This window comes from Amycolatopsis acidicola (assembly GCF_007713735.2).
Classification (GTDB): domain Bacteria; phylum Actinomycetota; class Actinomycetes; order Mycobacteriales; family Pseudonocardiaceae; genus Amycolatopsis_E; species Amycolatopsis_E acidicola.
Window position 1 is genome coordinate 57,672 of sequence record NZ_VMNW02000020.1, and the last position, 57,671, is coordinate 115,342.

A 57,671-nucleotide genomic window follows, 5' to 3' on the forward strand; every position below is an offset into this window, starting at 1 on the left:
GCCCGCTGACGCGAATCCACCCGGCACCGTGGCGTGCCCGGCACAACGAGGTGAGGATGAACAGTCACAAGATCCCGCTCATCGGAATCATGGTCGCGGCGCTCGCGCTGGCGGGTTGCTCGGAAGCCGCGACCGGCGGCACGACAAGCGCGCCGACCACGACGGTGATCGATGATTCGGTCGGCGCCTCCTTCAGCGGGGGGACCGCGGGCGCGGCCACCGGCGGCAAGACGATCAAGATCGGCCTGATCAACCAGGAAGGCGGGACCGTCTCGGACCCGGAGGTCAGCGCCGCCATCCAAGCGGCCTTCGGCTACCTCAACGAAAAGCAGAGTGGCATCAAGGGCGCTTCGCTGCAGCTCGAGGTCTGCAAGATCGGATCGTCCGAAGAAGAAGCGCAGCAGTGCGCGCAGAAGTTCCTCAACGACCCCGCGATCTCGGTGATCATGCAGGGCGGCCTGAACGTCGGCAGCCAGGCGGTGCACCAGACGATCGACGGCAAGAAGCCGACGCTCGTCACGCTCGCCAACCCCGGTCCGGACGCCACCGCGGCCAACACCTACGCGCTCAACCCGAGCTCCATCGCAGCCCTTCCCGGCACCGCGGCGTTCGCCAAGTCCAAGGGGTACAAGTCGCTCGTGGTCGTCAGCAGCGATAATCCGGGAGACCTGCAGATCGCCCAGATCGGCAAGGAACTGTTCGAGAAGAACGGCATCAAAGCCGACGTCGTCACGTTCCCGGCCGGCAGCACCGATCTCACCGCCACCTTCACCTCGGCGGTGAGCCAGAAACCGGACGCGATCGTGCCGATCGTGGTCACCACCTCCTCGTGCACCGCCGCCGCGACTTCCCTGCAGCAGATCGGCACAACCCTCCCGATCCTCGGCTCGTCGTTGTGTGCGACCGAGGACATCCAGAAGGCCATCGGCGACTATCCGAAGTGGGCGTACGAGTCGTCCACACTCCTGTTGCAGGCCGACGACACCACCGGGCAGGTGGGCTTCTACAAGGGCGTGATGGCGAAGTACGCCCCCGGCACGCAGACCGGTATCGGCGCTCCTGCCGCGTTCGGCGCGGCTTTCACACTGGCGAAGGTGCTGAACCAGATCGGCCCGGACGCGGTCACCCCCGACAGCGTCGCCAAGGGGCTCGCCGCCTACACCGGCGGCGTCCTGCTGGGTACACCGAATGTCCACTTCGGATCGGTTCCCGGCAGCCCCGCCCTCTCCGGGCTGACCGACCGCTTCTACACCTATGCCGGCGATGGCAAGTGGACCGCCGGAGACTGGCAGCAACAGACCCAGTGACGCCCCGGATTGCCCGATCAGTCAGGAAGCTCTCATGGCACAGATCATGCTGTTCATCGTGCTGGGCCTCGGCAGCGGTGCGCTCATCGCCGCGATCGCGCTGAGCCTGGTCCTCACCTACCGCGGGTCCGGGACGATCAACATCTCGGCCGGCGCGATCGCGATGCTGGGCGCCTATGTCTTCTACGGCCTGCGCACCGGTGGTTATCTCCTTTTTCCCGCGCTGCCCGTCGCCGGCGGCCCCGGCCAGGTCGTGCCAGTGGCGACCGCGGTCCTCTACACCCTGGTGGTGTGCGCTCTTTTCGGTGCGCTGTTCCACGTATGCGTGCTCCGGCCTATCCGCACCCAGTCGGCCCTGGCCAAACTGGTCGCGACGGTAGGCGTTTTCCTTGTCGTACAAGCATATGTGGTGCTGGTCTTCGGAACTCAGGGCAAGGCGGCCCCCAGCGCCATCCCCTCGGTCGCCATCAGCATGTTCGGTGGTGTCGTGCCGAGCAACCGCCTCGTCCTGCTCGGCCTCGTCGTCCTGCTCACAGCCGGCCTGGCGGCGCTTTACCGCTACAGCCGGTTCGGCCTGGCGACCCGGGCCGCGCAGGAAAACGAGGCGGAGGCCGCGCTGTCCGGGCTCGCGGCGAACCGGATCGCTTTGCTCAACACGGTTCTCGCGTCCGTCGTGGCAGGCGGGCTCGGCATCTTCGTCGCTCCGCTGACGCAGCTCGATCCCAGCACGATCGCGATGGCGGTGGTTCCTGCTCTGGGCGCGGCATTGCTGGCACGGTTCACGTCGTTCATCGTGGCGGGCGCCGCGGGGATCGGCATGGGGGTGATCAGCTCGCTGGTCACCGCGGCCCAGTCGCAGCCCTGGTTCCCGACCGCGAACGGCCTTCCCGCGCCGGGAATCGTGGAGCTGATCTACTTCCTCGTGATCGCGGCGGCACTCTTGCTGCGCGGGCAAAGCCTGCCGGACCGCGGGACGTTCGTGGAGCCCCGCCTTCCGGCGGCACCCGCGCCGAAACGTGTCCTCCGGCCCGCCCTGCTGGGCAGCGTGATCATCACGATCGCGCTGTTCGTGCTTCCCTACGACTTCCGCCAGGCACTCATCCTGACCCTGATCGGGGCCGTGGCGTGTCTGTCCATGGTCCTGCTCACCGGACTGGTCGGCCAGGCTTCCCTGTTCCAGTACGGTCTCGCCGGCGTCTGCGGGCTCGTACTGTCCAAACTGGCCAGTCAGGCCGGGATCGGCTGGCCCTGGTCCCCACTGGTCGGCATCGCGTGCGCGACCGTCGTCGGGCTGGTCGTCGCCCTGCCGGCGCTGCGGGTGCGCGGAGTCCAGCTGGCGATCCTGACACTGGCCGCGGCCAACGCGCTGATCACGTTCGGTTTCCAGAACCCGGTTTGGGGAGCGCCCGGTTCCGGGTCCCCGGTGCCGGAACCGACGCTGTTCGGTTTCGACATCGGCGCCCGTTCACCGGTCGCGGGGATCGACGGGGCGCTGCCGAGTCCGCTGTTCGGCGTCTGCTGCCTGCTCGTGCTCGTCGCGGTGGCAGTCCTCGTCGCCGCGGTGCGCCGGACCAGCCTCGGCAAGCAGATGCTCGCGGTCCGGTCCAACGAACGGGCCGCCGCGGCGGCCGGGATCTCGCCCAGGCGAACGAAACTGATCGCCTTCGCCCTGTCCTCCGTCGTCATCGCGCTCGCGGGAGTGCTGTACAGCTACAACTTCAACGCCGTGGACTCCACCCGCTTCAGCGTCGCGAACACGCTCACGCTGGTCGCGTTCGCCTATCTCGGCGGGATCACCACAATCCGCGGCGCCCTCATCGGCGGCATGCTCATCACGCAAGGCCTGGCCAGCTACTCGCTCAACCACTTCCTGGGCATCAGCACCACCGTCCAGACCGCCATCGCCGGGCTGATGCTCGTCCTGACCGTGGTCATGAACCCGGACGGGATCGCGCTCGCCGGCAAACCGAAGTGGCCGGGCAAGCTCCGCCGGGCGCTGCGCGGATCTTCGGACGTTTCCGCCGACGGGCTCACCGAGCGCCCGATGGTGCAGGGAGGAGCACGATGAAAGAGATACTCCGGACGGACGGCCTCAGCGTCGACTACGGCGGAAACCGCGCACTGGACGAGGTGTCCCTGTCGATCGGCGAAGGCGAGCTCGTGGGTCTCATCGGCCCGAACGGCGCGGGCAAGACGACCTTCATCGACGCGCTCACCGGATTCACCACCAGCACCGGCCGGGTCGCGCTGCGCGGTGTCGATCTCAGCCGGGAGCGGCCGCACCTGCGAGCACGCAAGGGACTCGCGAGAACGTGGCAGAGCGCCGAGCTCTACGACGAACTCACGGTCCGGGAAAACCTGGAGGTCGGCGCCGTGCGACCCGGTTCGGGAGGTTACTGGCGTGAGCTGTTCACCGGGCGTGGCCGCGGCCACGAACCGGTCAAGCGCGCGCTGGACCTGCTCGAGCTGAACCACCTGGCCGACGACCTGCCGGACTCGCTGACGCAGGGGCAGCGGAAAAGCGTCGACGTGGCCCGCGCGCTGGCCGCGGGCGGCGAGTTGCTGTGCCTGGACGAACCCGCGGCAGGCCTGGACTCCGAAGAGAGCGAGGAGCTCGGCACCCGGCTGCGCTCACTCGTCGACGCCGGATCGTCGATTCTGCTGGTGGACCACGACATGGGGCTGGTGCTCGGTGTCTGCGACCGGATCTACGTCCTCGACCTCGGACGGCTGATCGCGACCGGCACACCGGACGAGATCCGGTCTTCGGAGATCGTCATCGACGCGTATCTCGGTCAGGAAGGAGTACCGGCATGAGCACCGATCCGGTTCTCGAGGTCCGGAACCTCACGGTCGGCTACACATCCGCGCCCGTCGTGCGGAACCTCAGCCTGCGCGTCGGCAGCGGCGAGATCGTCGCCCTGCTCGGCCCGAACGGCGCCGGCAAGACCACGACCTTGCGAGCGACCTCGCGGCTGCTTCCGGCCCACTCCGGGCAGATCCTGTTCCGGGGCGAGACAATCGGACAGCGTTCCGCCCAGCAAGTCGCCCGCGCCGGACTGGTGCACATGTCGGACCGCCGCGGCATCTTCCCCGGGCTGACCGTCGACGAGCACTTCCGGCTACGGCACCGCGGCCAGAAGATCGACCGCGAACTCGCCTACGATCACTTCCCCGCGCTCAGGAAGCTGGCCAGGCGCCGGGCCGCGTTGCTCTCTGGCGGCGAGCAGCAGATGCTCGGGCTCGGGCGCGCGCTGGCCCGCCGTCCGGCCGTCCTGCTGGTGGACGAGCTGAGCCTGGGCCTGGCACCGGTGATCGTCAAGCGGCTCCTGCCGATCCTCAGGCGGGTCGCGACCGAGACCGGAACCGGGGTACTGCTTGTCGAGCAGCACGTGCAGATGGCGCTGGAGACCGCGGACCGGGGCTGCGTGCTCGTGCACGGCGACGTCGTGCTTTCCCAGGATGCCCCGAGCCTGTTGAAGGACCGTAAGCTCATCATGTCGAGTTATCTCGGGGAGAAGGCGCCAGGTGAACACAATGACGCGTGAGCAGGCACCCGGCGCGCCGCTGTCCTGGCGCGGGGAGACTGCGCTGAATGGCTGACCACACCCAGACCCTGTCGCTCATCCTCACCATGATCAGGAGCGGGATGGCGGTGACACGGCCCGAGCTCGTCCGCCAGACCGGTCTCGGCCGCACGATCGTCACGCAGCGGGTCGACGACGCGATGAAGGCCGGAATCCTGGCCGAAGGGGAGCACGCGCCGTCCACCGGCGGCCGCCCCTCGCGCACGTTGTGCATCGCGAAGGGCAAGGCCGTCGTGCTCGCCATGGTGTTCGGCGCGACCAGGGTCCACGCCGCCGTCGTCGACCTCGACGGGACGATTCTCGTGGACCGCCGGAAGATCTGGGACATCGAAACCGGTCCCGAGGAATCACTGGCGACGTTCTTCGGGATCGCGGCGGAGCTGCTCACCCCGGACCTTCGTGGCCGGCTCTGGGGTGTGTGCGTCGGCGTGCCGGGGCCGGTCGACTTCGCCCGCGGAGTCTCCGTCGCGCCGCCGATCATGCGGGGCTGGGACGGTTTCCCGATCAGGGAACGCATCGAAGACCACTTCGGCGTCCCCGCCTGGGTGGACAACGACGTGAACCTCATGACGCTGGGCGCCTGGAGCGCGACCCGGATGTCGGCCGGCGACAACCTGCTGCTGGTCAAGGCCGGCACCGGCATCGGGATGGGGCTGATCTCGCGGGGGCGGCTGCACCGGGGCGCGCGGGGTTCGGCGGGCGACTTCGGCCACACCATCGTCGCCGAGGAGTCCCGGCGCCAGTGCCGATGCGGCAAGTTCGGCTGCCTGGAAGCGTTCGCCGGCGGGTGGGCCCTGACCATCGACGCGCGGAACGCGGCGCTCACCGGTCGCAGCGTCCGGCTGGCCGAACTGCTGGCGGAGACGCCCGCACTCAACGTCGTCGATCTCGCGCTGGCCGCGGCGGACGGCGACCTGGCGGCCGGAGAACTGATCAAGAGGGCGGGCGAGCTCATCGGCGCCCAGCTGGCGAACGTGGTGAGCGTTTTCAACCCCTCCACGGTCTACCTCGCCGGGTCGATGTCACACGCAGGGCCGATCTTCCGCGACACGGTCGCCGAAGCGATCACCCGGCGGTCCCTGCCGCTGGCCACCGACAACCTCGCCATCGCCAACGTCACGCTCGACCACTACGAAGGGGTCATCGGTGCGGCGGCACTCGCCGTCGACGAGCTGCTGCACCCGGTCATGCTCGGCCAGTGGCTGCCGCTCGGCGCCCCCCACGGCGTGAAAGCCCGCAAGGACGAGTTCACCGAGCCGTTCGACCTCGACGTGCACATGGACTTCCTGGCCGCGGCCCCCGCCAGTTCGGCTTCGTTCCCGCCGGCGTCCCGGACCGCGTGACGCGGCCGGGCGCTCAGGCCGACTGCGCGACCCGCCCGCCGATTTCGACCCACTCGCCGCCCTTCGCCGAGGTGACGACGGCGTCGGTGATTTCGGCGGCGCGCACCCCGTCGGAGAAGGTCGGCAAACCTTCCACGGGCTCGCCCGTGATGGCCGCGTAGGTATCCGCGACGAAATCGGCGAAACACTCGTAGTAGCCCTGGGGGTGCCCGGCGGGCAGCGAAGCGGACCGGCCCGTCGGTGCACCCGCACGGGCGGGATCGCGCATCACGATCTGGTTCGTGTCCCGGCCGCCGATCCACAACGACTCGGGGTTCTCCTGGCAGAAGGCATAACTGGCATCGGGCCCGTCGAAGGAGAAAGACAGGGCGTTCTTGCGGCCCGCCGATGCCTGGCTGACCACGACCGAGCCGAGCGCACCGGCGTCGGTCTCGAACATCACGACCGCGCCGTCCTCGGTCTGCACCGGACGTACGTCACCGTCGAGCGGCCGGGCCTGGACGGCGCGGGCGAAGGAGGCCTGCACGCGGGTGATCCGCTGGCCGGTGACGAACTCCGCGAGATCGCACCAGTGCACGCCGATGTCACCGAAAGCCCGCGTGGCGCCGCCACGTCGCGGATCGACACGCCAGTTGGTCGCTTCCGGGGCGGCGAGCCAGTCCTGCAGGTAGCTGCCGTGGATGAGCCACGGCGGCCGGTGCCCAGGAGCACGCAGCCGCCCGCGCGCCTCCCGCACGGACGCGTAGTACCGGTAGATGAACGGCACCGTGGCGATCAGCCCCCGTTCCGCGGCCAGTTCCGTGAGCTCCCGCGCCACGAGCCGGTCGGTCGCCAGCGGCTTCTCGCAGACCACCGGCACGCCGGACGCCAGCGCCTGCCGGCAGAGCTCCGCGTGCGTCGCGTTCGGCGTGCACACATGCACGACATCCACGCCGTGCCGCAACAGCGCCTCGACCGAGTCGAAACCCGCGCCGGCACCGAAGTCGTCGGCGGCGCGACGACCCTTGGCGGGAGACGAGCCGACGAACCCGGCCACCTCGGCACCCGCCACGGTCGCCGATCGCGCGTGGACCGCCCCCATGAAGCCCGTCCCGATGATCCCGACGCGAAGCCTGCTCATGAACACCTCAATCCTCTCGAACTCCACCGGACACTAACATAGTTTTTATGCAAAACCTATCGACCAGTCGACCTTTAGGACTCCCAGTTTTGCGTGAAATAAGCTAAACTACCTCGGACAACGAGGAGGTTGCAGATGACGAAGGCCCCAGCCCGCCAGCCGGTCACCCTGTTCACCGGGCAATGGGCGGACCTGCCGTTCGAAGAGGTCGCGCGTCTCGCGAGCGAGTGGGGATACGACGGCCTGGAGATCGCGGCGTCCGGTGACCACCTCGATCTCGTGCGTGCCGAGGAAGAACCCGGATATCTTGACCATCGTATGTCCATTTTGGACAAATATGGCCTGAGGGTCTGGGCCATCTCGCACCACCTCGGCGGGCAAGCGGTATGCGACGACCCGATCGACTTCCGCCACCAGGCCATCCTCCGCCCGTCCGTCTGGGGCGACGGCGATCAGGAGGGCGTCCGGCAGCGCGCTGCTGAGGACATGAAACGATCGGCAAGGGTCGCGCGGCGGATGGGCGCGGGCACCGTGGTCGGCTTCACCGGCTCCAAGATCTGGAAGTACGTCGCGATGTTCCCGCCGGTCCCGGAGTCCGTGATCGACGACGGCTACGAGGACTTCGCCCGGCGCTGGAACCCGATCCTCGACGTCTTCGACAACGAGGGCGTCCGCTTCGCGCACGAAGTGCACCCCTCGGAGATCGCCTACGACCACTGGACGAGCGTCCGCGCCCTCGAGGCGATCGGCCACCGTGCGGCCTTCGGTTTCAACTGGGACCCGTCGCACATGCTCTGGCAGGGAATCGACACCGTCGGGTTCATCAGCGACTTCGCCGACCGGATCTACCACGTCGACTGCAAGGACACCCGGGTTCGCCCGCCGTCCGGACGGGCGGGCATCCTCGGCTCGCACCTGCCGTGGGGTGACCCGAGGCGCGGCTGGGACTTCGTCTCGACCGGTCACGGCGATGTGCCGTGGGAGGACGCTTTCCGCGCGCTCGCCGCGATCGGTTACCGCGGTCCGATCTCGGTGGAGTGGGAGGACGCCGGTATGGACCGGCTGCACGGCGCGGCCGAAGCCGTGCGGCACATCCGGTCCCTGCTGTGGCCGTTGCCCGAAGCAGCCTTCGACTCCGCGTTCAGCAACCAGTGACCCACGGCGTGTGCCTGATCTGGACAGTGCCCGCCAGGCACGGATAGCGCGCCACGAGGGGCTTCCTTAGCTTCGGGGGCCGGACCCTTCGGTCCGGCCCCTTTTCCGGAAACGGATCGCACAGGAGGTTCCTTCGATGGTTGCCAGGGACTCAACGGAGAGCCCCGCCCCGGCCGCGGGCCGCGGGCTGCACCGGGGCACTCTGCTTTCGGCCGCGTTCGGGGTCTGGGTCGTGCAAGTGACCATGGCCATCCCCACCGTGTTCAACGGCCTCTTCCAGGAGGACCTGCACACCACGTCGGCTCAGCTCACCTGGGTTTCGGCGGCCTTCCTGGTGCCAGTCACACTGCTCGAACTGACCTTCGGTGTGCTGGGTGACCTGTTCGGGCGCAAGCGTCTCGTCGTTTACGGCTCGTTGCTGATGGGCCTCGGCCTGCTGATCGCCGTCCTGACACCGGGTCCGGGGACTGCCACCGGCGTGCGGATGACGGTTCTGCTCACCGGCCAGATCGTGTGTGGCATCGGCGCCGCGGCCATCCTGCCGAGCACGCTCGCGATGGTCACGGCCGGCAGCCACACGCCCGGAGACCGCTCGCGGGGCCTCACGGTCTGGTCGGTCGCGCTGGCCACCGGCGGCTTCGTGGCCCCGGTCCTCGGCGGCTGGCTTGCCGGATTCTCGTTCGGCCCGGACGCGAACGCCGGGTGGCGCTGGGGTTTTCTGGTGTGCCTGGCGCTCTCCCTCGCCGTCGCGGCGGTAGCCGGGACGCAAGCCCAGGACTCCTCGGCGGCTCGAGGCCGCTCGCTCGACTGGCCCGGTCAGGTCACGATCGCGATCGCGCTCTTCGCGCTTTTGCTCGCGGTCATCCAAGGCCCGACCAGCGGGTGGGCACATCCTCTCGTCATCACGGGTTTCGTGCTGGCCGCCGCCTTCCTCGCGGCGTTCGTCCTGGTCGAACGCCGCTCTCCCGCTCCACTGCTGCGCCTCGATCTGTTCACTCACCGGCCGTTCGCCATCGCCGCCGTGACGACGTTGCTGGGCATGTTCGCCTACCTCGGGACCGGATACTCGACCAGCATCCGGTTGTCCGCGATCCAAGGCTTCTCACCACTGCGAACCGCAGTGGCCTTCGTCCTCCTCAACGGTGTGGGGCTGGCGCTCTTCCCACTTATCCACCGGGCCCTCGCCTCCTACAACCCACGCCTGGTGCTGGGACTCGGCTTCGGGCTGATCGCGGTCGGCGACATCTGGCTCGGCACCGTCCCCATCAGCTCGATGTCACTGCTCCCGCTGGTCGTACCCCTCTGCCTGGTCGGCTGCGGGTTCGCCTTCTCCGTCAGTTCCGTCACCGCGGTGATGGTCAACACTGTGCCGAGGGAACTCGCCGGCATGGCCAGCGGCACGACGAACATGGTGCGAGACCTCGGTTTCACGCTCGCACCGACCGTGCTCGGAGCGGTCGCGCTCAGCCGCGCCGCCCAGTCCATCACCACCACGGTCGCGAACGATGCCTCCCTGCGCGCCGCGGTCGACACCTTCTACTCAGCGCCGGCACATGCCGCGCCGGCACTTCAGGGAGAGCTCGCGTCTGCTGTCGGCGCGGTGCAATCCGGGCCTCTCGGGGCCAACGCGGTGCCTGCCACGATCCCTGGTCCTGGCGGGCAGGCCATTCCGCTCAATCCCCTCAAAGAAGTCGCCTTCGGCGCACTGGGCCAGGCCTATTCGGTGGCCTACTTCCTCGCTGCCGGTGCCGCGCTGGTGGCCGCGATCCTCGCGCTCGCGGTGCTCCGCGGACGCCGCGGCGACAACCTGATCAGTCAGGCCTCTCTGAGGTGAACGGCGCGACCGCGCCGCGGTGACCGGGATTCGCGTGTCACCGCGGCGCAACCGCCGACCACGTTCCCAGCCGGTCGGGACCGAGCAGCGCGTCGATCGCCGTGCACGCCGCGCCGACGATACCGAAGTGCCCCAGCGGATCCGAGCGCTCGATCCGGATTTCGCGAGTGGCCAGCGGAGTACTGCTCGCGTACACGGTGCGCCGCACGACCGGCAGGATGAAATCGGCCGCGCCCATCACGCGACCGCCCAGCAACACCAGCCCGGGATTCAGCAGGTTCACCACGATCGCCAGGGTGCGGCCCAGCTGTTCGGCCGCGAGCTCCAGCACCTCCACGCTGGCCCGGTCACCCGCGAGAGCTGCCGCGAGCAGGTCTTCGGCCAGCGGCGTGCGACCGCCGAGCCGCTGTCGTAATATCGGCGATTCTCCGTTCTGCGCCAAGGCTTTCGCCGAATGCCCCAGTGCGATACCGCCGGCCACCGTGACCAGGCAGGACGCTTTCCCGCACCAGCAGGGGAAGGCGGACCGGGCACCGACCGGGACATGGGCGATGTCGCCGGCCCCGCCGAGATGCCCGCGGCGCACCTCACCGCCTTGGACGATCCCCGCGCCGATGCCACTGCCCAGCTTGACGAAAACCAGGTCTTCGGTTTTCCGCGCCGCTCCCCGCCGCAGTTCGCCGAGCGCCATCAGATTGGCCTCGTTGTCCACCCAGGTCTCGACACCGTACCGGCCGGCCAGCCGGTCGCCGATCGGATAGTCGTCCCACTCCGGCATCCCCGGCGCCGAGGTCGGCCGGCCGGCCGGGAATCGGACGGGGCCCGGGAAGCCGACGCCGACACCGGCGATCGGCCGCTTCGTGTTGTCCTGGAGAATCCGGTCGATCTCCCGTTCCACACGCCGCAGTGTTGCCTCAGGGCCCTTTTCGATCTGCCACTTCACCGCGCGATGCGCGAAAACGTTCGCTCCCAGATCGGTCAGGGCCACCTCGAACCCGCTCGTGCCGAGATCCACGGCCACCACGGCGGCGGCGCCGGCGTTCAAGGCGAGCTGCACCGGTGCGCGGCCTCCAGTCGAGCGCCCCGTGCCGGCTTCGACGACCAGGCCCAGCTCCACGAGCTCGGCGACACGGTCGGCGATGTTCGAGCGGCTGACGCCGGTGTGTGCCGCCAACTCTGCTCGCGTGGTGCCCGGCATGGCGCGAATCCGGTCCAGCAGGCGCGCCGTGAGGTTTCTCGAAGCGGCAAGGGAGCCTTCGGTCAGCAGCGGCATACAACTTTATACCATTGACTTCTGCTGATTAAAATCATAAGTTGGGTCCCGATCACCGGGAGGTCCCAATGACGTCGGCCGTCCTCCGCCCTGCTCGAGAGGCGGGCACACTCGCGCGGTTCTCGCGCGTCCGGTCCACCGACCCGGACGACTTTCTGGCCGGGGTCAACAGCACCTACGGCATTTCCCAGGTCACCGCCGCCGCGGTGCCGGCGAAGGAGCAGGTGTACGAACTCAGCGCTGTCACCGGTCCCGGGTTCGCGATCGGTTACCTGCGCTCGGGGCTCGACGTGCGCATCACACCCAGGCATTCGCACGGCTGCTACTTCCTCAACCTGGCCCCGGCCGGTGCCGTGCTCTCGCGGGCGGGGCACAAGGCACTGGTCAACAGCCCGTCGCTGGCTGTTGTCATGCCCCCTGGGGTCCCCCAGCGGCTGACCCCGTCAGCGGCGGGCACGCCGTCCATCGGGATCCGCCTGGACCGCGATCTCGTCGACGCGGAACTCGCTCTCCTGCTGGGAACCGGTCCGGACGAACCGTTGCGGTTCGGGTTCGGCCTCGACCTCACGAGCCCGGCGGGCAAGGGCGTCGCGGGGCTGGTGCGGTCACTGCTGACCGACGCCGACCGGGCCGGCGGATTGTTCGACCAGCCCACGATGCGCGCCCAGTACATCCGCACCCTGGTCCAGGCCCTGCTCGTCGCGCACGAGCACAACTACTCCGATTCACTGCGAAGGCAGTCTGCCGAGCCACGCCGCCCTCGCGCCTTGCGCTTGGCGCTGAACTACATCGACGAGCACTTCGCCGAGCCACTCACGCTGGCCGATCTCGCCGGGGCGGCGAGGTGCAGCGCGCGAACCCTCCACGACCAGTTCCAGGCCGGTACCGGCAAGAGCCCCATGGCCTACGTCCAGGAAGTCCGCCTGCAAACAGCACACCGCGAACTGCGCGACGGCCGGCCGGTCTCGGACGTCGCGTACGAGTGCGGCTTCACCCACCTCGGCCGGTTCTCCGCCAGCTACCGCCGCCGCTTCGGCGTCCGCCCGTCCGAAACGGCCCGTTTTCGCTGACCCCGCGGCTGCCTCCTCGCTCACAAAGCTCACTAAAGGTTAGAACCTTTATGATTGAATCAAGGACATGATGAGCGCGGAGGCCCGGCACCACATCGCCAACCTGCTGCACACCTACGTCGAGATCGCGGACAGCAAGGACGTCGAAGCGGCCGTCGACCTGCTCGGCACGGCCCGGATCCGGTTTCCCGCCGACCACAGCGCGGACACCGCGGGGGCGCGCCGGCTTTTCAGTCGCTTGTGGACAGACCCGGCTCCCCACCGGCACGACGTGAGCAACCTGATCGTCCAATCCGGCGGAGACGGAACCTGGACGGCACGCGCCCACTACACACGATGGTTGTTCGGGCCCGCCCCGGAACTCCACACCCTCGGCGAGTACACCCTGGTCGTCGACGAAGAGACATGGCGGGCCCGGTCGCTGACGGTGACCAGAACCTGGACCCGGTGATCTCCCCCATCTCAGAGGTTTCCGTGAACCAGGCCGACGAAGTCGGCGGCAAGGCTTGCCGCCGATGTCTCGCCGCCGGTCGCGAAGACGTGGAAATCCGGGCGCACCAGCACCACGTCGGCACCGAGCTCATCGAGCCAGGCAGCGTAGGTTCCGTCGACATCCTCGACGACAGGGACATCGCCGGGATCCGGACCGGACAGGGCGACAGGACGGACCCGCAGGTCTCGCAGGGCTGAGCGAACGTCCGCCGGCAGACCCGCCAGTGAACGCGAGTTCCGGGCGACGAGCGCGCCGGGCCCGCCGATCGCATCGTCGAAGAATTCCGGGGCGGCGCCGGCCACGCGAACCCGGCCTTGACGGGCGAGCGCGCCACCCCACTGTCCACGATGGACTCCAGGTCCCAGCCCCGGCCGAGGAGGCGCCGGCGGCGGTGATCCCGCGCTCCGCTCGGCGATGAGACCGCGGTCGCGGGCGGCGGCCTCGTCGGCGTCGGTCATGCAGATGACCTGGCCCAGCGTCATGGAGAACCGGACGAAGGCCTCGACGTGGTGGCGGCGTTCGCTGCCGTAGCTGTCCAGGAGTGCCTCCGGCGCCAGCCCGCGCAAGACGGCGTCGAGCTTCCACGCCAGATTCATCACGTCCCGCACCCCGGCACCCAGCCCCTGCCCGGCGAACGGTGGCATGAGATGCGCCGCGTCCCCGGCGAGCAGCACACGGCCGGCTCGCCATCGCTTCGCCCAGCCTGCCTGGAAAGTGTAGACAGCGTGGCGTTCCAGCTCGGCGTTGTCCGGAGTGACCCCGTACGGCTCCAGCAGCTCCCACGCCTTGGCGCTGTCGTTGAGTTCTTCCCTCGTTTCGGCCGGCAGGCGCATAAACTCCCACCGCCGCCGGCCCGGCCCGCCGGGGACCATCGTCGAAGGCCGCCGTACGTCGCACGCCTGGGCGGCCACATGCGGGAAACTCAGCCCGGGCCCGGGTTTGACGTCGACGACGAGCCAGTCGTAGAAGTAGCCCTCGTCGTGCCACTCCAGCCCTGCCCACTCGCGGACTTGACTGTTGGCGCCGTCGGCACCCACCACCCATCGCGCCTCGAGGGACGCCCGACGCGTGTGGACAGTGCACCCTTCTTCATGCGGCGTGAGTCCGACCGCTTCGAATCCACGAAGTACGCGGACGTTCGGGAGCGCCCCGGCCAGTTCGTCGAGACGACGTTCGAGCGTCGGCTGGTGGAAGAAGTACGTGTTGTACCAGCCGGATTCCCCGCGTCCGCTCCAGTCGACCTCGACCAGCGTGTCACCGTCGCCGTTGCGCCACACGTACAGATCGTCATACGGCTCGGTGATCTCCGGGATGGCCGACGGGGCCAGGCCGACCGACTGCAGGATGCGGGCGAAGTCCGAACAGTGCGTCACCGCCCTCGGCAACGGATAGTTCCCCGCGTACCGCTCGACCACCAGAACTTCGTGCCCGCGCTGCCCCAGCTGGATCGCCAGCAGCTTGCCGACCGGCCCGAAACCTACCACCACGACGTCCACCCGCGGCGGCAATGCCTGGGACAGCTCCACTTCGATCCTCCCCGAGGTCCTCTTACGACCTCCGCACGATAGGGGCCGGCACGGTGCGCGGGTGCGCACACCGTCCCGATTTCCGGGACAGCAGATTCGGCGCCGCGGAGCTGCGCCGTGGTTCAATCACCCCGGAACCGGCGAAGTCCACTGCGAAACACGAAGGGGTGCCGATGGCCGATCTCGACCGCGTCACGGTGGTCCTGGACGCGCTCGCCGAGAGCCGCCACGGCCTGACCATCACCGAACTCAGCGCGCGCACCGGTCTCCCCCGCTCGACGGTGCACCGGGTACTCCAGACCCTGGAACGCGTCCTCTACGTGGTGCGTTCTCCGGATCCCGGCCAGGCGGGCTACCAGCTCGGCCCCGGCCTGCTCAAGTTCGGCATGAACACACACCTGCGGCTGCTGGCCGCGAACAGGCCCGATCTGGTCGCGCTGGCCCGCGAGGTCCGGGAGCGGGTCGAACTCGCGATCTTCAGCGGGCGCGAGGTCGTCGTCGTCGACCAGATCGCCTCACCGGCGCGACTTCGTGGCGTCACCCAGGTCGGCCGGAGCTTTTCGTTGCACGCCAGCTGTATCGGCAAGGCCTTACTCGCCCGGCTCCCTGAGCATCGGGTCCGCGAACTCCTGCCACCCCGGCTGGCGCGGTTCACCGAAGCGACTGTGACGGACCGGGCTGTCCTTCTCGCGGAGCTGGATCACGTGCGGGAAAGCGGCATCGCGCTCGACCGCGAAGAGCACGATGCCGGGATCTCCGCCGTCGCCACCTCATTCGTCGGGCCGACCGGCGCGCTGCAGGCTATCGCGGTCGTCATGCCAAGCCAGGTGTTCACCCGCAAGCTGCCGGACGCCGTGCGTGGCCTGCGGAGCCTCAACCCCGCTGTACAGCCGGGCGGGTTCGGTTCCTGACTCACCAGGGCGCGGGCGGCGAAGCGACGTCCCGGTGCTCGGCCACGTACAGGGAAGGCAGGAACCGCGACAGGAAAGTGAATTCGTCGTAGGCGTGCCGCAGCAAGGCCGGCGCCAGCTCGTCGGGCACCTCCCGCTCCACCTCGGCACGCGACAGACCCAGGCCGGGCAGGTCGATCCCGACGAAGAAATGGCTTCGCAGCGCCATTCCCCAAGGTGTGTCTCTGGCGACGTGCATCAGGCGGCCGCCGAGCACACGCCCGTCCTCGGTTCGTTGTGGATCGGGCCGCGCGTCGCCGGTCCGCCCGGCCACCACACCGGACACTGCCCCGGATTCGCGCGCTTTCGCGAGTTGATCGGCATCGAAGAACTCGGTGGGTTCGGTGAACTGGACGATGAGGTCCTGGGCCGGCAGCCCGGAGAACCGTTCACGGATGACGTGTTCGCTCCCGACGTGCGTGTCCTCGGCCAGGATTCCCTGCCAGCGGCTGGAAACGTGGTCGATCGGATGCCACCAGACGTATTTCTGGGTGTCACACCGCCACCGGAACCACCATTCCAGCATCTCGCCGCGGCAACCGTGCATATCGGTCCGCACGGCCACATGCAGGGCACCGCCCGCAATCCGCTCCCAGCCGGTTTCGAGTGGCATGGGCGCGGGGTGGAGCAAGGGGCCGAGATCCGCCGGATCGAGCATGGGCGCCTCCTGGTGTCTCCGCCTTCGTTGGCAGGTCCCCGACCCTACGGACCCCAGCCGGGCTCCCGGACCGTGCTGTCCCGGTTTCCGGGACGGATCTGTTTCAGCGAGGTCCGCGCCGGTTCAGCATGTGACCCCGACGTCTCCCACCGGCGGGAGCCACCCCGAGAGGACACCGATGAAGCTGGCCTCAGCCCATGCCCCCGCGCACCGGCCACTGATCGTCGTGATCTGCATGATCGTGACCGTCATCGAGGGCTACAACCTCATCGTGTACGGCGCCGCCGTCCCGCTGCTGGTCACCGACAGCACCCTCGGCGTGACCAGCCAGCAGACCGGCCTCATCGGCGGCACGGTCTATCTCGGCGCGATGGTGGGCGCCCTGCTCGCGCCCATACTCAGCTCGATGACCAGGGGCAAGACCACACTCGTCCTCGGCATCACGGTTTTCGGGCTCGGCGCGCTCGCTTTCGCGTTGTCGGTCAACGCACCGACACTCGCCGCGTCCCGTCTGGTCAACGGTTTCGGGGTCGGCACCGCGCTGGCCACGGCGATGACCATCGCGCGGGACAACGCACCTGCCGAGCGGGCCGCGCTCGTCGTGACCGTGACCATGGCCGGCGTGCCCCTGGGTGGAGTAGCCGCCTCCCTCATCGCCATCCCGGTGCTGCCCGCGCTGGGCTGGCGGGCCTTGTTCTTCATCGGCGCCGGGCTGAGCCTGCTAGTGCTCTTCGTCGTCGGGCGTACCCCCATCCCGGCCGCCGACGACGGCACCGCCGGCCGGGACTGGACCGGGCGGCGGAAGCTCGCCGCACTGTTCTCCGGTGGGCCCAAGTGGATCGCCCTGCTCGTCGCGACATCGGTCATCCTGTGCATGGTCGCCTGGCAGGGCCTGAACGTCTGGGCGACGCAAGCCATGGTCGACCTCGGGTTCTCGCTCGACGCCGCGTTGGTGTTGACCTTCGCCCTCACTGGAGCGGCGGTCGCGGGCTCGTTCCTCAGTGCCTGGGCCGCCGACCGCCTCGGCAGCGCGTTGGTCGCGATCGCCACCGGGGCATGCACGGTATTGGGGCTCGCCGGGATACTCGTGCTCCCCACCACTTTCGCCGTCGCCGCGATCTGCGTGGCGCTCATGGGCATCGGCGGGCATTCGACCATGAACCTGGTCCACACCACTGCCTCCGGCGCGTTTCCCGTTCCGGCCAGGGCGGCCGCTTTGGGCTGGTCCAACGGCACGTCCTTCATCGGCGCGTTCGCGGGTCCGACACTCGGTGGCGTCGTCATCGCCGCCGGCGGTTCCGGCGCGCTCTTCGGCACATTCGCGGTCGCGGCAGCCCTTTGCCTTGTCTCCGTGGGCGGCCTCTTCCTCGTTCGCCGTCGCCTGCCCGGCCCCGGGACGGCGTCTGTCCCGGTGGACATCGGCCTCTTGGACAGTCCACATCGGACGTGAGCCGGAACTTCAGCGGCGCCCCGCCGGACTCGTCGAAACGCCGATCCGGGCCAGGTGCCCGGAACGCGGCGCCCGGGTCACGAAGGCATACACGACTCCCAGCAACGAGATCGCCGCGAGAATCCCGCCCAGCACCGAGGGCGAGCCGCCGGAGGACGCCGACACCGCGAACTGCCCGATGGCCGCTCCGATAAGAAACTGCGCGACACCACTCCCCGCCGCCGCCGTACCTCCCGCACCAATCGACGCACCGGCGGTCTGTGCGAGGTAGACGAGCGTCGGGAACACGATGGCATTGCCGGCGAGCAACCCGAAGAACCCCGACCAAGCCAGCCAGGAAAGGTTGCTCACCATCCCGGCCAGCGCCACCGACGCGCCGGCGAAGTTGACCAAGGCGCCGAGTCTCAGCGCGGCGACCGTGCTCATCCGCCGGATGAAGTAGGTTCTGTACGCGATCGCGACCAGACTGCCGGACAGCGCGTTGACGGTGACGAGAGTGCCGTAGTTCGCGGCGGCCATGCCGAAGAAGCCCACGGAAATGCTCTCCGAAGCGCCCAGGTACGAGAAGAACACCGCGGAAATCGTGATCGTGATACCGCAGGCCAGCCGGTAGACCGGCATCTTGACCAGCACGCGAGCGGCCGCCCGCGTCGACAGGCGATCATGGTCGGACTCGTCGTGCAGCGATCGCGTTTCCGGGATCGACAGCACGGTCGCCACCACCATCACGAGCCCGAAAGCGGTTACACACCAGAACATCGCACGCCAGTCACCGCCGAGCAGGAGGACGACAGTGCCGATGGCGGGCGCGAGCACCGGCGCCGCGGTGCCGAAAATCGCCAATGAGGCGAACTTGGCCGCGGCTTCGCGCCCGCGATAGACATCGGAGACGACGGCACGGGACAGTGCGGTGGGCGCGCCGCCGAACAGGCCTTGCACCGCTCGCGCGACGAGGAACACCGGCAGAGACGGCGCCAGTGCACAGAACGCCGTCGCCACGACGAAGACGAGACCCCCGCCGATGAGCAGACGGCGGCGGCCGACCCGGTCGCTGAGCGGGCCCCAGACCAGGAAGCCGATCGAGAAGGAGATGAGAAACGTAGTCAGGCTCGCCTGGGCCGCGACGGCCCCTCCCCCCAGGTCGGCGGCGAACGAGGTGAGCCCGGGAAGATAGAGATCTGTCGCGAGCGGAGCCACGACGGCACAAGTGACCAGAGCGAACAACGCCGGGCGCCCGGACGCCCGGCCCCTGGACCCGATCGGTCTCACCATCTTGCTGACACCTCACTGTCGTGACGGATTTCCCACAGACGGAAGGTGCCGGAGGGGCACATCCCCGGATTCGGAACGTCAGCTCGCGGCGCCTGATGACGGCCAGGGCAAAGACACCCGTGTCCCCCGCGCCGAGGATGCCGATGCGGCTTCGAGCACCTCGATGACGTGCAGCGCATCCGCCATCGAGACGGGAGCAGGCCCGTCACGGACGACGAATTCCCGGAACTGTTCGTAGTAGGCGAGCCAGTTCCCCGGAACACGTTCGACATCGACGGCACCGGCTCCTGGCCGGATCAGGCTCGATGTGCCCGGTTCCCGGCCGCGGCGTCCCCATTCCGCGGAACCGGGGAGGACACCGTCACGCAACTGCGTGTCCTGACCATCACGTCCATAGCTGACGTAGGCGCCAAGGGCCCCCTGGACTTCGATGCGGGGAGCAAGGCAGGGCCGCGCCGCACTCGCGATCACCTCACCGACCACACCGGACACGTGCCGCAAGAGGAGCGTGCAATCGTCGTTCACCGTCACCCCTGGCCGCATCCGGCGCACGTCGGCGAAGACGTCCCGCACCGGCCCGAAGAGACAGACCGCCTGGTCGACCAGGTGGCTGCCCAGATCCGCTAGTTTCCCGTCGAGCTGACCGGAACGGGCGCGATCCCGCCAGCCGTCCCCAGGTTCCGGGCGCCAGTCCGCGAAACGCAGCGCATATCTCGTGACGTCTCCCAGCCCGCCGGCCCGGACGAGCGCGCCGGCGGTCAGGAAGTCATCGTCCCAGCGCCGGTTCTGGAACACCGAAACCCGCAAACCCGCCCGCCGCGCGGCATTCCGGACGCGTTCCGCGGCAACCCGGTCCGGGGCAAAGGGTTTCTCGACCGACACATGGGCGCCGATCGCGATCGCCTCGAGCGAGAACGTCTCGTGTGCTTGATCCGGCACGCACACCACCGCGACCTCAGGGGCGAACGCGGCCGCCTCGCCGGCCGTTCGCACGACCGGAAGCCCGTCCGCCCTGGCCCGCTCCTCTGCCCGGCGCGACGTCGCCACCACCACGGCCAGGTCGAAATCCGGAGCGGCCCGCAGCAACGGACAATGGACCCAGGCAGCGCTGTTCCCGTACCCGATGACCGCGACCCGCAGGCGCCGCTGGTCAGTATCATCGCCGGAGCCGCGGACGCGCGGCGGCGTGTCCGGTGACGGACTCACGCGATCACGTGCACACAGCTGAGCGTCAGCACAGTGGGCGCGGGCGCATACGAGATCCTGAACTGCTCGGTGAACGTGATGGCGTGCGCGCCTGGGGCCAGCCCTCCCTCCTTCGCTGCCCACACGCGGGCGACGTCACCGAACTCCCACGCCTCGTCATAAGCCCCGGCGATGTCGGCCAAGGTCCGCGGACGCTGTCCTGGAAGCGCGAAGCGAACATCGTCCGACTCGTACGCGACGCCGTCCACTGTCAGCCGGAAGTCTTCGATCATCGACAGCCTGAGGCGGCGGTAGTAGCCGCATCGCACGCCGAGGGAGAACCCGGTCGCCTTGCCGTCCTCGTGCTCGTTGCGAAGACTGCCGGGCACCACGATGTACCGGTCGAACATCACGCCACCACCTGAACGCCGGCGAGCGTGTACTCGGCGGGCTTCGGGAAGTAGGAGATCCGGATGCGCTCGTACAACTCGATTCCGTGCGCCCCGGGTGCCAGGCCACCGGCCAGGCGGACGTGCAGGGTCGCCGGCTCGCCGAACTCCCAGGCCTGCTCGAACTCCGTCTCGAGCTCGTCGAGGGACCGCGGCGCGCCCTTCCCGACCTCCAGCGTCACGTCCTTTCGGCCGTACGTCACCCCGTCGACGGTGACCCGGAGCTCTTCGAGCATCGCGAGGCGGAAACCCCGGTAGTAACCGGCCCGGACCCGCACTCTGAAACCGACGACTTCCCCCGCATCGAGATCGTTCTCGAGCGAGCCGGGGACCAGGATGTACCGATCGAACATCAGGCTTCCCCTCCCTCGCCGAGGAGAGCGGCCATCATGGCGTGGTGCCGCCGGACCTGCTCGACCGAATCGACCGCGAACGCGTCCTGGATGTGCCGGTTCCCTTCGTACTCACTCGACAGATAGCCGTCGTAGCCCCCTTCGACCAAGGTGGCGATGATCTTGTCGTACGGGATCGAATATTCGTGCTCGTCATCCACCATCTCGTAGAACTTCGCCTGGATGTGATGGATATAGGGCATGTAGTCCAGCATGCCGCGCGGATCCTCGTTGATGTACCGGGTCGCGGCGAAGGCGACGGAAACGGTCGCGGGCGACAAGCCGCGCTCGGCGGCCTCCTGCGGGAGCGAGCTCGGATCGGCCCCGCTGTCGTACACGTCGATGACCTTGGCGACGAAACCGGGATCCGCACCGTCGCGGATGCCGCGCTCCCAGACGACCCTGGGCAGCCGCTCGACGAAGATCCCGAGGTCGGGCATCAGGCCGACGACCTCGCCACCCCATTTCTCCGCGACCGCCATCACGTCCTCCATCCACTGCGAATCGAAGCGATGCGGCGCGTGGATTTCGGTCAGCAGCTTGATGCCTCGTTCGGCGGCGTAACCGGCTGCCTTGTCGACGACTTCGGGCGGGGTGAGGGCGAGGATCCGGATGATGGAGGCGCCGAGCTTCGCCGTGTGGTCGATGTCGAGACGCAGTTCCTCGACCATTTCGCCGACCGGCCGCGGCCGGTCCTTGTAGAGCTTGAGCTCCGCGAACATGTCGTGCGCGGTCGGCGTGAACCCGTAGGTGGCGACCCACTTGTGCCATTGCGCGTAGAACTCGTCGCTCAGGTTCGGGAAGCCCGGCATCATCTGCTCGGCGATGGTCTCGATGCCCAGCGCACCGATCGACACGGCTTTCTGGATGCACTGCTCCAGGCCCAGCTGCCGCAGAAAGTATTCCTCCTGGAAGGAGTAGAGACTCACGCCGCGTTTCACGGAGTGTCCGGTCATGATCTTCGGCTCCTCTTTTCGGTGAAGGGCGGAACAGGGCGGTCAGCTCTTGATTCCGCCCGCGAATCCCTGGATGAACTTCTTCTGCGCGATCAGGTAGAACACCAATGCCGGGAGCATCGCGAGTACCACCGCCGCGAAGACGACGTTCCAGTTGGTCATCTGGGTGCCGACGAAGCCGTAGACGACGACGGGAACCGTCGCGTTCGGACTGCCGCTCATGAAGATGAGCGCGTTGAAGAAGTCGTTCCAGACGATGAGCCCGCACATGATCGCCACCGTTCCGGTCGCAGGCGAAAGGAGCGGGAACACGATACGGACGAAGGTGTTGAACCTGCCGGATCCGTCGATCTGCGCCGCTTCCTCGTATTCCCGCGGAACAGACCTGACGAACCCCGAATACAGGAATACGGCCAGTGGCATCAACTGGGCCGAATACAGGATTATCATTCCGACGTGGGTGCCGGCAAGACCGGTCTGGCGCATGATGACGTAGACCGGGATCACACCGAGCTGGGTCGGCAGCAGCACAGCGAGGAAGAAGACGCCACGAACGAGATTGCTCCACCGGCCCATCAGCCGGTCCAGGCTGTAGGCGGTGATCGACCCGAGCGCGATCAGGACGATCAGCGCGCCCACCGTGATGATCGCGCTGTTCAGCAGCCCGAGTGGGATGTTCCGGGTGTCCTGGCCGAGAAACGCCGTGCCGTAAGCACTTCCGGACAGCGGGTTCGGCGGCGCGACCGACGACGACACCAGCGCGTCGTCGTCGGTCTTGAGCGAGATGTTCACCAGGAAGTAGAACGGGATCATCAGGGCGAGCCCGAACACGAAGACCACCGTCTCCAGCGCGAGACTCTTGCGCGTGTATCGGAACATCAGATTTCCTCGGGCTTTCCGCGCAGGAACTTGTACTGCAGGACGGCGAACACGGCGATGAGGATGGTGAGGATCATCGTGATCGCGGCACCGTAGCCGTACTCACCCAGTGAGAAGGTGGTCTTGTACATGAGCGTCGCCAGCGTCTCGGTCGCGCCGTACGGTCCACCGCCGGTCAGCGCGATCACCTGGTCGAAGATGCTCAGACCGCGCACCAGCAGCAGAGTCGAGGCGACGACGATCGTCGGCCGCAACAGCGGCAGCGTGACGTGCACGAGCCTGCGGAGGGCGCTCGCGCCGTCGATCGCGGACGCCTCCTCGATCTCCGGCGGGATCCCGGCCAGGCCCGCGAGATAGATGACCATCGTGAGTCCGATGTGCTGCCACACCAGCACGATGACGACCGCCCAGATCGCCAGGTCCGGGTCACCCAGCCACGCCCTCGTCCACGAACCGAGGCCGAGCCACTCCAGCGCGCCGTTGAGCGGCCCGTCCTGGTCGAAGATGTACAGCCAGACATAGGAAACCGCGAGCGGGCTGAGCACGACCGGCGCGAAAATGAGCGTACGCAGGAAGTGCCGCGTCTTCAGAGTGCGGTTCAGTGCCAGCCCCAGCCCGAACCCGATGATGTTGGTGGCGACGACGTACACGGCCGCCAGGAAGAGCGTCCTGCCCAATGCCGCGAAGGCATCCGGGTCTTCGAAGAAGGTCACGAAGTTGCGGAATCCGACGAAGTCGAACGAGCCGAGACCGCTCCAGTTGGTGAAGGCGAAGAAGGCACCGAAAAGAAAAGCGACGTAGACGAAACCGAGCACCAGGAGCAACGCCGGGGCCGTCCACCACCAGCTCGCCATCTGACGACGGTTGTACCTTCGGGTCACGCGGGACCGGGCTCCGAGGCCGGTGCCGGCCTCGGAGACGGCGCCGCGATCCGCGAGTTCAGCTTGGCTGGACATCATCTTTTCGCCAATCGCGAGGAGGACCGGCTACCTGCCGTCCCAGGCCGAATCGAGTTGCTTCGCCAGCTCCTCGGGGCTGACCTGTCCGGTCATGAGTCCTTGAACCCCCTCCCCGAGTTTCTGGTACACGTTTCCGTTCGGCCAGGAGAAGCTGGGCAGCGGCCCCGACTTCGCGGGATTCGTCAGCAGGGCGGAAATTTCGCTGAACGCCGCCGGGACTTGGGCGCCATGGAGAGTGGTCTCCAGCGAAACGTTTCCCGCCCAGTTCGCGAACTGATTGCGGATGTCCACGGTCGAAAAATCCTGCAGGACACTGATCGCCTGTTCCTTGTGCTTGCTCCCGGCATTGACGGCGAAAGCGTCGGACGGCGATGCGAACACGTATTCCTGGCCGGCGGTGTCGGGCGGGAAGGCGGTGAACTGGTACGTGTTCTTCGAGTCCGCCGTCTGTAAGCTCGCCGCCACAGCCGAGGGACCGAACATGCCGAGTGTGCGGCCAGAGGCGACGCTCTGGAAGATCTGGGGCCCACCGGCGCCTTCGGCACCGCTCTGCATGCAGTCGTTCTCGTACATCTGCCGGATGACCTGGAAAGTCCTGATCCACCCTGGGGTACCGGCGAACGTCGTCTTGCCGGCCGCGCGGTCGTCGTTCCACGCCGGGTTCTGGGCGTAGACCCGGCTCGCCGCGATCTCGAGACCGACGAATCCGGCGTTCGCCGGGAAGGCGCCCGCGACGTTCAGCATCGCGGTCTTCGCGGAGCGGGCGGCACCACAACTGGCGAGGAACTCGTCATAGGTGTCCGGAATGGCGAGGCCGGCCTTGCCGAGTGCCGTCTTGTTGACCGTGAGCGGCACGACGACCGTGTCCAGCGGAATCGCGAAAAGCTTGTTCCCCGAATAGAACAGCGACTTGCTGCTGTCCGGGATCGACGATGTCGCCCACGGTTTGTCGGCGAGATCGACCAGATACCCTTTCCCGGCGTACAAACCCAGCGAGTTGGTGTTCCCCGTCCCCGGCGAACCGTAAATGATGTCGGGCGCGTTCCCTGCCTGCAGCTGCGTGGTCAGGACCGTGCCCAATTGATCGGACGGGTATTCGACGGTCTTCAGCTTCACGTCGGGGTGCAGCTTCTGGACCGCGTCCACGAGTTTTGTGTAGTAGTCGCTGCCACCGTCCTGCGACTGGATGGCGATGGTGAGCTGGACTTTCCCGTCGGCATCGTCGCTCCCGCAGCCCGCGAGGGCGAAGACCGAAGCGACGGTGAGACCGATGGCGATGGCTGCCCGACGCGCACGGGCCAGGGACTGGAGATTCATGGTGTCAAGACCTCTCGGGACTTCGTTGTCACCAGCAGCAGAAGCTGTCTTGATGGGGTCGACTCGGATGAGTATCACACCACTTTCGCTTATACGCAACGTAAGTTGTCGATCCTCAACCACTCCTCGTCGCACCCACTCGAAAAGTTAGCAGGTCAAGGCTCCGAATGGCTGACACCGCACATCACGCCGAGCAGGTGACCTCCGGATTTTGATGTACTTTTGCAGCTTCTGGTCATATCCTGCGATCGATCGCTCTTGATCGACACGGGAGAGATGTAGATGAACGCGTCTGACCTGTCCCCCTCCAGCCCGCTGATCATGAAGACCGGCGCCAGCCCGGCCGAACTCGGCTACGCACCCCCGGAACATCGCGAAGTGAGCGAATCCGGAATGCGGATCGACTACGACATCGATGTTCCGATGCGCGACGGCGTCCGCTTGAAAGCCGACATCTTCCGCCCTGAAAAGGGAGACGACTGTCCGGTCATCATCGGCTGGAGCGCATACGGGAAGAACCGGGTGCCGGCGACGTTCTTCGACGGCGCGGACGTCGACCCGTCCTGGATTTCCCCGTATTGCGTCTTCGAGGCGCCTGACCCCGCCTACTGGACGAAACACGGCTACGCCGTCGCGTACCTCGACCCGCGCGGTACGTGGTACTCCGAGGGGCGGATGCGCGGGCACCTGAACATCCATGAAGCCGAGGACATCCACGATTCGATCGAATGGCTGGGGACCCGCGACTGGTCGAACGGGAAAGTCGGCATGGCCGGCGTGTCCTATTTCGCGATCGTGCAATGGTTCGCCGCCGCCACCAAACCTCCCCACCTGGCGGCGATCAGCCCGTGGGAGGGGTTCTCCGACCGGTACCGCGAGGCGGTCTACCACGGCGGGATCTTCGAAAACGGGTTGAACCGGAACTGGTGGACTCGCAACACCCGGTACTCGATGAACGACACGGAGGACGGCCTCCGGATGATCGGCGAGCATCCGCTGTTCGACCGGTACTGGGCCGACAACCGCGCCGACCTCGCCTCGGTCGAGGTGCCGGCCTACGTCGTCGCGAGCTGGTCGGACCAAGGCCTGCACACCCGCGGCACGATCCAGGGCTTCAGCGAGATCGCCTCATCGCTGAAATGGCTCGAAGTGCACGGCCAGAAGAAATGGGAATACCAGTTCCGGCCCGAGAACGTCGACCGGTTGCGGACTTTCTTCGACCACTTCCTGAAGGGAACCTCCGACGAAGTCCTTTCCTGGCCCCGGGTCCGCTGGGAAGTTCGCGAGCGGTTCGGCAAAGCCCAATGGCGCGAAGCGGAAAGCTGGCCGCCGCCCGGAATCTCCTACGAACGCCTTTATCTCGACGCCCGCACCGCGACACTCGGGGCAGAACTTCCCGGAGTGCAGGCGACCGCCACGTACGAGACGTCCGGTGGCGCGCCTGACCGTGTCCTGTTTGAGCACGTGTTCGACAAGGACACCGAACTCACCGGATATTCGGCCGCACACCTGTTCGTGGAAGCACCCGACGCCGACGACCTCGACCTCTTTCTCGCTCTCGACAAAATCACGGCCGACGGCGAGGTGTCGCGCTTCGGATTCTTCTCGATCTTCGATGACGGCCCCGTCGCGCTCGGCTGGCTGCGCGCATCACATCGCGCGCTCGACGAAGCGGCATCGACCCCGTACCGCCCGGTGCACAGCCACACCGCACGCAGCCTCATCACACCGGGCGAAGTCGTCGCTGTCGACGTCGAGATCTGGCCCTCATCGACCTTTTTCGCCCGCGGTGACCGCCTGCGGTTGACGGTGGCGGGCAAGGACACCTTCGCGTACCCGCCCGGCACACATGTAATGGCACACACCGACACGGTCAACATCGGAAGGCATGTCGTGCACACCGGCGGCGACCGCGGCAGTTACCTGATAGTTCCCGTCGCGACGGGTGCCTGACCATGGCGAGTGCTCGAGGAGGAGTCCTGTGACCGGCTTCGACCTGATCGTCATCGGGAGCGGGCCGACGGGTAGCGCGGTGGCCCGCACCGTCGCCGACACCGGCCCGCGGGCCCGCGTCCTCATGGTCGAAGCCGGCCCCCGGCTGGCCGGCACGCTCGGCGGCTCCGTGCGAAATCTCGTGGGAGACGAGCGGACGGCGGCGGAAGCGGCGTCGGAGATTCCCGGCGAACACCCCGAAGCGTCCGGGCCGTTCGCCCGGCCCGGTGCCCGGTCTGGCACTTCCTACATCTCGAACGGCCGCTCCTACGGGAACCCGTTCTCCGGCATGCCCGCGGCGGTCATGTCCGCCAACGTCGGCGGGCTCGGCGTCCACTGGACCGGAGCCTGTCCCCGCCCCGGCGGTTCGGAACGAATCGGTTTCCTCCCGGCCGGGCAGATGAACGACCTGTTCGAAGAAGCCGAACGGCTCCTGCACGTCACCCAGGACGCCTACCCCATGACACAGCTGCGGTCCACAGTGGAGCGCGAGCTGGGAAATGTCTTCGACGAAGGGCGCCCGCGGGACCGGCGTGTGCAGCCGATGCCACTCGCGGCGGAACCAACGCCCTCGGGCCGGCCACGGTGGGTCGGTACCGACACGATCCTCGGCACCCTCGCCCACCGGCATCCACGATTCGAACTCCGGGACTGCACGCTCGCCGAGCGCCTCATCATCAGCGGCGATCGCGTGATCGGCGTGCGGCTTCGCGATCTCCGGACCGGGGACGTCACGAAGGTAACGGCGGACGCTGTGGCGGTGGCAGGCGATCCCTTCCGCACGCCACAGTTGCTGTGGGCGTCCGGAATCCGGCCGGACGCGCTCGGGCGCCACCTCAACGACCAGCCGCAGATCATGTGCGGCATCCACCTCGACCCGGCTCTGCTCGACGGCGAGTTTGCGGCAAGCACGGCGGAGCACGAGCGAGAGATGCTCTCGGGAGTCAGCTGGATTCCCTTCCACGAGCCCGGCTATCCGTTCCACGGCCAGATCATGCAGCGCGAGGCCTCCCCGATGGGCTTCGGCGACACGGCGGACGGGGACGCACGGCCGGTCGTGGGGCTGGGTTGTTTCACCACCAAGGAGATCAGGGCGGAAGACCGGGTCACGTTCTCGGAGACCGAGACGGACGCGTTCGGCATGCCCCGGCCGGTCATCCATTACGAGCTGACCGCTCGCGATCACGCGGCGGTCGACCGCGCGGTCGAGATCGTCCTGGGCCTGGTCTCCCGGATGGGAGAACCGGTCCCCGGCGGAGCACCCACGCTCCAGCCGGCGGGCAGTTCGATCCACTACCAGGGGAGCTACCGCATGTCCGCGGCGGACGACGGCACCGGTGTGGTCGATCCGGAGGGCCGCGTCTGGGGATTCGAAAACCTGTTCCTGGCAGGCAATGGCGTCATCCCCACGGCGACCGCCTGCAACCCGACGCTCACGAGCGTGGCGATCGCGGTGGGATCCGGCAGGGCGATCGCGAAGCAGCTCGAGACCTGAGCGGCCACGCCCGAGCGCCGCCGCACCTCGACGTCCGTCACCGGCATCACTCGAACTACGCAGCGCTTCACTCCTTTGTGGACGCCGGAAAATGACATGGATACCCGTGACGAAGGGGCCGTCGATGCGAGCACGGCTGCCCTGTGCACAAACCCGCCGGCCATTTCCCGGCGCCTTCGGGTCACGGACCGAACCCCGCTGCCTGAGCCAGCGCCGCGGTCGTCGGCTACCAGGTGGCCGGCGCGATCGCGGGCGGCTTCACCCCGTTCATCGCCCCCGCGCTGGTCGTAGTCGGCGGCGGATCCTGGTCCTGGGTCGCGGTATACCTCGGCGTAGGGCTGCGAGATCTCGGCGCTCGTCACGCTCACGATCAAGAGCCCGGCGGCGAACGAGGCGACTCCAAAACATCCCGTCACGCCCCCGAGAGTAGAGGTAGCAGGACAGCATGTTCTGCGAGGCGAAGACCGACGCCACCAGGAGCGCCGCGGCGTAGCAGGCTCGTTAGCCGCGTTTCTTGCCGCAGTTGACCTTTTTGGCTTGCGCGCTGGCGCGGCCGTGGACCCGCCACCGTCTGGGATCCGGCCGACTTTCTTGACATTCACTATGAGCCATGTGACCGGGGTGACGGGCGATGACCGGCCGGGGCGCGCGTCGCTGTGCCCGGCCGGGTCGAGGAGCCGGCGATGGTTGAGCCCTGGTTGCGCCAGGTGCCGGGACGCAGTGCGGACCGGGATCAAGATGCCGCCCGTAGCCAACTCCAGCGCGATCCGGCGCGCGGAGTCCTTACGCTCCCTGCGTAGTCGTTCGATCTCGACCACCACGGGCGCAGGGGTTGCGGTGGGCTGGCGATAGGACGCACGGGGCCGATCGGTAGTCCGGCGTCACCGAACTGCCGGTAGCGGTTGACCCACTTCGACGCGCATTGGCGGGAGATACCCATCTCCGCGGCGACATGACCGATCGGGCCGGACTGGCGCAGGACGCCCCAGCACAAAACCCCTCGTCATGACGGGTCTTGCACTGACTCCCTGAACCTACGCTGCTTGCCCGGCCGGGAAGTGCCCGCGCGCGATGCCACGTCCAGCGTGATCGCCCCCGTCCGGCAGCAGCCGTTCAGGGCGTGTTCCGGATGAGTCGCCAGGGGATCGAGTAGTTGTCCAGGCTTTTGCGCACTGCGTTCTCGTCGATGTCGCCCGGTGTGCGGACGGTGACGGTGATCGATCCATTCTGGACGGTGGCTTCCACGGTGACGGGCAGGTGGGCGAGGTCGTCGGCGAGGGCCCGGCGGGTGGCGTCGGCGCGCAGGGCGAGCTTGTAGGGCTTGCCGACGTCGGTGACCGGCAGTGCATCGAGGATGTGCACGGCTTTGGGCGCGGCCGCGCGTTCGGCCACTTGGCCGGCGGCCCACTGCGCCAGGTCGTCCCCCGTGGCGGGCGTACCCGGAGCGAGGACGACGTAGGCGACGGGGACTTCACCGGACCGGTGATCGGGCCTGCCGACCGCGGCAGCTGCGGTGACCGCGGGGTGGGCCAGCAGCGCGTCCTCGATGGTGACCGGGTCGATGTTGTGGCCACCGCGGATGATGAGGTCCTTGGCCCGTCCGGTGAGGTGGATGAACCCGTCCTCGTCGACGCGGGCGAGGTCGCCGGTGTCGAGCCAGCTGTCGCGCAGCGTGCCGTGGCCGTCGAGCATCGGGCCGTGGTGATCGTGGCCGACGACGTAGCCGGGGAACACCGTGGGCCCGCTGATCACCAGCACCCCAATCTCATCAGGGGCCAGGTCGTGCCAGGTTCCGTCGGCATCCATGCGGACGGCTTTGGCGTGCTGGTAGGGCAGGCGCTGGCCGACTGAGCCGGGCCGCGGTGTGTCCGGGAAGCTGCGGGCGCTGGCGCAGGTGGCTTCGGTGAGCCCGTAGCCTTCGACCAGCGGGATGCCGGTGTGGTCCTCGAACGCCTCGCGTACCGCGGGTGGCAGCGCCGAGGCGCCGACCATGGCGAAGCGCATGCTGGAGATGTCCGCGTCGACCGGGACTTGCGCCAGTGCTGCGTAGACGGTGGGGACCGCGCTCATCGAGGCGACCCGGTAGTGAGCGACGATGCGCCAGAAGTGGGCGTGCAGGGCTGGTTCGCGGTAGCCGAGTGGCCCGGCCCAGACGACGTGCTGGCCGCGCAGCAGGGGCGCGAGCAGGGTGACCACGAGGGCGTTGACGTGGAACAGTGGCAGCGCGGCGAAGATCACCGATTCCGTGTCGAGGAGGGTGATGGCGGCGATCATCCAAGCGTCGGTGACTTCGTTGGCGTGGGTGTGGGCGGCGAGTTTGGGGGTGCCGGTGGTGCCGCCGGTGCGGAATATGGCCGCCAGGTCACTCGCCTGCGGTGCCGGGGCGAGCAGTTGGGCGCTGGGCTGGTCGGCGGCGAGCTCGGCGAGGTAGCCGAGGGTGACGCCGTCGATCTGCGGCAGCGCGGGCGCGGGGCCTGTGGCGCCGGTGGGTTGCAGGACAAGGAGGGTGTCGACGGCGCCTTCGCGAGCGAGCCGCTCACCTGCCTCCCATGACGCTGCGTCCAGTTCGGGCCCGGCCACCACGAGCGCCCGTGCCCCGGAGCGTCGCAGCAATTGTCCGACCTGCTCGGCCGCGAGGCCGGGGTTGATCGGGGCGGCGATCCCGGCTGTCTGTGCCGCGAGCAGGGCGGTGATCAGCTCGGCGCAGTTGGGGGCGAGCAGCCCGACTGCGTCGCGGCGGCCGACGCCCAGGTGGTGCAGCAGGTTCGCTACGCGGTTGACGTCGTCGAGCAGCTGGCCGAAAGTGCGGGTGGCCGGCTCTTGCCAGCCGGTGGCGTCGGGCAGCACCGACAGCGCGGGGCGCTCTGGCCATGTGGTCGCGGCGCGGTGGAGGACGTCGTAGGTGGTCGCGGGCAGTCCGCGTTCGGCGAGCGGGATCGCCTCGATCGTGGCCAGGTCGGCGGGGGCGGCGTAGTACGGCCAGAGCAGGTTGGTCATCGGGCATCACTCACCACGGTGCGTTGGGTGCCCAGGTCGATCGCGCTGTCGTCGGTGGCCACGGTGGCTTCGACGACGTCGCCGTGCTTGAGGTACTTGGGGTTGCCCGCCTGCCGTGTGAAGAACGCCTTCCACTTGACCGCGGCGGGCAGGAGGTTCGCGATCAGCTCGACCGGCTTCGGCGGGGCGGACAGCGCGGTGCCGACCGGGGTGCCGGTGAGCACCAGGTCGCCGGCGTCGAGCTGCTGGAACCGGGTGAGCGCCCGCAGGGCTTCCAACGGCGGGTAGATCATGTCCGCGCGCACGGTGGCGTTCTGCCGCACTTCACCGTTGACGGTCAGCGTCAGCCGGAGGTCGCCGAAGCGGTTGAGTTCGTCGGCGTCCAGGAGGATCAGCGCCGGGCCGGTCGGGGTGAAGGTGGGATAGGACTTCGACTCGTAGAACTGTGTTTTGGGCAGTTGCAGGTCACGGGCGCTGACGTCGTTGGTGACCACCAGTCCGGCCACGTGGTCGGCGAGGTTCGCGGCGGTGAGCGAGGCGCCGACCGGGATCTGCCGGCCGATCACGAGCCCGATCTCGACCTCGTAGTCGAGGAAGCGCACGTGCGGCGGCTTGATGATGTCGGCGTGCGGGCCGCTGATCGAGCCGGAACTCTTGCGGAAGAACGTCAGCGGGACGGTGTCCGGGTTCATCCCGGCGTCGGCCACGTGGGAGCGGAAGTTGGTCATCTGCGCGACGACCCGGCACGGGGCGGTGACCGGTGAGTGGAGTTCCAGGCTGTCCAAGGGAACCGTGGGACCCGTGGCCGCGGCGGCGATGGCGGTGCGGTCGGCCAGCAGTTCGCCCGTGGTCACCGCGGGCGTGTCGATCTTGGTTGCGCCGGCGGGGGTCCGGACCCACCAGGTGTCGGCGGTGCGCAGGATGGAGGTGGTCATGAGCGGGCTACTTTCAGCAGGCCGAGAAGGCGGTTGAGGTTGAACTCGTTGTCCTCGCGCAGCGCGGTCAGCACGGAGCGCAGTTCCCGCAGCGATTCCCTGCCGGGACGCATGCCGAGGAAGTCCTGGGTGACCGCGGGGCCCCACTGGGACAGCCCTGAGGCGGACATCGGCGCCCAGCCGGGCTCGAGGGTGTTGTCGAACAGGTCACCGTCGGAGAAGTGCTCGACCATGAACCCGCCGGGGTCGCGCCAGTAGTCGAAGATCTGGCTGCCCTGGATGTGCCTGCCGATGCCCCACGAGTGCCGGTAGCCGTGCTCGCGCAAGTACTGCCCGCCCGCGGCGAGGGCGTCGAGGTCGGCGACCTGGTAAGCGGAGTGTACGTAGCGGTTAGACGGCCCGAGGGTCAGCGCGAGGGTGTGGTGGTCGGCCGGTTCGCCGCCGCGGTCGCAGCGGATGAAGCTCATCGTCGGACCGCGTTCGCGCTGGCCGGGGAAGTAGAGGAAGTCGCTGACGATCATGCCGAGGTACTCCAGGTACCAGTCCAGGGTCTGCCGGTGGCTGGTTGACTGCAGCACCAGGTGTCCGAGCCGCTGCACCGTGGCGGGTTCGCGGGGCGGTCGTTGGGTGGCGTTGATCCGGTGCGGGTCGTGACCGAAGTTGAAGGTGTGTGCCGGCTGCGCCGGTAGCGCGGACAACGGGTGGGGGTCGGCCACCACCCGTACCCGGAGCCCGCTCGGATCGGGTAGTTCGACCATGCGCCCGCCGATCGTGTCGGGTGGCCGGGTCACCTCCCTGCCGGTCGCGGTGGCCAGCCGCCGCAGGTCGGTCGCCTCGGCGGCACGGAACGCCGGGCCGAGGAATCGTTCCCGCGGCCCGTGCCGGATCACCACGCAGGGGGCGGTGGGGTCACTGCCGCGCAGGTGCAGCTCGCCGGTGGTCCGCAGCGCGGTGACGAACCCGAACGCGTGCGCGAATCGCTCCGCCTTCGCCAGGTCCGGCTTCTCGAATTCCAGCCAGGCGAGGTCGGCGACCTTGATCACCGGGTTGCGGGCCCGGCCGGGGTGTTCACCGGGCTGCCCGCCGTGTTCGCTGTGCAGTCCGGTGTGGACATCGTGGTGCTCATCCATCGTTGGCGCTCCTTCCGGGTTCACAGGGGATAGGGGCCGAACCGGGTCCAGGCGACGGCGGCCGCGAGGACCGCGAGCGTGAGATTGACGGCCGCTTTCGGGTATTCGGACCGCTTGGCGTGGGTGACGATGGCGCCGAGCATGACGACGACGAGCCCGAGCGCGGCGATCGGGGTGAGAATCGGCGCGATTCCTGTCGCGGCAGGGAGGATGACGCCTGCCGCGGCGAGGAGTTCGGCGAGTCCGAGTGGTTTGAGTAGTGGGGCTGGGAAGTCCTGCACCCACTCGCCGAGGGTGTCGATCAGCCGGTCACGCGGCTGGGTCAGCTTGAGGGTTCCCGCGGCGGCGAAGACGACGGCGAGCAGGATCTGGAGTACCCACAGCAGGGCGTTCATGGGGGATGTTCCTCTCAGGTGGCGACGCCGCGAACTCGGTCGATGAGCCGCAGCGGCGAGTCGGGAAGGGTGTCTCCGCGCCAGGCGACGTGCTGGTCAGGCCGGATCAACACAAGGTCGCGCTCGTAGAGGCGGCGCGCGTGGTCGTCGCGGATGTCGACGACCTCGATCGGGACGTTTCGCTCCGCGGCGGCGCCGGTGAGTGATGCGACGTCGGTGCCGGTGAAGCGCAACAGCGTGAAACCGGGGCCGAAGAGGTCGAATATGGCGCGGCCATCGGCGAGAAAAAGGCTCGGCGGGCGGGACCCCGGCCAGGTCGACGGCGTATAGGCGTCGCTGGTCTGGATCGGCGGAGTGCCAGGATCGGGCCAGACGGCAGGCGATTTGTCGTAGCGGTAACCGAATTCGATACCGAGTGCCTCGTTCTCCAGGTTCCCCAGGTCCCGGATTTCGCGGCCGAGCCGGCGGCGGCTGCGCTCACCACGCCAGTTCTCGCTGTGGATCGCCGCCCGGAACGCCGCCATGATCGCGCCGCGGACAACGGTGTGGCGAGCCGCCGCGTCCCGATTGCGCACCGCCACCGGCCTGCGCTCCGCCTCGTACGCGCGCAGCAGCCCTGGCTCACCCCAACCTTGCACCTGGGCGGCCAGTGCCCAGCCCAGCCCGACCGCGTCACCGACGCCGGTGTTCATGCCGTAGCCACCGGTGGGCGTCACCTGGTGCACGGCGTCGCCGGCGAGCCACACTCGGCCGTGGCCGAAGCGCTTGGCGACGTTCAACTGCGGTGTCCAGGCGTTGGCCTGCAGGATGTCACAGGCAACAGGACGTCCGAGACGCTCGAAGAGGAACCGTTCGGGGTCGATTTTCTCCGCGTCGACGCTCATGCCCAGTGGCGCGTGCATGGTCCAGGTGTCGCGATCGTTCTGGGAGATCAAGGTCCATCCCTCGGGCGACTGGATGTGCCAGGCGGTGCCGAAGCGCTCGAAGAATTCCCGCTCGGGTGAGGTGAAATGCACGAGGAAGAACCGGCCGTCCATCGGCCGTTCGCCCAACCCTGCGAGCCGGCGCACGGCCATGCCAGCGGCACGGAGGGGACCCAGTTCCTTGACCAACAGCCGGAGGAGGGGGACGCGGTCGAGTCCGATTCCGAGTCCCTGCCGGGTCCGGCTGCCCGCACCGTCGCATCCCGCGAGGTAGGCGGCCCGGACTCGACGGGTCTCGCCGGTCCGGGTCGACGTGATGACGGCATCGACGCCCGAGTCGTCCTGCGTGAACGACTCGAGGGCCCACCCGTACCGGACCCGGACGTGTCGGCCACGGGACTGCAGCAGCTCCTTGAGCGCCGGCTCCAGGACGACCTGTGAGACACGCATGTTCGGCTCCAACGGCTGCGCGCCGTCGTTGCGGGAACGGATCTCCTCGTAGCGGTCGTCCACACTGGGGTAAGCGAAACGGGCCAGCTCCCACCCTGTCTGCCGGGTCACCCAGGTGACGACGAGTGGATGATCGGCCGGGACCGCCACCTTCCTCAGGTCGCCGGCAACGCCCATCCGCCGGAACAGCTCCATGCTGCGCCCGTTGGTCACGTCCATCTTCGGATGGCGAGTGGTCTCCAGACTGCGCTCGATCAGCAACGCTTCGACACCGTGGTGCTCGAGCTCGAGAGCGAGGGCGAGGCCGACCGGCCCGCCACCGGCGATCAAGACCGGAACCCGCTCCTCGGCCACTGTCTTCCCTGACATGTCCGACCTCCTCCGCTGGATGCCCCTCAATTGAACACACATGTTCAATTGAAGTCAATAGTGTCAGCTATGAGACATCGATGAGCATTGCTGTACTGTCGTGGCCGGAGGTGGTCCGTGAACGCGACGGAGAAAAGGATCAGCGCGGCGGCGATGCGCCTGTTCGCTGAGCGGGGCAGCCTTGACCTGACGATGAGCGATTTGGCGAACGAAGCCCAGGTCGCCCGCGGCACTCTCTACCGCAACGTGCAATCCGTCGAGCACCTGTTCCAGAAGATCCTGGAAGATCTCGCGGTCGAGATCCACGCCAAGAACAAGGGCGCGCTGGACGGCGCGAACGTGCAGGACCCACCGGCGAGGCTCGCCACCGGGATCCGCCTGCTGGTGCGGCAGGCGCACGACAACCCGTCGATGGGCAGGTTTTTCGTCCGTTTTGGACTCACTGACGAATCGCTGCGCGGCATCCTCACCGGACCCCCCATGCGGGATGTCCACACGGGTATCTCCACCGGGCGCTACACCGTCCCGCAGTCGATGGAACTGAGCATCGCCTCTCTCCTGAGCGGCGCGACGGTCAGTGCCATGTGGATGGTCCTGGAAGGTCACCAAGGCTGGCGAGAAGCGGGAAGCTCCGCCGCCGAGCTCGTACTCCGCGCACTCGGAATCGCGGCGGACGAGGCCTCCTCGATTGCCGCGGCCGACCTGCCCGCGCAGCCCGAAGGCTGACTCACCTGGTCAGCCTTTCAGGCGGGGGAAGATTTTCTCGGAGTTGCCTCGGTCGATCGCGGCGCGCTGGTTGTCCTCGAGCGGGTACTGCTCGTAAGTCTTGTTCAGGAATGTCACCGCGGGCGCCGGGGCGAACGGGAAGTCGCTGCCGTACGTGATGTGGTCCGGGTCGGCCACCGCGAGCAGGCTCGGCAGCGCCGCTGGCGACGACGAGAGCGCGATGTCGTAGTAGAACTGGCGCAGCACGGCGAGCTGCCTTGGCACCTGGTGTTTCCGGTCGAGCAGCGTCCAGGCCTGCTGTGCCTTGTTCTTGGTGCTCATCATCGTGAGCAGGATGCGGTAGGAGATGTAAGGCACGAACCCGCCCGCGTGCGCGAGGATCAGCTTGATCCCGGGGTATTTCGCCATGGCCCCGGACAGGATCAGGCTGATCGCGGTGCGGGTGGTGTCGAGCAGGAAGTCCGCGGTGAACGTCGGGATGCCGGGTACTTCCGGGGCGGGCAGCTCGCCAGGATGGACGAACACCGTCGCCTGGCGATCGTGCAGGAACTTCAGCAGGGGCTCGAATCCCGGGTCACCGAGGTAACGGCCGTCGTTGTTGGCCAGCAGCACGATCCCGTCCGCGTTCAGGGTGCCGAGTGCGTATTCGGCTTCGGTGAGCGCTCCCTCGACGTCGGGCAGGGTCAGCGTGGCGAAGAACCCGAACCGGTCGGGCCGGCCGGTGACGACCCCGGCGGTGTACTCGTTGATTTCGCGCGCCCAGCGGCGGGCTTCGGCGGCGTCACCGAAGTAGACACCGGGCGTGGACAACGACAGGATGCCGGTCTGGATACCGTGGCCGTCCATGAACTTCAGCGCGGCCGAGGGCGACCAGGATGGCAGGTCGACGCCGCCGGGCCGGATTCCCTTGTCTCGCATCCACTCCGCGTAATGGGGCGGCACGAGATGCTGGTGTGTGTCGATGCGCCGGGCGCGGCTCATGGTTAGTCGTCCTTTCCGTCGAACAGGGTCATGCCGGAATCAAGGGTGACCAGGGTCGATTGGCCTGGTTGAGCGCGACGAACGCGGAGGCGGCCAGCAACGCGATGGACAGGAAGCCGCCGCTGCCCGCGAAGCCGCGCTTCAGGACGGGGTCGGCGATCACGGTGATGGCGAGTGTGGCCAGTGCGGCGGCGGTAGTACCGGGGATGGCGGGGCGCAGGATGATGCGCCGCGTGGGTTCGCGGACGGTGAGCACGGCGCCGGGGACGGCGCGGGTGACGATGTAGCTGGCCAGTGCCGGCGCCCACGAGGCCGGCGCCGCGAACAGGGTGAGCGCCAGGGTGCCGATCGATGTGTCGCCGGTCGTGGCGGTACTCGGGTCGGCCGCGACGGTCTTGAGGTGTGCGCGTTCGGCGTCGGTGTAGCCGGGCACCTGGTCGCGGCCCTTGTCCGGCTGGGTGGCGAGGTCGTGGGCGCCGTCGTCGACCTCCTTGGCGCCGTTGTCGGGTTGGCCGGCTCCGGTGGCGAGTTTCCGGGCGCCGGTGCTGGCCTGCTGGACCCCGCTGTCGGGCTGGCGTGGGCCGCTGGCTGCGGCGGCGATGCCGGGGGCGAGTTCGGCGGGTTTGCTTGCGAGCTGGGCATTTCCGTCCGCTACCTCGCGGGCTCCGATAGCGAGGGCCTGGATGGAGTCGCGGGCTTCGACGGCGTCGGCGCGGACTGCGGCCTTGGCCGTCGATCCGGCGTCCGCGGACGCGGTCACGCGGGTGTTGCGACAGGCGGGCGTCCTGTTCATGGAGTCGTTCGCCGCGGACGAGACCTGGTACCTGCACAAGGCCGAGTTCCGCGCCCAACCCCTCCGCCAGCCGGAATCCGCAGCTGCACGGCGGCCACCGAAACCCGATTCCACGACGTCCTGGCCGTCATCCTCCAGGACATGCTCGGCCGCCTCGGCATGCGCCTGGCCGTCGACCCGCGCAGTGCAGTCATCACGATCGTCACCCTCTACGAAACCATGCTCGAACGCGCGATCCTCGACGAGCTCCCGCGCCTCGTCGCGGCCCTCATCGCGCCACCCGACGCCTGAGTCGCACCGGCACTGCCGGTTTCACCGGAACGAACCGTCCTTGATGCCGCACTCCCCGAAGCTTACCGTAGTGACCACTCCAGTAACTAGTGGAGTGGTCACTACAGGATGATCTCGGAGGCATCTCGTCGTGACCGGGTACCCGCACTACGGCGTGGCTGTGATCGGCTACGGCCCTACCGGCGTCACCGCGGCCAATCTGCTGGGCGCCGACGGGCTCTCGGTGGCCTGCGTCGACCGCGATGCCACCATCTTCTCCCGCGCTCGCGCGATCTCCACCGACGAGGAAGTCGTCCGCGTCTGGCAGCGGACCGGGCTGGCCGAGCGGCCCCTTGACTTCGTCGACCGCGACGGCCGGGCGCCACCCGCTGGCCGCCGGCGGCGACGATCTCCCGGCGGAGGTCGCGCTCCAGCGAGGCGAAGCCGACACAGTCACCGCGGTCGGCCGCGTCGGCCAAGGTCTTGCCGAGTCCGCGCACCTCGTCGACCTGCGAAACAGAGGCGCGCCGGGCCGCGTATTCGGCACACAGGGGTTCGAGGGCCATCCGGACTTCGGCGATTTCGAGGGCTTCCTCGGCGGGCACGGCCCGCACCCGCACACCGCGCCGCGGCGAGCGCACGACGAGGCCGTCAGAGCGGACGTCGGTCAGCGCGGCCCGGATCACCGCGCGCGTCGTTCCGTAGTGGACCGCGAGATCATCCTCGATCAGTCGCTGGTTCGGGGCGAACTCCCCGCTGGCGATGGCCTCCCGGATCGCCGCCGAGATCGCCTGTCTCAAACCCGCCTCCCGGTCACCGCATCGCCGAGCGCGGTGCCGTCGAAGGTTTCCGGCAACCTCAGGGAGAGGATCTGGAACGGCTGGGTGGTCAGGTCCCTGGGGTTGCCGAACAGTTGCGTGAGCCGGGTTTGCGGGGCGGGGACGTACAGCGTGCGGTCACCACCGATGAACGAGCCGTCGGGGCTGAGGAGGCGGTTGTCGGTGGCCAGGGTGACGATTTTGCCCGACGGCGGTAGGAGGAGGATGCGTTTGTTGTCGATGTCCGACAGGTAGAGGTTTCCCTTCGTGTCGATCGTGCACCCGCCTGAGAGCGGGATGTTCGCCAGCTGCTCGACCTGCCCGGCGAGCGCGTCGTCGGAGACGGACGGGTCACGGAGGATGTCTGTCCTGATGCGACGGAACGGGCCGGTGGGAGCGGCCCAGTAGAGCCAAACCCCGTCCGCGCTCAGCTCGATCATGTCGCTCTTCGGGGTCTTGTGCTTGTTCTGCCCAGAGCCCGCTGCAGCTGATGTGGTCGGCGCCGGGGTTTCCACCGCGAGCATCTCCTTGTGCCCCGACAGGCGGCGCAGGGTTTTGCCCGTGGCCAGGTCGTGGACGATGAGCGCGCCGACGCCCGAGTCGGTCAGGTAGATGACATCACCCGAGATCCGCAGGTCGTTGAGCTGTGCGCCGGCGGGCAGGATGTCGGCGCCGAAACGGAGGACCCGCAGCACGTTCCCGGACTTCGGATCGAGCTGGACCACCTTCTGCGCACCCGGTTTCGGGGTCGACAGTTCCGGCGGTGACGCGTCGGGCCGCAGGCCGCCCTGGTCGACGACCCAGACCGTGTCGTCCGCGAAGATGTGCAGCGAGTTGACGTAGACGAAGGCGTTTTGCCCGTCGTCGCCCGCTTTCCATTCGTTCCAGCCATTGCCGGGGAAGGGCGTCATCGCGCCGTCCGGGCCACGGCGGGCGACCGAGGGCGTCTGCTCGTGGCCCGGAAACCTTGGCAGGCCAAGGAACATCGTGCCGTCGCTGGTGAGCGCGACCTGGTTGGCCATCCACGGCGAAGTGGCGGCGACGGTGAGCGGGAGCTGTGGATCGTTCGTGCTGCCGCTTTCGGCGGTGCTGCTCCGTGCGCAGCCACCGGCCGCGCCGAGGGCGAAAACGCCTGCCGCGTAACCGAATTGACGACGTGTAATCCTCATCGACTACCTTCCGTTCGTGTCTCAGCGGACGCGGGGCAGCACGTCCTCGCCAAAAGTCCGCAGCATCCGCTTCAGCTGCGGCATCCGGCCGCGGTTGGCCAGCCAGATCCGGCGGATGCCGTTGGCCCGAAGTTCGCCGATGCGCTCGATCCAGTCCGCGGCGTCCCCGGCCAAGCCCCATCGCTGCATCGCGAACCCGGTGAGCCCGAGCCGCTCCATCAGCCGTTCGTTGGCGCCACCAGTGCTTTGATGCTCGGCCAGGGTGTAGCCGCGTACGTAGTCGCGGATCGCGGCGTGGAACTCCTCCGGCACCAGCCGGTCTTCGACGCCGTGGCGCATGCTGTGGTGCAGGATCGAGGCCAGCGACGCGCGGACCTGCGCACGCGCCGCCTCCCGATCGTCGTCGAGCGCGCTGCGCACGGTGAACCACGGCTCCGCGCCCCGGCCACCACGCGCGACCCGGTCGAGCGACCAGCTCACGACCTCCGCGGTGACGCCGGTGCCGATGGAAACGGCATCGCCGATCTCGCCGGCCAGCTCCAGCATGCGCGGCCCCTCCGCGCCGATCGAGATGCGAACGGGCGGGCGCGCACCGCCGTAGGCCCGGATTTCCCTGCCCTGGAACGATCCCCGCCCGTTCGCCAGTAGATCACGAACGCACGCGACGTACTCCGTGAGGCGCGCCCGCGTCGCCGGTTTCCGCCCGATGCTGCGCACGGCCGAATCACCGGTCGCGATCTCCATGAACGCCCGCCCGCCGGTCATCGAGTCGAGCGTGGCGAGGAAGGCGGCGGCGATCTGCGGGTCCCGGGTCCACGGGTTCGTCGGGCGCAGGCCGACCAGCGCCCGGGTGGTGCCGAGCGCCAGCAGGGTCGTCCTCGAAACGGCATCGCTGAGCCGGAACCCGGTGTCCCCGATGCCGATCGAGTGCAGGCCGTACCCGTCGGCCATGCGACCGAGCTCGATCAGCTCGTCCGCATGGGCTCGGGTGAAGACCGGCTCGGTGACCGTGAACTGCATCGCGAATTCGACCGGCTCACCCATGCTCAGGCCTGACGCTCATTTCGTGCCCGGCAGCCGCATGTGGCGGCTCAGCACCGCGCGCGACGTGCGCACGTCCACGACCGCGAGCCCGGGCGCGAGCGCGGCCCGCGCCGCCGCGTGACCGTTCTCCGCGGCGATCGTCGCGGAGCGGATGCCGAACACTTCGGCCAGCGCGGCGAGATCCGGCGGTGGCACGATGGCGGCCGCGGCGTCGTCGGTTTCCTCGCGCAGCCGCTGGTATTCGGTGCCCAGCGCTTCGTCGTTGAGGATGAACAACGTCAGGTCCACGCCCGCGCGGGCGGCGGTGTCGAGTTCCTGCGCGTGCATCATGAACCCGGCGTCGCCCTCGAACACCACGGTTTTCCGGCCCGGCGCGCCGAGCGCGACGCCGATGGCGGTGGTGAGGGTCTGCCCGATGGAACCGAATCCCTGGGCCGCGAAGAACCGGCCGTTGCGTGGCGCGTCGGTGAACGCCGCCGCGAACCCGGAGCAGTGCCCGTTGCTGATGACGACGATCGCGTCGTCGGGGATCTCGGTGCTGATCTGGGCGACGGCACGCCGTGGATCGACCGTGCCGGCGGCGATCTGCGGCGCGTAGTCGCGCAAATCTTCTTGCCAGCACTCGGCGGAGGGGCCGACCGGAGTGAACCAGGGCTCCTTCGCCGTGCCGGTGCTGAGTTCCACCAGGCGTGACATGGTGCCCGCCGCGGTGGCGAGCAGGAATTCGCCCTTGCCGGGTTCGTCCACGACCTTCACGACGTGGGCGTCGGCGAACAGGCGTCCGGCCTGGGTGGTGCTGCGCCCCATACTCGCCCCGACCGCGATCACCAGATCGGCCTCGCGCAGCACACGCTCGGCAGCGGGGTGCGACAGTCCGCCGGAGATGCCGAGGTTCAGCTCGTGGCCGTCGAAAAGTCCTTTGGCGGGAAGGGTTGTCGCCAGCGCCGCGCCGAAACGGTCGGCGAGTACCCGCATCGACTCCGCCGCGTCGAAGGCGCCCTTACCCGCGATCAGCACGGGCCGCGACGCCGAAGCGAGCAGCTCCTGAAGTCGTTGCGCGGCCGCCAGGTCATCGACAGTCCTCAAAGGACGTTCGGCGCGCACCCCGGACGACGCCCGCATCGGCGCGGTCAGCAGATCGGCCGCGACGCCGAGCACGACGGGCCGCCGCGCCGACTCGGCGAGGGCGATCGCCTCCGCCAGCACCTCACCCGGATGCTCCCCCGGCTCCATCCGCCGGTAGACCGCCTCGCACGAGGTCACGAACGTTTCCTGATCGAACGTCTGCGCGCCCTGATATCCGGCCGGGGTTTCGGCCGCGATCAGCACGAGCGGCGACCGGTTGCGTGAGGCGACGAGCAGCGACGTGGCGACATGGGTGAGCCCGGGCCCGTGGGTGACCGAGCAGATCCCGGTGCGCCCCGATGACCAGCCGTATCCCTCGGCCATGGCGACCGCCGCGGACTCGTGGCGCACTTCGACGATCTCCACGCCTTCCTTGCGCAGCGCGAGGAACAGGTGCATGTTGCCGTCGCCCATCAGCCCGAACACGTGCGTGCAGCCGGTGCCCGCGACGGCTTCGGCGAACGCCCGCGCGTGAGTCGGCGCGACTTCGGTGGTGATGCTCAAAACTGGTACCTCCGCAGCCCGCCGTCGACGGGGATGACCGTGCCGGTGATGTAGCCGCCCGCCGGGGAGGCGAGGAACGTGACGAGCCTGCCGATGTCCCCGGGTTCGCCGTAGCGGCCGAGCGGGATGTCCTTGACGTGCTCGGCGCGGTCGGCGTCGGTGTAGTTGCGCAGCATCTGCTCGGACAGGATCCGGCCCGGCGCGAGGGAATTCACCGTCACCCCGTCCGGTCCCACCTCCCGCGAGAGGCCCTTCGCCCAGGCGTGCATGGCCGCCTTCGCGCAGAACTCGCCGCTCACACGCGGCGGCTCGGACTTGCCGGTGATGTAGACGATGCGGCCCCAGCCGCGGGAGCGCATCCCGGGCAGGAACCGTTTGGTGAGCTTGCGCTGGGCGGTGAAGTTCAGCGTCATCGCCACCTCCCACTCCTCGTCGGACGCGGTCAGTCCCGACGGGCGCCGCCCGCCCGCGCTGTTGGCCAGGATGTCGACCTGACCGAGCGCGGCTTCCGCTTGTGCGAGAACGGTTTCCTGCTCCGCGTCGTCGGTGACGTCCGCCGCGATGACGGCCGGGCGGGCGAGCCCTTCGGCGACCAGTTCGTCGGCGAACTCGTTGAGCACCGACTCGCGCCGCGCGACAATCGCCAGGCGCACGCCCTCGCGGGCCAGACAGGCCGCGATGCCGCGCCCGATGCCCGCGCTGGCCCCGGTGACCACGGCGCCGCGGTCCTTCAGCTGCAGATCCATGTTTCTCCTCGGCTCACAGGGTTTCGCGGTGCTGCCACGCGGGCGCGGCTCCGCCGTCGTGCGGGCGCACGGTGACTTCGTCGCCTGCCTCGATGCCGCCGGGGCGGCGGGCGAGCTCGACCTTGAACGTCTCTTTTCCGCTGCGGCAGGTGATTTCGGTGCGGTTGCCCAGGTACTCGACCAGGGTGACTTCGGCGGGGATCCCGTCGGCGGACCGGGGTCCGACGACGAGTGCCTCCGGGCGGACCAGGACATCGATGGCGTCGCCCGGCGATGGAGGAACACCGGGTGAAGCGATCGGCACAACCGGGGATCCGTCCACCGTGGTCAGCCGGGCCCCGCCGCTCACGGCTTCGCCCGGCAGCACGTTCACCGGCCCGAGCGCTTCGGCGACGAACCGGTTCACCGGCCGGTCGTAGAGCTCGTCCGGGCTGCCGACCTGCTGGGCGATCCCGTTCCGCATGACGACGACCTTGTCCGACAGCGCGAGCGCCTCGGTGCGGTCGTGCGTGACGTAGAGCATCGTCAGGCCCAGCCGTCGTTGCAGCGCATGGATTTCCGTGCGCATCCGGGTGCGCAGCTCGGTGTCCAGGTTGGACAACGGCTCGTCGAGCAGCAGCAGTTTCGGCCTGGTGACCAGGCCGCGTGCCAGCACGACACGTTGTTGTTGCCCGCCGCTGAGGCCGGTGGCCGGCCGCGGCCCGTAGCCGCTGAGGCCGACGAGTTCGAGCATTTCCTCGGTGCGCTCGGTGATCTCGGCCTTGGGCAGCCGCTGCGCCTTGAGCCCGTAGGCGACGTTCTGGAAAACCGTCATGTGCGGCCACAGCGCATAGGACTGGAAGACCATGTTGACCGAGCGCCGCTCCGCTCGCACGTGCGTTTTCCCCGTCGCCACCACCTTCCCGCCGAGCGAGATCGTGCCGTCGCTGACCCGGTGCAGCCCGGCCACGCACCGCAGCGTGGTGGTCTTGCCGCACCCGCTGGGCCCGAGTAGGGTGACGAACTCGCCCTGTTCAATGGTCAGGTCCAGCCCGGCGACGACCCGGTTGCTGCCGTGATGGGCTTCCAGGTCCCGCACTTCGAGCACGGGCGCGGGACGCCGGTCCTCTTCGGACAGTGTCGTTTTCCGCCGTTCGACGCTGGTCATTTCTTCCTCTCGGCGAGCCGGAACAGGCCGCGCAACACGCCCATGCCGGCGAAGATGACGACGAGCTGCAGCAGTCCCACCGCGGCCGCCTTGGTCAGTGCGCTGCTGGAGTCGTTCCAGGCCACCACGGAAAGCACGCCGGTGTCCGATGTGGACAGGATGACCGCGACGTTGAGCTCCCGCAGGGTCAGCACGAAAATCAGGATGAACGCGCTGAGCACCGACGGCCGGATCAGCGGCACAAGCACCGACCACACCGTCTTCAGCGGCGAGACTCCGCACACCTGCGACGCTTCCTCCAGCGACCGGTCGATCTGCTGGACCCCGTTGGACACCAGCCGGACGGCGTGGGTGATCGAGATGGACACCAGCCCGATCCCGATGAACGGCAGCGTGCCGTAGAGCGGGGTGCCGATCAGCATGAGCAACAGGCCGGTGCCCATCACCAGCCCTGGCACCGCGAGCGGCATCGTGGCCACGTAGGTGAGCGCCCGTGCCGTGCGCACCTTGGCCCGGTCGGCGAGGTACACCACCGCGACCCCGACGAAGATCGACAGAACGGGCACGGCGATCGCCAGCGCGAGGGAGTTCAGCGTCGCGGTCCAGACCTGTGACGTGTCGATCGCATCCCACAGGTTGCTCAGCGACAGGTTCATGTCGGCGATCGTGGGCGCGAGGTACTTCGACAACGCCATCAGCAGCATCGCGATCAGCGGGATCACGAAGGAGATCACCCCGTAGGCCAGGGTCACGACCCAGACCACGGCGGCGGTGACGCGGGAGGGCTTGTTCTTCGTCTCCGTATGCCCGCGCCCGCTCACCGACACGAACTTCGTCTCGTTCCGTACTGAGCGGCCGTAGAGGAAGAGCCCGAGCAGGCACACGATCATCAGCTCGCCGCTGATGGCCGCCGCGAGCGACAGGTCCTGGTTCTCGCTGTAGAGCGCTTTGTAGACGTTCACCGACAGCGGCGTGAACGAACCCGACTGCCCCAGGATCTCCGGCACCGAGAACTCACCGAGCGCGAGAATGCCGACGAACAGCACCGAGGACAGCAAAGACGCGCGCAGCAACGGAAGCACGACGCGGAACGTCGTGTACCCCATGCCGCGCCCGCACAACAGCGACGCCTCCTCCATCCGGCTGTCGATCCGGCTCATCGACGCGGACACGAACAGGTAGGCGTACGGCACGTAGTGCGCGACGAGCACGAACACCATGCCGGGCACGGAAAGGATGTCCGGCTGCAGCCAGCTCGGCACACCCAGCGACTGCAGCGCCTTGTTGATCACCCCGGTTTCCGGGGTGGCGAGCCACACCCAGGCCACCGCGGTCACGAACGGGGCCATGAACATCGAGCCCATGCACAGGTTTTCGCGCAGCCGGGAGCCGCGCAGGTCCAGCCGGACCGTGGTCCACGCCAGCGCGGTCGCGAGCCCGGTGGACAGCACACCCACGAGGAGCGCGAAGCCGACGGACTTGGCCAGCAGGCCGAGCATCTTCCCGGTGGCGAACACCTTCGCCACCGATTCGAGCGTGAACCCGGCGGAGGGATCGGTGGCGTCGGTGGAAAACGCCGCGATCACGATGTAGACGATCGGTCCGGCGATCAGCGCGAGCACCACGACCCACGTGGCCACCAGCAGGAGCAGGTCCTGCGGCGAGCGCGAGCGGCCGGTCACCGCCACGCCCCGGGCCGCGAGCGGCCGGGGCGTGGCGTTCTGCAGGGTCGTGGTCATGACGACACGTGGAACGTCTGGTTCCACTTCTCCACGAAAGACTTCAGCTGGTCACCGGAGAAGCGCTCGTCCCGCTGCCAGTCCACCCACACCTGGTCCGGCGCCTTGTACCACGGCAGTTTCGAGACGAAGGGCCGGTTCTCCTGCCAGCCCTCGATCGTCGAGCGGCCACCGGTCGCGACGCTCATCGCCTGCTGTCCCGCCAGGCTCTCCGACCACTCGTCGAACAACCTCGCCGCCGCCGGATGCGGGGCCTTCGACGGGATCTCCTGATAGAACTGGCTGGCGTTCATCGGCGAGATCGACGCGAACCGCACGGGCGCGCCGCTGGCGGCCAGCGGGCCGAAGATCGCGTCGTCACCGAAGATCGTGGCGCTGTAGGTGCCCGCCGAAACCTGCTGCGAGATCGTCTGGATGCTGGTGGTGACCGCGGGCTGCTGCGCGGCCAGCTTCTCCAGATAACCCCAGCCGTACCGGTCGGCGAGGTTCACCGCGAGATTGGCGTAATAGGCCATCCCCGAACCACCGACGCCCGGGTCGATCAGCACGATCTTGCCCTTCAGCGCCGGATCGAGCAGCCCCTCGTACGGGTCGGCCGCCAACTTGTCCTGAGTGGACTGTGGCACTGTCTTGGTGTTCCAGGCGATCGCGCCGGTCGTCTCGTACAACGGGTACGCGTAGCCGGGAACCGTGCGGTCGGCCGGGAACTGGTTCGCGCTCTGCGGCGTGTACTTCGCGAACCACTTGTTGTCGATGTACTCGTTGACCTGACCCAGGTTCGAGGTCTGGTAAATGTCCGCCTCGACCTTGTTCGCCCGCTGCTGCGTGCTGAACGTCGTCGCCAGCGTCGAAGACGCCTGACGCTGGATGTTGACCTTGACCCCGTACTTCTGTGTGAAGGCGCTCGTCCACTCCTCCACCTCCGACTGCACGATCGGGGTGAAGATGGTCAGCGCCCCCTCCGCCTTGGCGTCGGCCACGAGCTGGTCGAGTGAGCCCGGTGTGGATTCCTTGCTCGCCCAGGGACTCGACGGGGTACTGCTTCCGCACGCGGCGAGCGCCGAAGTCAGCAGGGCCAGCGCCACCGCGCCGTACCGCGCTCGCTGGGAGATTCTCGTCATCGTCGACTGCCTTTCAACTCGGAGCACGCGGAAGTCACTCAATCAACAGCCTTTGCCCCGGTCAACGCAGAGTTGCTGGGGGTGGCGAAAAGCAACGCTAATCACCACCGGGCGATAACGGGAAACCGCCGAACCCATAAGAAGATCTCGTTTGACGGCGTCCACGGCGGCTCGGTTGAGTAAGGAGGATCCCCTTCGCGACTTCGGAACCCCTTGCGGGAGAACCAAACCAGGAGAGAGTGGTAAATGTCTTCGGAACGACCCATGTCCCTGACCGTGGCGGGCGAGTGCATGGTCACCCGCCCGTTCGCGGTCCACAATGAACCGGAGTTCGACGAGGTGCTGGCGCGGCTGCGCTCGGCCGAGCTGACCTACGCGCACGTCGAGACGAACTTCGGCCACTTCTCCGAGGTCGAGGCACCCGCGCGCGGGGACCAGGTCGGCAGCTACTTCCTCACCGATCCCCAGGTGGCGGCCGATCTGCGGGCCGCGGGCGTCGACCTCGCCTCGCTGGCCAACAACCACAGCATGGACTTCGGGTCCAAGGGCGTGCACGCCACGATCCGGCACTGCGACGCCGTCGGCATCACGCACGCCGGCACCGGCCGCGACCTCGAAGAGGCGCGCGAACCCAAGTACCGGGAAACCCGCCAGGGCCGCGTCGCGCTGATCTCGGTCACCTCCGGCAACAAGTCGCATGAATGGGCCAGCCAGCCCAAGGCCTCGCTGCCCGGCCGGGCCGGGGTGAACCCGCTGCGGCCGATCATGCGCTACCTCGTCGACCAGCAGGCCGCCGAACAGCTCAAGGCCATCGGCGGCTCGCTCGGGATCCTGCGGGAAACCAAGGCCGGGGCCGAAGGCTCCAGCGGGCTGCTGATGAACGCCGAGCCGGGCGAGTTCAGCCTCGCCATGCCCACCGACCAGTCCACCACCGGCTCCAACCTGTGGCGCCCCTCGGACCACTTCGAGGTGCTCTCCAGCTGCAACAAATGGGACCTGGCCGGCAACCTGCGCTCGGTGGGCGAGGCCGCGACCATGGCCGACCTGGTCATCGTCGCGCACCACTTCAGCGTGTCCGAAGGCCCCCGCGGCAACACCCCGCCCAAGTTCGTCCAGGAGTTCGCGCACGCCTGCATCGACGAAGGCGCGGACATCTTCATCGGCCACGGCTGGCACAAGACGCTCGGCATCGAGATCTACCGCGGGAAGCCGATCATCTACGGCCTCGGCAACTTCTTCGCCCAGTCCGAATTCGTCCGCCGCGTCCCCTACGACGCGTTCGAGACGTGGGGCCACGACATCGAGCGGCTGCCGACGCTGACCCCGGCCACCCATCCCCTGCACCCGGGCCTCAACCAGGGCAACGAAACGTGGTGGAGCTCCGCGGTGCTCGACGTGGAACTCGAGGGCGGGCAGCTCAGCTCGATCCGGCTGCACCCGGTCGAATGCGGCCGCAAGGTCGGCAAGGAGGTCGACATCCGGCGACCGGTCGGGCACGGTGAGCAGCCACTGACCGACGGGCGCCCGTTCACCGCCCACGGCGAGGACGCCGAACGCATCCTGGAGCGCTACCAGCGGCTGTCCGCCGAATTCGGCACCACCGTGCAGATCGAAGGCGAGTCCGGCCTGATCAAGGTGTGACCCGGCCGCGGGGCGGGCCTGCCCGTTTTCCTGGGCAGGCCCGCCCCGGGCGCGAGGTAAGGTGACGAAAGCAGACTTCTTGTACCGGAGGCAATGACGCCCGTGAGCACGCCAGGCCCTGACCAGCACCGGCTCCTGCACGGGCTCACCTTCGACCAGCTGCACGCGATCCGCACGATCGTCGCCACCGGCTCGTTCCGGGAGGCCAGCAAGATCCTCTGCCTCACCCAGCCCGCGATCTCCCAGCGGGTGCGGCAGATCGAGCGCATGCTCGGCACGCCGATCTTCGAGCGACACTCCGGCGTCGGCGTCACCCTCACCACCACGGGCGAGAAGATCCTCGAATTCTGCGAACGCTCCATGGAAAGCCTGGACGCGCTCACCGCCGACCTGGAAGCGGCGCTCGCTCCCCCGAACGACTCCGAACTGCGGGTGATGGCACCCTCGGACCTCATCCAGTACGTGCTGCTGCCGATGCTGGCACCGTTCCACGCCCGGCACCCGCACGTTTCCGCTCGGGTACGGCAGTCGGCCTCGCGCGCGGAGATCGTCAGCATGCTCACCTCCGGGAAAGTCGACCTCGCCTTCGACCGCTCCCCCACACACCCCTCGCTCACCACGCTCGCACGGATGAACGAGCACCTGTACCTCGTCGCCCCCGCCGGCCACGAACTGGTGAAAATCCCGCCGAAGGACCGCCCCGCGGCGATCGGGAACTACCCTTTCGCGGCCTACGCGCCGGGGATGCGGACGTGGAACCTCGCGCAACGGTGGGCGGCCAAAGTGGGCGCGACGATCGTGCCCGCGATCGAGACCCGCAACGTCACCGTCATGAAGCAGGCCGTGCGGCAGTACGGCGCGCTGAGCATCGTGCCGGCCATCTCCGTATCGCAGGAAATCCGGGACGGCAGCATGGTCGCCGTCGAGATCACCGACATGCCACTGACCCGCACCACAGCGATCGCCGCCCGCCCCGGCGAGGAACGCACCCCGGCCATCCACAGCTTCGTCGAAGAACTCGCCGCCACCTACGCGCAACGCTCGGACAGCGCGACAGCGGGCATCCGGTGGCTCGCGCCACCGGTGGAACCCGCCGCGAGCTGACCGGACGCCCCGGCGAGGACCGCGGTCTCTCTCCCCCTCGATTTGCCACAACTCGCCGCCGCCTTCCCGCGCGCAGGCGGCTTTCCCTTATCTCGAGCGAGGTTCGATGCTGAACACCTTGCGGTTCGACGCGCTCCGGACACGCAACTACCGCCGTTTCTTCCTCGGCCAGACCGTTTCGGTCTGCGGCAACTGGATGGAGTCCGTGGCGCAGTCCTTCCTGGTGCTGCAACTGACCGGATCCGGTACCCAGCTGGGACTCGTGACCGCGGTCCGGTTCGGGCCGATGTTCCTGTTCGCGCCCTGGGGCGGGCTGCTCGCCGATCGCCTCGACCGCCGCCGCGTCCTGATGGTCACGCAGACGATCGCCGCGCTGATCTCGCTGACGTTCACCGTGCTCATCGCCACCCACACGATCTCGATGCCGCTCGTCTACCTGCTGGCGCTGTGCTTCGGCTGCGTCAACCTGTTCGACAACCCGGCGCGGGAATCACTGGTCCCCGACCTCGTTCCACAGCCACTGCTGGTCAACGCGGTCACGCTCAACTCCGTGACGGTGCACGGCGCGAGGCTGTTCGGCGCCGCGTTCGGCGGGGTGATCGCCGCGGCACTGGGGCTCGCGTTGTGTTTCGGGCTCAACGCGGTTTCCTTCGCCGCCGTCGTGCTTTCCCTGCTGCTGATGGATTCCGGGGCGATCGCCCAGCATCCGCGCCAGGACCGGCGGCCCGGCCAGGTACGCGAAGGGCTGCGCTACGTCGCGAGATCGGCGGACCTGCTGCTGCCGATCGTCATGATCGCGGTCGCGGGAGCGCTCGCCTGGGAGTTCCCGGTCAGCCTGCCGTTGCTGGCGCAGCACACCTTTCACGGCAACGCCGCCACCTACGGCACGATGACCGCCGCCATGGGCCTCGGCGGCGTGGCCGGCGGCCTGGTGACCGCCTCCAGAACCGGGCAGCGGCTGACGACGCTGGCCGTCGCCGGGATCGGCTGGGGCGCCGCGATCAGTGCCACCGCGCTGGCGCCGAACATCGTTGTGGCGTACGGGATTCTCGTGCTGGTCGGCTACGGCGGCATCGCGTTCAGTTCCCTGGCGAAAACGACGTTGCAGCTACGCGCCGTGCCCGCCATGCGGGGCCGCGTCATGGCGCTGTGGGCACTCGCGTGGCTCGGCTCCACCCCGATCGGCGGGCCGGTCGTCGGCGCCGTGGGCGAACATTACGGTGCCCGCTGGGGATTGCTGATCGGTGGGATCGCCACGCTGGCCATCAGCCTCGCCGCGTGGCCCAAGCTGCGCGCCCTCGACCGCCGAAGCGATAACCAGGAGCCACCCGGCACATAAGCGCGACTTGGTTGACGCTCGCCCGCGCACCGGATTTAACTTCAGATGCACCGTTTTCCGGCAGTCCACTGAGGATTCGATCATCCGGCAGGAAGGGCTCTGTTCATGCTGCCCAGATTCAGCCGTCTCACCGTCCTTCTGGCGTCCTTCGCCGCCGCGCTGGTCACCACGGCGGCGACCTCGAGCGCCGAACCATCCCCGGTCGTACACACCGCGCAAGGCGCCGTTCGCGGTACGGCGAGCACGGATTACCGTGCCTTCCAAGGGATCCCGTTCGCCCAGCCGCCGGTCGGTGACCTGCGATGGCAACCGCCGCAACCACCTTCGTCGTGGTACGGCGTCCGCGACGCGACCCAGCCGCCGCCCGCCTGCGAGCAGCCCGGCAACGGCACGATGAGCGAAGACTGCTTGTACCTCAACGTCTACACGCCGGCCGATGCCAACCCCGCCTCACGGAAGCCGGTCGCGGTCTGGATCTACGGCGGCGCGTTCCGTTCGGGCTCCAGCGCGCAGTACCAGCCCGTGCAGATGGTCGACCAGGGCGACATGCTGGTGGTCACCCTCAACTACCGGGTCGGCGCGATGGGCTTCCTGACCACCCCGCAGCTGGACACCGACAACGGCACCCCGTCCGGCGACTACGGACTGCTGGACCAGATCCAGGCCCTGCACTGGGTCCAGGACAACATCGCCCGCTTCGGCGGCGATCCGCACCGGGTGATGATCGCCGGACAGTCCGCCGGCGGTGAATCGGTCTGCATGCTGCTCGCGTCCCCGAAGGCCGCCGGGCTGTTCAGCAGCGCGGTCGTGGAAAGCGGCCTCACCTGCGGGCAGAACACCCGCACCGCCGCCCAGGCCACCAACGCCGCGTTCATCACCACCCTCGGCTGCGATGGACCCGATGTCATCGCCTGCCTGCGCCGCAAGACACCCGGGGAAATCCTTGCCGCCCAGGGCACATCAGGCGTCTGGTACCCGGTCGTCGGCACCACCGCGTTGCCGGTACAGCCGCCGGATGCCTTCGCCAGCGGGCAGTTCAACCACGTCCCCGTGCTGATCGGCAACACCGCCCACGAGGGCGCGTTCTTCATCTACCAAGCAAACGACGTCGCCGGCAAACCCGTGAGCGCCGACGCCTACACCGCGTCGGTGCAGGCCACCTTCGGCGACCGGGCGCCCGACGTCCTCGCCCGCTACCCGCTCCAGAACTACACCGCACCCGGCGCCGCCGAAGCCGCCCTCAAAACCGACATCGGCTTCAGCTGCGCCACCCTCACCAACGCCGCGGCACTCACCGCGCGAGTCCCGACCTACGTCTACGAATTCCGCGACGAAACCGCGCCGTACCACGCCTCCGTCCCGCCGTCGTTCTCCCTCGCCGACGAACACAGCGCCGAACTGCCCTACCTGTGGGGAACCGACGTCACGCCCACGCTCACCAGCACGCAACAGAAACTGTCACACGACATGATCGCCTACTGGGCCCAATTCGCCCGCACCGCAACGCTTCCCGCCCCGCGCTACAACCCGTCGGCGCCCCGCGAGATCGTGTTCAACGCCGACGGCCCGGCCATCGTCAATGACATGGCCGCCGACCACCAGTGCTCCTACTGGAACCAGGTCTACCCCGACGGCTGGCCCTTCCACTTCAACCTCCGCTGACGAAAGGGTGGTCCATGCACGCCAACACGACACGACAATGGGCGAGGCGACTCGGGCTCGGACTCGCGGTGGTGGCGGTCGCCGCCACCGCGACGGCGACGGTGTCCACCGCCGGAACTCCGCGGCCGGACCCGGTGGTACACACGGCCAACGGTGCCGTGCGGGGGACCGTCACCAGCGACTACCGCGTTTTCAACGGCATCCCGTACGGACAGCCACCCGTGGGCCCGCGGCGCTGGCAGCCACCCGAGCCTTCCCAAGGCTGGCAAGGAGTTCGTGACGCCACCCAGCCCGGCTCCGACTGCGTACAGACAGCCGAAGCCTGGCGCCTGGCCGCGGGGAGCACGAACGAAGACTGCCTCGACCTCAACGTCTGGACACCGGCAAGCGCGCACGACGGCGCGGCACTGCCGGTCGCGGTCTGGTTCCACGGCGGCGGACTCGTCAACGGCGCCGGCCGCGACTTCGCGCCCGTCGCCATGGCGCAGCAGGGCGGAATGCTCGTCGTCACCGTCAACTACCGGCTCGGCGCGATGGGCTATCTGACACTGCCACAACTCGACCAGGAAAGTCCGGCGGGCGCCTCCGGGAACTACGGACTGCAGGACCAGATCCTGGCGCTGCGCTGGGTCCGGGACAACATCGCCCGCTTCGGCGGTGACCCGGGCAAAGTGATGATCGCCGGTCAGTCCGCCGGCGCTGGGTCGACCTGCTACCTGCTCACCTCCCCCCAGGCCACCGGTCTGTTCAGCACAGCTGTGGTGGAAAGCGGCGGCGCCTCCTGCGGCACCGCATACCCCAGGGCGGACATCCAGAAGAGCAACGCCGCGTTCGTCACCGCACTCGGCTGCGACAACGCCGACCCGGCAGCCGTCTTGGCCTGCCTGCGCGGGAAACCCGCGTCGGACATCCTTGACGCGCAACAGAAATACGGGCTGTGGCGCCAGGTGATCGAACCCGGGGTGCTGCCCGCGAGCCCGAAGGACGCCTTCGCCAGTGGCACCTTCAACAAGGTGCCGGTGCTCATCGGTGGGGTGGCCCATGAGAACCGGGCCGGGATCTACGAACAGAACGACCTCGTCAACCGTCCCGTGACGGCCGCCCAGTACACCAGCACGATCCAGGCGACCTACGGCGCGAAAGCCCCGGAGGTGCTCGCCCGCTATCCCGTCGGTGACGTGCCAGGCGCGACGCTGGCCGCGGTCGGCACCGACAGCCAGCGCGCCTGCCCCGAAATCAGCCTGGCCGGCTCGCTGTCCGCACACGTGCCGACCTATGTCTACGAGTTCCGGGACGAGACAGCACCCCTGCGCTCGTACGAACTGGTGCCCTCGTCCTTCCCGCTCGGGACACAGCACTCTTCCGAGCTGCCCTACCTCTGGGGTTCGGAAACCATGAACCCGCTGAACCCCCGGCAACAACGACTCGCCGGCGACATGATCACCTACTGGTCCCAGCTCGCGCGCAGCGGCAACCTCGCACCACGCGGGCTGCCCGCCGTGCCGAACTATTCAGCCTCCGCCCCGCGGGAAGTCGCGTTCAACACCGGCGGCCCGGCCATCGTCAGCGACATGGCCGCCAACCACCAGTGCGGATTCTGGAACAGCTGACACACGCTCGCGCGCCGGGTCGCGGCGGCGATCCGGCACGCGAGCGTCGATCCCCCGTGAACGAGGACGACGGCGAACAACGGGTTCGCCTACGGCGTTGACGTCTCCCGCCGCCACCGTTACCGTAGCGACCATTCCAGCAACTACTGGAGTAATCACTACAGGAAGCTCTCGGAGGCACACCGTCGTGACCGAGCACCCGCACTACGACGTGGCCGTCATCGGGTACGGCCCCACCGGCGTCACCGCCGCCAACCTCCTCGGCGCCGAGGGACTCTCGGTCGCGGTCATCGAGCGCGACGCCACCGTGTACTCCCGCGCCCGGGCGATCTCCACTGATGAAGAAGTGGTGCGCATCTGGCAGCGGACGGGGCTGACTGAGCGACTCAAGCGCGACATGCTGGCCGACAGCCCGCTCGAGTTCGTCGACCGGGACGGGCGACCTTTCATCAGCGCGGAATTGACCTCTCGCGGCCATGGTCATCCGCCACAACTGTTCATCTACCAGCCGGCATTGGAGGAGGTCCTCCGTGAGGGCACCGGGCAATATCCCAACGTCGAGCTCCGGCTGGAACACGAGTGCGTCCGCGTCTTCCAGCGCGAGGATCACGTCGAGCTCATGCTGGTAAACCTGCACAGCGACGAGCTCGTCCGCATCACGGCGACGTACGTCGTCGCCGCCGATGGCGGGTCCAGCCCGACCCGCGGCCAGCTGGGCGTCGGGTTCGAGGGACGGACCTACGAAGACCGCTGGGTCGTGATCGACACGAAAATGCTCGAGCCGTGGCCCGGGCACGATCGCCTGCGTTTCCGCTGCGATCCCACCCGGCCGGCCGTGGACTGCCCCACGCCACTGGGACATCACCGCTGGGAGTTCCCGGTGCAGGCCGGCGAGGACGAGAAGGAGCTGGTGACGGAACGAGCGGTGTGGCGACTGCTGAACCGTTACGAGATCACCCCCGAACACGTGGAGATCCTGCGCGCTGTCGTCTACAGCCACCACGTTCGGTTCGCGTCGCGCTGGCGGGTCGGCCGGATCTTCCTGGCCGGTGATGCCGCGCACGTGATGCCCCCGTGGATCGGCCAAGGCATGGCCGCCGGGGTGCGCGACGCCGGCAACCTGTCCTGGAAACTCAGCGGTGTTCTCCGAGGCGCGCTACCCGAGTCCATTTTGGACTCCTACGAGACCGAGCGGCAGCCGCATGTGCGGGCGGTGACCCGGCGAGCTGTGCTCGCCGGGCGGATCATCACTGAGCGGCGCCCCGCCGTCACGAAGCTCCGGGACATCGTATTCCGGACCATCAAACGAATCCGCCCTCTGAAACGACTCCTGCACGACAGCGTCTGGGTGCCTGACTGCCATTACCGCAAGGGGTTCATCGCCGCGGGCAAGCACTCCGCGAGCGGCCGCAAGATTCCCCAGCCCGTCGTGCTCGACGCGGCCGGGATGCCAGTGCTCCTCGATGAAGTCACCGCAAGCCACTGGACCTTGGTGCATCGCGGGCCCGCGGCGGAGTGGGGCGGGATCAACCGGCTAGAAGTCCTCCCTGCCGGTTCACCGGCCCGCCCGGGAGCTGTCGTCGACACCAGCGGGGTGCTCACCGCCTGGATGACCGAGCACAAGGCGACCGCGCTCGTCGTCCGGCCGGACAGCGTGGTCTACGCCGCCGCTTCCCCCGCACAGTCCCTGCCCCCTCTCCCAGGTGGGCTCCGGCCGACCACACGACCACACGCCAAGCATCCGGAGGTAACGGCGTCATGACCCTGTCCGAGAAGACCTACCGCGTCGGCGGGCGCGACCTCTTCGTCGCCGAAGCCGGCGATGGACCGGCGGTGCTCCTACTGCACGGCGGCGGCCCCGGTGCTTCCGGGATGTCCAACTACGTCCGCAACATCGAACCCCTCTCCGCCCACTACCGCGTCATCGTGCCCGATCTGCCGGGCTACGGCCGCTCCTCGAAAAGCCTCGACCACAGCGACCCCTTCGGGGACCTGGCCACCGCAGTCCGCGGGTTACTCGACGAACTCGGTCTGCGGTCCGCGCATCTGGTCGGCAACTCCTACGGCGGCTCCGCCGCCCTTCGCCTCGCGCTCGAAACTCCGGACCGGGTCGGACGGCTGGTGCTCATGGGACCCGGCGGTGTCGGCACGACGCGCTCGCTGCCCACGCCCGGGCTGCAGAAGCTGCTGAACTACTACCGGGGCGACGGGCCGAGCAAGGCCAAGCTGGAGGAATTCATCCGCACCTACCTGGTGTTCGACGGCGGCACC

General features: G+C 68.4%; 48 protein-coding genes and 3 pseudogenes (1 of these 51 only partly in view). 23 read left to right on the plus strand and 28 right to left on the minus strand.

All coding sequences use genetic code 11. The features are described from left to right. Positions 1-56: 56 nt before the first annotated feature. The 5 genes from FPZ12_RS16365 to FPZ12_RS16385 are packed head-to-tail and all read left to right on the plus strand — an operon-like array spanning position 57 to position 6,237. Positions 57-1,307, plus strand: a complete 1,251-nt coding sequence (locus FPZ12_RS16365) for an ABC transporter substrate-binding protein (RefSeq protein WP_144748073.1) — start codon at positions 57-59, stop codon at positions 1,305-1,307. A 34-nt stretch (positions 1,308-1,341) separates the two neighbouring features. Further along, a complete protein-coding gene (locus FPZ12_RS16370; RefSeq protein WP_166462777.1) occupies positions 1,342-3,375 on the plus strand; it encodes an ABC transporter permease in 2,034 nt (677 codons plus the stop codon). Beyond that, complete coding sequence (locus FPZ12_RS16375) at positions 3,372-4,124, plus strand: ABC transporter ATP-binding protein (protein ID WP_144748075.1); 753 nt, start codon at positions 3,372-3,374, stop codon at positions 4,122-4,124. The genes FPZ12_RS16370 and FPZ12_RS16375 overlap by 4 nt, the downstream gene beginning before the upstream one ends. Then, a complete protein-coding gene (locus tag FPZ12_RS16380; RefSeq protein ID WP_144748076.1) occupies positions 4,121-4,855 on the plus strand; it encodes an ABC transporter ATP-binding protein in 735 nt (244 codons plus the stop codon). The genes FPZ12_RS16375 and FPZ12_RS16380 overlap by 4 nt, the downstream gene beginning before the upstream one ends. Before the next feature lie 47 nt (positions 4,856-4,902). Then, positions 4,903-6,237, plus strand: coding sequence for an ROK family protein (locus FPZ12_RS16385; RefSeq protein ID WP_144748077.1), 1,335 nt, complete (start codon positions 4,903-4,905; stop codon positions 6,235-6,237). A 13-nt stretch (positions 6,238-6,250) separates the two neighbouring features. Here FPZ12_RS16385 and FPZ12_RS16390 read toward each other — a convergent pair whose 3' ends face one another. Next, on the minus strand, positions 6,251-7,357 hold the full coding sequence (locus FPZ12_RS16390) for a Gfo/Idh/MocA family protein (protein ID WP_150980352.1): 1,107 nt from the start codon (positions 7,355-7,357) through the stop codon (positions 6,251-6,253). Between the two features lie 135 nt (positions 7,358-7,492). On the opposite strand from FPZ12_RS16390, the gene FPZ12_RS16395 reads away from it, so the two are divergent. Together FPZ12_RS16395 and FPZ12_RS16400 are read left to right on the plus strand one after the other, a co-directional pair. Continuing rightward, positions 7,493-8,512: a sugar phosphate isomerase/epimerase family protein gene (locus tag FPZ12_RS16395; RefSeq protein WP_144748078.1), complete on the plus strand. Its 1,020-nt coding sequence runs from the start codon at positions 7,493-7,495 to the stop codon at positions 8,510-8,512. Positions 8,513-8,648: 136 nt separating this feature from the next. Beyond that, a complete protein-coding gene (locus tag FPZ12_RS16400; protein ID WP_144748079.1) occupies positions 8,649-10,346 on the plus strand; it encodes an MFS transporter in 1,698 nt (565 codons plus the stop codon). 37 nt (positions 10,347-10,383) lie between these two features. Here the strand turns inward: FPZ12_RS16400 and FPZ12_RS16405 are convergent, their stop codons facing one another. After that, complete coding sequence (locus FPZ12_RS16405; protein WP_144748080.1) at positions 10,384-11,619, minus strand: ROK family protein; 1,236 nt, start codon at positions 11,617-11,619, stop codon at positions 10,384-10,386. Between the two features lie 68 nt (positions 11,620-11,687). Between FPZ12_RS16405 and FPZ12_RS16410 the strand changes: the two genes are divergently transcribed. Both FPZ12_RS16410 and FPZ12_RS16415 read left to right on the plus strand, forming a co-directional pair. Further along, the gene (locus FPZ12_RS16410; protein ID WP_144748081.1) at positions 11,688-12,689 is read left to right on the plus strand and encodes a helix-turn-helix transcriptional regulator; all 1,002 of its coding nucleotides are present in this window, start codon (positions 11,688-11,690) and stop codon (positions 12,687-12,689) included. 67 nt (positions 12,690-12,756) lie between these two features. Beyond that, complete coding sequence (locus FPZ12_RS16415) at positions 12,757-13,140, plus strand: nuclear transport factor 2 family protein (protein ID WP_166462778.1); 384 nt, start codon at positions 12,757-12,759, stop codon at positions 13,138-13,140. An 11-nt stretch (positions 13,141-13,151) separates the two neighbouring features. Here FPZ12_RS16415 and mhpA read toward each other — a convergent pair whose 3' ends face one another. Continuing rightward, on the minus strand, positions 13,152-14,708 hold the full coding sequence (mhpA, locus tag FPZ12_RS16420; protein WP_208025868.1) for a bifunctional 3-(3-hydroxy-phenyl)propionate/3-hydroxycinnamic acid hydroxylase MhpA: 1,557 nt from the start codon (positions 14,706-14,708) through the stop codon (positions 13,152-13,154). A gap of 173 nt (positions 14,709-14,881) precedes the next feature. On the opposite strand from mhpA, the gene FPZ12_RS16425 reads away from it, so the two are divergent. Further along, positions 14,882-15,619, plus strand: a complete 738-nt coding sequence (locus tag FPZ12_RS16425) for an IclR family transcriptional regulator (RefSeq protein WP_144748082.1) — start codon at positions 14,882-14,884, stop codon at positions 15,617-15,619. 1 nt (position 15,620) lies between these two features. Here the strand turns inward: FPZ12_RS16425 and FPZ12_RS16430 are convergent, their stop codons facing one another. Then, positions 15,621-16,316: a DAPG hydrolase family protein gene (locus FPZ12_RS16430; protein WP_144748083.1), complete on the minus strand. Its 696-nt coding sequence runs from the start codon at positions 16,314-16,316 to the stop codon at positions 15,621-15,623. Positions 16,317-16,494: 178 nt separating this feature from the next. Between FPZ12_RS16430 and FPZ12_RS16435 the strand changes: the two genes are divergently transcribed. Next, positions 16,495-17,766, plus strand: a complete 1,272-nt coding sequence (locus FPZ12_RS16435; protein WP_208025869.1) for an MFS transporter — start codon at positions 16,495-16,497, stop codon at positions 17,764-17,766. 9 nt (positions 17,767-17,775) lie between these two features. On the opposite strand, the gene FPZ12_RS16440 is transcribed toward FPZ12_RS16435, so the two are convergent. The 8 genes from FPZ12_RS16440 to FPZ12_RS16470 form a co-directional block, all read right to left on the minus strand. Next, entirely contained in the window at positions 17,776-19,038 is a 1,263-nt protein-coding gene (locus FPZ12_RS16440; RefSeq protein ID WP_144748084.1) for an MFS transporter, read from the minus strand. A gap of 78 nt (positions 19,039-19,116) precedes the next feature. Further along, positions 19,117-20,244 (minus strand): Gfo/Idh/MocA family protein, encoded by a 1,128-nt coding sequence (locus FPZ12_RS16445; protein WP_166462779.1) that lies wholly within the window; start codon positions 20,242-20,244, stop codon positions 19,117-19,119. After that, positions 20,241-20,633, minus strand: coding sequence for a C-glycoside deglycosidase beta subunit domain-containing protein (locus FPZ12_RS45615; protein WP_243769877.1), 393 nt, complete (start codon positions 20,631-20,633; stop codon positions 20,241-20,243). The genes FPZ12_RS16445 and FPZ12_RS45615 overlap by 4 nt, the downstream gene beginning before the upstream one ends. Continuing rightward, positions 20,633-21,025: a C-glycoside deglycosidase beta subunit domain-containing protein gene (locus FPZ12_RS16450; protein ID WP_144748086.1), complete on the minus strand. Its 393-nt coding sequence runs from the start codon at positions 21,023-21,025 to the stop codon at positions 20,633-20,635. The genes FPZ12_RS45615 and FPZ12_RS16450 overlap by 1 nt, the downstream gene beginning before the upstream one ends. Continuing rightward, the gene (locus tag FPZ12_RS16455; protein ID WP_144748087.1) at positions 21,025-22,020 is read right to left on the minus strand and encodes a sugar phosphate isomerase/epimerase family protein; all 996 of its coding nucleotides are present in this window, start codon (positions 22,018-22,020) and stop codon (positions 21,025-21,027) included. Before FPZ12_RS16455 ends, FPZ12_RS16450 begins: the two co-directional genes overlap by 1 nt. Before the next feature lie 42 nt (positions 22,021-22,062). Beyond that, complete coding sequence (locus FPZ12_RS16460) at positions 22,063-22,899, minus strand: carbohydrate ABC transporter permease (RefSeq protein WP_144748088.1); 837 nt, start codon at positions 22,897-22,899, stop codon at positions 22,063-22,065. Continuing rightward, positions 22,899-23,753 carry a carbohydrate ABC transporter permease gene (locus tag FPZ12_RS16465; protein ID WP_166462781.1) on the minus strand — a complete coding sequence of 285 codons (855 nt, stop codon included), beginning with the start codon at positions 23,751-23,753 and terminating at the stop codon, positions 22,899-22,901. Before FPZ12_RS16465 ends, FPZ12_RS16460 begins: the two co-directional genes overlap by 1 nt. A gap of 132 nt (positions 23,754-23,885) precedes the next feature. Then, positions 23,886-25,298 carry an ABC transporter substrate-binding protein gene (locus tag FPZ12_RS16470; RefSeq protein ID WP_144748090.1) on the minus strand — a complete coding sequence of 471 codons (1,413 nt, stop codon included), beginning with the start codon at positions 25,296-25,298 and terminating at the stop codon, positions 23,886-23,888. 159 nt (positions 25,299-25,457) lie between these two features. On the opposite strand from FPZ12_RS16470, the gene FPZ12_RS16475 reads away from it, so the two are divergent. Together FPZ12_RS16475 and FPZ12_RS16480 are read left to right on the plus strand one after the other, a co-directional pair. After that, entirely contained in the window at positions 25,458-27,128 is a 1,671-nt protein-coding gene (locus tag FPZ12_RS16475; RefSeq protein WP_144748091.1) for a CocE/NonD family hydrolase, read from the plus strand. 28 nt (positions 27,129-27,156) lie between these two features. Then, positions 27,157-28,662 carry a GMC oxidoreductase gene (locus FPZ12_RS16480; protein WP_144748092.1) on the plus strand — a complete coding sequence of 502 codons (1,506 nt, stop codon included), beginning with the start codon at positions 27,157-27,159 and terminating at the stop codon, positions 28,660-28,662. A 504-nt stretch (positions 28,663-29,166) separates the two neighbouring features. On the opposite strand, the pseudogene FPZ12_RS47100 reads toward FPZ12_RS16480, so the two are convergent. From FPZ12_RS47100 to FPZ12_RS16510, 6 genes and pseudogenes are all read right to left on the minus strand, one after another. After that, positions 29,167-29,656, minus strand: a pseudogene (locus FPZ12_RS47100) (helix-turn-helix domain-containing protein); the annotation flags it as partial. A gap of 119 nt (positions 29,657-29,775) precedes the next feature. Further along, positions 29,776-31,659: an acyl-CoA synthetase gene (locus FPZ12_RS16490; protein ID WP_144748094.1), complete on the minus strand. Its 1,884-nt coding sequence runs from the start codon at positions 31,657-31,659 to the stop codon at positions 29,776-29,778. Beyond that, complete coding sequence (locus FPZ12_RS16495) at positions 31,656-32,594, minus strand: fumarylacetoacetate hydrolase family protein (RefSeq protein ID WP_144748095.1); 939 nt, start codon at positions 32,592-32,594, stop codon at positions 31,656-31,658. Before FPZ12_RS16495 ends, FPZ12_RS16490 begins: the two co-directional genes overlap by 4 nt. Next, the gene (locus FPZ12_RS16500; protein WP_144748096.1) at positions 32,591-33,724 is read right to left on the minus strand and encodes a VOC family protein; all 1,134 of its coding nucleotides are present in this window, start codon (positions 33,722-33,724) and stop codon (positions 32,591-32,593) included. The genes FPZ12_RS16495 and FPZ12_RS16500 overlap by 4 nt, the downstream gene beginning before the upstream one ends. A gap of 20 nt (positions 33,725-33,744) precedes the next feature. Further along, positions 33,745-34,119 carry a DoxX family protein gene (locus FPZ12_RS16505; RefSeq protein WP_144748097.1) on the minus strand — a complete coding sequence of 125 codons (375 nt, stop codon included), beginning with the start codon at positions 34,117-34,119 and terminating at the stop codon, positions 33,745-33,747. Between the two features lie 14 nt (positions 34,120-34,133). Next, positions 34,134-35,846, minus strand: a complete 1,713-nt coding sequence (locus FPZ12_RS16510) for an FAD-dependent monooxygenase (protein ID WP_166462782.1) — start codon at positions 35,844-35,846, stop codon at positions 34,134-34,136. Between the two features lie 132 nt (positions 35,847-35,978). Between FPZ12_RS16510 and FPZ12_RS16515 the strand changes: the two genes are divergently transcribed. Further along, on the plus strand, positions 35,979-36,587 hold the full coding sequence (locus FPZ12_RS16515) for a TetR/AcrR family transcriptional regulator (RefSeq protein ID WP_144748099.1): 609 nt from the start codon (positions 35,979-35,981) through the stop codon (positions 36,585-36,587). Between the two features lie 9 nt (positions 36,588-36,596). On the opposite strand, the gene FPZ12_RS16520 is transcribed toward FPZ12_RS16515, so the two are convergent. Beyond that, positions 36,597-37,568: an amidohydrolase family protein gene (locus FPZ12_RS16520; RefSeq protein WP_144748100.1), complete on the minus strand. Its 972-nt coding sequence runs from the start codon at positions 37,566-37,568 to the stop codon at positions 36,597-36,599. A gap of 28 nt (positions 37,569-37,596) precedes the next feature. Further along, entirely contained in the window at positions 37,597-38,361 is a 765-nt protein-coding gene (locus FPZ12_RS16525) for a hypothetical protein (RefSeq protein WP_208025870.1), read from the minus strand. 141 nt (positions 38,362-38,502) lie between these two features. Here FPZ12_RS16525 and FPZ12_RS46025 point away from each other — a divergent pair, with 141 nt between their 5' ends. Next, entirely contained in the window at positions 38,503-38,652 is a 150-nt protein-coding gene (locus tag FPZ12_RS46025) for a hypothetical protein (RefSeq protein ID WP_208025871.1), read from the plus strand. 160 nt (positions 38,653-38,812) lie between these two features. Continuing rightward, positions 38,813-38,920, plus strand: a pseudogene (locus FPZ12_RS46425) (hypothetical protein); the annotation flags it as partial. Between the two features lie 154 nt (positions 38,921-39,074). Here the strand turns inward: FPZ12_RS46425 and FPZ12_RS16540 are convergent. From FPZ12_RS16540 to FPZ12_RS16575, 8 genes and pseudogenes are all read right to left on the minus strand, one after another. Next, positions 39,075-39,431 (minus strand): annotated as a pseudogene (locus FPZ12_RS16540) (GntR family transcriptional regulator); the annotation flags it as partial. Then, positions 39,428-40,618 carry an L-dopachrome tautomerase-related protein gene (locus FPZ12_RS16545; protein WP_144748102.1) on the minus strand — a complete coding sequence of 397 codons (1,191 nt, stop codon included), beginning with the start codon at positions 40,616-40,618 and terminating at the stop codon, positions 39,428-39,430. The pseudogene FPZ12_RS16540 and the gene FPZ12_RS16545, both read right to left, overlap by 4 nt. Positions 40,619-40,639: 21 nt before the next feature. Further along, positions 40,640-41,662 (minus strand): LLM class flavin-dependent oxidoreductase, encoded by a 1,023-nt coding sequence (locus tag FPZ12_RS16550; protein ID WP_144748103.1) that lies wholly within the window; start codon positions 41,660-41,662, stop codon positions 40,640-40,642. Positions 41,663-41,677: 15 nt separating this feature from the next. Further along, positions 41,678-43,291, minus strand: a complete 1,614-nt coding sequence (locus tag FPZ12_RS16555) for a thiamine pyrophosphate-binding protein (RefSeq protein WP_144748104.1) — start codon at positions 43,289-43,291, stop codon at positions 41,678-41,680. Beyond that, positions 43,288-44,037, minus strand: a complete 750-nt coding sequence (locus tag FPZ12_RS16560) for an SDR family NAD(P)-dependent oxidoreductase (protein ID WP_144748105.1) — start codon at positions 44,035-44,037, stop codon at positions 43,288-43,290. Before FPZ12_RS16560 ends, FPZ12_RS16555 begins: the two co-directional genes overlap by 4 nt. A 13-nt stretch (positions 44,038-44,050) precedes the next feature. Next, positions 44,051-45,184 carry an ABC transporter ATP-binding protein gene (locus tag FPZ12_RS16565; protein ID WP_144748106.1) on the minus strand — a complete coding sequence of 378 codons (1,134 nt, stop codon included), beginning with the start codon at positions 45,182-45,184 and terminating at the stop codon, positions 44,051-44,053. Then, the gene (locus tag FPZ12_RS16570; RefSeq protein WP_144748107.1) at positions 45,181-46,923 is read right to left on the minus strand and encodes an ABC transporter permease; all 1,743 of its coding nucleotides are present in this window, start codon (positions 46,921-46,923) and stop codon (positions 45,181-45,183) included. Before FPZ12_RS16570 ends, FPZ12_RS16565 begins: the two co-directional genes overlap by 4 nt. After that, positions 46,920-48,044: an ABC transporter substrate-binding protein gene (locus tag FPZ12_RS16575; protein WP_144748108.1), complete on the minus strand. Its 1,125-nt coding sequence runs from the start codon at positions 48,042-48,044 to the stop codon at positions 46,920-46,922. Before FPZ12_RS16575 ends, FPZ12_RS16570 begins: the two co-directional genes overlap by 4 nt. A gap of 264 nt (positions 48,045-48,308) precedes the next feature. Here FPZ12_RS16575 and FPZ12_RS16580 point away from each other — a divergent pair, with 264 nt between their 5' ends. From FPZ12_RS16580 to FPZ12_RS16610, 7 genes are all read left to right on the plus strand, one after another. Beyond that, positions 48,309-49,685, plus strand: a complete 1,377-nt coding sequence (locus FPZ12_RS16580) for a CapA family protein (protein ID WP_243769876.1) — start codon at positions 48,309-48,311, stop codon at positions 49,683-49,685. Between the two features lie 102 nt (positions 49,686-49,787). Further along, positions 49,788-50,789 carry a LysR family transcriptional regulator gene (locus FPZ12_RS16585; RefSeq protein WP_166462783.1) on the plus strand — a complete coding sequence of 334 codons (1,002 nt, stop codon included), beginning with the start codon at positions 49,788-49,790 and terminating at the stop codon, positions 50,787-50,789. A gap of 106 nt (positions 50,790-50,895) precedes the next feature. After that, entirely contained in the window at positions 50,896-52,128 is a 1,233-nt protein-coding gene (locus tag FPZ12_RS16590) for an MFS transporter (protein WP_144760445.1), read from the plus strand. Positions 52,129-52,233: 105 nt separating this feature from the next. Further along, entirely contained in the window at positions 52,234-53,790 is a 1,557-nt protein-coding gene (locus tag FPZ12_RS16595; RefSeq protein ID WP_144760448.1) for a carboxylesterase/lipase family protein, read from the plus strand. A gap of 14 nt (positions 53,791-53,804) precedes the next feature. Continuing rightward, the gene (locus tag FPZ12_RS16600) at positions 53,805-55,400 is read left to right on the plus strand and encodes a carboxylesterase/lipase family protein (RefSeq protein WP_144760451.1); all 1,596 of its coding nucleotides are present in this window, start codon (positions 53,805-53,807) and stop codon (positions 55,398-55,400) included. Positions 55,401-55,587: 187 nt separating this feature from the next. Then, complete coding sequence (locus FPZ12_RS16605) at positions 55,588-57,162, plus strand: bifunctional 3-(3-hydroxy-phenyl)propionate/3-hydroxycinnamic acid hydroxylase (RefSeq protein WP_144760454.1); 1,575 nt, start codon at positions 55,588-55,590, stop codon at positions 57,160-57,162. Next, on the plus strand, positions 57,159-57,671 hold the 5' portion of the coding sequence (locus FPZ12_RS16610) for an alpha/beta fold hydrolase (protein ID WP_144760457.1). Its footprint extends 330 nt past the window's final position; the window shows 513 of its 843 coding nt (coding positions 1-513); it begins with the start codon at positions 57,159-57,161; its stop codon lies off the right edge, out of view. Before FPZ12_RS16605 ends, FPZ12_RS16610 begins: the two co-directional genes overlap by 4 nt.

Bases quoted from the DNA above. Each gene is read 5' to 3' on its own strand.
- FPZ12_RS16435 (WP_208025869.1), top strand. From the start codon at position 16,495: ATGAAGCTGGCCTCAGCCCATGCCCCCGCGCACCGGCCACTGATCGTC.
- FPZ12_RS16460 (WP_144748088.1), bottom strand. From the start codon at position 22,899: ATGTTCCGATACACGCGCAAGAGTCTCGCGCTGGAGACGGTGGTCTTC.
- FPZ12_RS16410 (WP_144748081.1), top strand. From the start codon at position 11,688: ATGACGTCGGCCGTCCTCCGCCCTGCTCGAGAGGCGGGCACACTCGCG.
- FPZ12_RS16550 (WP_144748103.1), bottom strand. From the start codon at position 41,662: ATGGGTGAGCCGGTCGAATTCGCGATGCAGTTCACGGTCACCGAGCCG.
- FPZ12_RS16415 (WP_166462778.1), top strand. From the start codon at position 12,757: ATGATGAGCGCGGAGGCCCGGCACCACATCGCCAACCTGCTGCACACC.
- FPZ12_RS16380 (WP_144748076.1), top strand. From the start codon at position 4,121: ATGAGCACCGATCCGGTTCTCGAGGTCCGGAACCTCACGGTCGGCTAC.
- FPZ12_RS16590 (WP_144760445.1), top strand. From the start codon at position 50,896: ATGCTGAACACCTTGCGGTTCGACGCGCTCCGGACACGCAACTACCGC.
- FPZ12_RS16520 (WP_144748100.1), bottom strand. From the start codon at position 37,568: ATGAGCCGCGCCCGGCGCATCGACACACACCAGCATCTCGTGCCGCCC.
- FPZ12_RS16475 (WP_144748091.1), top strand. From the start codon at position 25,458: ATGAACGCGTCTGACCTGTCCCCCTCCAGCCCGCTGATCATGAAGACC.
- FPZ12_RS16385 (WP_144748077.1), top strand. From the start codon at position 4,903: ATGGCTGACCACACCCAGACCCTGTCGCTCATCCTCACCATGATCAGG.
- FPZ12_RS16425 (WP_144748082.1), top strand. From the start codon at position 14,882: ATGGCCGATCTCGACCGCGTCACGGTGGTCCTGGACGCGCTCGCCGAG.
- FPZ12_RS16565 (WP_144748106.1), bottom strand. From the start codon at position 45,184: ATGACCAGCGTCGAACGGCGGAAAACGACACTGTCCGAAGAGGACCGG.
- FPZ12_RS16390 (WP_150980352.1), bottom strand. From the start codon at position 7,357: ATGAGCAGGCTTCGCGTCGGGATCATCGGGACGGGCTTCATGGGGGCG.
- FPZ12_RS45615 (WP_243769877.1), bottom strand. From the start codon at position 20,633: ATGTTCGACCGGTACATCGTGGTGCCCGGCAGTCTTCGCAACGAGCAC.
- FPZ12_RS16440 (WP_144748084.1), bottom strand. From the start codon at position 19,038: ATGGTGAGACCGATCGGGTCCAGGGGCCGGGCGTCCGGGCGCCCGGCG.
- FPZ12_RS16370 (WP_166462777.1), top strand. From the start codon at position 1,342: ATGGCACAGATCATGCTGTTCATCGTGCTGGGCCTCGGCAGCGGTGCG.
- FPZ12_RS16595 (WP_144760448.1), top strand. From the start codon at position 52,234: ATGCTGCCCAGATTCAGCCGTCTCACCGTCCTTCTGGCGTCCTTCGCC.
- FPZ12_RS16580 (WP_243769876.1), top strand. From the start codon at position 48,309: ATGTCCCTGACCGTGGCGGGCGAGTGCATGGTCACCCGCCCGTTCGCG.
- FPZ12_RS16365 (WP_144748073.1), top strand. From the start codon at position 57: ATGAACAGTCACAAGATCCCGCTCATCGGAATCATGGTCGCGGCGCTC.
- FPZ12_RS16600 (WP_144760451.1), top strand. From the start codon at position 53,805: ATGCACGCCAACACGACACGACAATGGGCGAGGCGACTCGGGCTCGGA.
- FPZ12_RS16450 (WP_144748086.1), bottom strand. From the start codon at position 21,025: ATGTTCGATCGGTACATCCTGGTCCCCGGCTCGCTCGAGAACGATCTC.
- FPZ12_RS16430 (WP_144748083.1), bottom strand. From the start codon at position 16,316: ATGCTCGATCCGGCGGATCTCGGCCCCTTGCTCCACCCCGCGCCCATG.
- FPZ12_RS16465 (WP_166462781.1), bottom strand. From the start codon at position 23,753: ATGGCGAGCTGGTGGTGGACGGCCCCGGCGTTGCTCCTGGTGCTCGGT.
- FPZ12_RS16490 (WP_144748094.1), bottom strand. From the start codon at position 31,659: ATGACCAACCTGCTCTGGCCGTACTACGCCGCCCCCGCCGACCTGGCC.
- FPZ12_RS16575 (WP_144748108.1), bottom strand. From the start codon at position 48,044: ATGACGAGAATCTCCCAGCGAGCGCGGTACGGCGCGGTGGCGCTGGCC.
- FPZ12_RS16395 (WP_144748078.1), top strand. From the start codon at position 7,493: ATGACGAAGGCCCCAGCCCGCCAGCCGGTCACCCTGTTCACCGGGCAA.
- FPZ12_RS16560 (WP_144748105.1), bottom strand. From the start codon at position 44,037: ATGGATCTGCAGCTGAAGGACCGCGGCGCCGTGGTCACCGGGGCCAGC.
- FPZ12_RS16455 (WP_144748087.1), bottom strand. From the start codon at position 22,020: ATGACCGGACACTCCGTGAAACGCGGCGTGAGTCTCTACTCCTTCCAG.
- FPZ12_RS46025 (WP_208025871.1), top strand. From the start codon at position 38,503: ATGCTCGGCCGCCTCGGCATGCGCCTGGCCGTCGACCCGCGCAGTGCA.
- FPZ12_RS16405 (WP_144748080.1), bottom strand. From the start codon at position 11,619: ATGCCGCTGCTGACCGAAGGCTCCCTTGCCGCTTCGAGAAACCTCACG.
- FPZ12_RS16505 (WP_144748097.1), bottom strand. From the start codon at position 34,119: ATGAACGCCCTGCTGTGGGTACTCCAGATCCTGCTCGCCGTCGTCTTC.
- FPZ12_RS16500 (WP_144748096.1), bottom strand. From the start codon at position 33,724: ATGGATGAGCACCACGATGTCCACACCGGACTGCACAGCGAACACGGC.
- FPZ12_RS16570 (WP_144748107.1), bottom strand. From the start codon at position 46,923: ATGACCACGACCCTGCAGAACGCCACGCCCCGGCCGCTCGCGGCCCGG.
- FPZ12_RS16525 (WP_208025870.1), bottom strand. From the start codon at position 38,361: ATGAACAGGACGCCCGCCTGTCGCAACACCCGCGTGACCGCGTCCGCG.
- FPZ12_RS16375 (WP_144748075.1), top strand. From the start codon at position 3,372: ATGAAAGAGATACTCCGGACGGACGGCCTCAGCGTCGACTACGGCGGA.
- FPZ12_RS16495 (WP_144748095.1), bottom strand. From the start codon at position 32,594: ATGACCACCTCCATCCTGCGCACCGCCGACACCTGGTGGGTCCGGACC.
- FPZ12_RS16545 (WP_144748102.1), bottom strand. From the start codon at position 40,618: ATGAGGATTACACGTCGTCAATTCGGTTACGCGGCAGGCGTTTTCGCC.
- FPZ12_RS16400 (WP_144748079.1), top strand. From the start codon at position 8,649: ATGGTTGCCAGGGACTCAACGGAGAGCCCCGCCCCGGCCGCGGGCCGC.